This is a genomic window from Cupriavidus sp. GW822-FHT03E04, assembly GCF_058801495.1.
This window is the reverse complement of sequence record NZ_JBXANI010000038.1, coordinates 1-57,056: the sequence shown is the minus strand read 5'-3', so window position 1 is coordinate 57,056 and position 57,056 is coordinate 1. Positions and strand designations below refer to the sequence as shown.

48 protein-coding genes, 1 pseudogene and 1 riboswitch (1 of these 50 running past the window's edge) are annotated in these 57,056 nt (G+C 66.3%); of the genes and pseudogenes, 26 read left to right on the top strand and 23 right to left on the bottom strand.

Translation table 11 applies throughout. The features are described from left to right. Positions 1 to 755, bottom strand: partial view of a hopanoid-associated sugar epimerase gene (gene hpnA / locus AC1RQC_RS36450; protein ID WP_492373005.1) — the 5' portion only. 247 nt of this gene lie to the left of the window's left edge; only the first 755 of its 1,002 coding nucleotides appear in the window; it begins with the start codon at positions 753 to 755; its stop codon lies off the left edge, out of view. 157 nt (positions 756 to 912) lie between these two features. Here hpnA and ispH point away from each other — a divergent pair, with 157 nt between their 5' ends. Continuing rightward, a complete protein-coding gene (ispH, locus tag AC1RQC_RS36445; protein WP_492373006.1) occupies positions 913 to 1,914 on the top strand; it encodes a 4-hydroxy-3-methylbut-2-enyl diphosphate reductase in 1,002 nt (333 codons plus the stop codon). Positions 1,915 to 1,947: 33 nt separating this feature from the next. Beyond that, on the top strand, positions 1,948 to 3,114 hold the full coding sequence (hpnH, locus tag AC1RQC_RS36440) for an adenosyl-hopene transferase HpnH (RefSeq protein WP_492373007.1): 1,167 nt from the start codon (positions 1,948 to 1,950) through the stop codon (positions 3,112 to 3,114). Positions 3,115 to 3,221: 107 nt separating this feature from the next. Here the strand turns inward: hpnH and AC1RQC_RS36435 are convergent, their stop codons facing one another. Continuing rightward, entirely contained in the window at positions 3,222 to 3,878 is a 657-nt protein-coding gene (locus tag AC1RQC_RS36435) for an MlaC/ttg2D family ABC transporter substrate-binding protein (protein WP_492373008.1), read from the bottom strand. A 281-nt stretch (positions 3,879 to 4,159) separates the two neighbouring features. On the opposite strand from AC1RQC_RS36435, the gene hpnN reads away from it, so the two are divergent. Continuing rightward, the gene (hpnN, locus tag AC1RQC_RS36430; RefSeq protein WP_492886352.1) at positions 4,160 to 6,829 is read left to right on the top strand and encodes a hopanoid transporter HpnN; all 2,670 of its coding nucleotides are present in this window, start codon (positions 4,160 to 4,162) and stop codon (positions 6,827 to 6,829) included. 20 nt (positions 6,830 to 6,849) lie between these two features. Beyond that, complete coding sequence (locus AC1RQC_RS36425) at positions 6,850 to 7,686, top strand: MlaA family lipoprotein (RefSeq protein WP_492886350.1); 837 nt, start codon at positions 6,850 to 6,852, stop codon at positions 7,684 to 7,686. 45 nt (positions 7,687 to 7,731) lie between these two features. Here the strand turns inward: AC1RQC_RS36425 and AC1RQC_RS36420 are convergent, their stop codons facing one another. From AC1RQC_RS36420 to AC1RQC_RS36395, 6 genes are all read right to left on the bottom strand, one after another. Further along, on the bottom strand, positions 7,732 to 8,412 hold the full coding sequence (locus AC1RQC_RS36420) for a phosphorylase (RefSeq protein ID WP_492373011.1): 681 nt from the start codon (positions 8,410 to 8,412) through the stop codon (positions 7,732 to 7,734). A gap of 11 nt (positions 8,413 to 8,423) precedes the next feature. After that, positions 8,424 to 10,424 (bottom strand): squalene--hopene cyclase, encoded by a 2,001-nt coding sequence (gene shc / locus AC1RQC_RS36415; RefSeq protein WP_492886348.1) that lies wholly within the window; start codon positions 10,422 to 10,424, stop codon positions 8,424 to 8,426. A 93-nt stretch (positions 10,425 to 10,517) separates the two neighbouring features. Then, positions 10,518 to 11,366 (bottom strand): presqualene diphosphate synthase HpnD, encoded by an 849-nt coding sequence (hpnD, locus tag AC1RQC_RS36410; RefSeq protein WP_492373013.1) that lies wholly within the window; start codon positions 11,364 to 11,366, stop codon positions 10,518 to 10,520. A gap of 253 nt (positions 11,367 to 11,619) precedes the next feature. Beyond that, complete coding sequence (locus AC1RQC_RS36405) at positions 11,620 to 11,871, bottom strand: hypothetical protein (protein WP_492814118.1); 252 nt, start codon at positions 11,869 to 11,871, stop codon at positions 11,620 to 11,622. A 146-nt stretch (positions 11,872 to 12,017) separates the two neighbouring features. Beyond that, the gene (locus AC1RQC_RS36400; protein WP_492886346.1) at positions 12,018 to 13,610 is read right to left on the bottom strand and encodes a gamma-glutamyltransferase family protein; all 1,593 of its coding nucleotides are present in this window, start codon (positions 13,608 to 13,610) and stop codon (positions 12,018 to 12,020) included. A gap of 93 nt (positions 13,611 to 13,703) precedes the next feature. Then, the gene (locus tag AC1RQC_RS36395) at positions 13,704 to 14,744 is read right to left on the bottom strand and encodes a Bug family tripartite tricarboxylate transporter substrate binding protein (RefSeq protein WP_492373016.1); all 1,041 of its coding nucleotides are present in this window, start codon (positions 14,742 to 14,744) and stop codon (positions 13,704 to 13,706) included. A gap of 312 nt (positions 14,745 to 15,056) precedes the next feature. Between AC1RQC_RS36395 and AC1RQC_RS36390 the strand changes: the two genes are divergently transcribed. Both AC1RQC_RS36390 and AC1RQC_RS36385 read left to right on the top strand, forming a co-directional pair. After that, positions 15,057 to 15,962, top strand: a complete 906-nt coding sequence (locus tag AC1RQC_RS36390) for a LysR substrate-binding domain-containing protein (RefSeq protein ID WP_492829661.1) — start codon at positions 15,057 to 15,059, stop codon at positions 15,960 to 15,962. Between the two features lie 79 nt (positions 15,963 to 16,041). Next, entirely contained in the window at positions 16,042 to 17,496 is a 1,455-nt protein-coding gene (locus AC1RQC_RS36385) for a GntP family permease (protein WP_492373018.1), read from the top strand. Between the two features lie 30 nt (positions 17,497 to 17,526). Here AC1RQC_RS36385 and AC1RQC_RS36380 read toward each other — a convergent pair whose 3' ends face one another. Together AC1RQC_RS36380 and AC1RQC_RS36375 are read right to left on the bottom strand one after the other, a co-directional pair. Next, on the bottom strand, positions 17,527 to 17,694 hold the full coding sequence (locus tag AC1RQC_RS36380; protein WP_318235508.1) for a hypothetical protein: 168 nt from the start codon (positions 17,692 to 17,694) through the stop codon (positions 17,527 to 17,529). Between the two features lie 206 nt (positions 17,695 to 17,900). After that, the gene (locus AC1RQC_RS36375; RefSeq protein ID WP_492886344.1) at positions 17,901 to 19,562 is read right to left on the bottom strand and encodes an S-layer protein; all 1,662 of its coding nucleotides are present in this window, start codon (positions 19,560 to 19,562) and stop codon (positions 17,901 to 17,903) included. A 367-nt stretch (positions 19,563 to 19,929) separates the two neighbouring features. Here AC1RQC_RS36375 and AC1RQC_RS36370 point away from each other — a divergent pair, with 367 nt between their 5' ends. After that, entirely contained in the window at positions 19,930 to 20,406 is a 477-nt protein-coding gene (locus AC1RQC_RS36370; protein ID WP_174428084.1) for a YjjA family protein, read from the top strand. A gap of 37 nt (positions 20,407 to 20,443) precedes the next feature. Here AC1RQC_RS36370 and AC1RQC_RS36365 read toward each other — a convergent pair whose 3' ends face one another. After that, entirely contained in the window at positions 20,444 to 22,000 is a 1,557-nt protein-coding gene (locus tag AC1RQC_RS36365; protein WP_492373020.1) for a methyl-accepting chemotaxis protein, read from the bottom strand. A gap of 305 nt (positions 22,001 to 22,305) precedes the next feature. Next, a riboswitch (cobalamin riboswitch) is annotated at positions 22,306 to 22,563 on the top strand. A gap of 127 nt (positions 22,564 to 22,690) precedes the next feature. Here AC1RQC_RS36365 and AC1RQC_RS36360 point away from each other — a divergent pair. Genes AC1RQC_RS36360 through AC1RQC_RS36350 form a run of 3 tightly spaced genes read left to right on the top strand, consistent with a single transcriptional unit; the run spans position 22,691 to position 27,589 of the window. Continuing rightward, positions 22,691 to 24,955: a TonB-dependent receptor gene (locus AC1RQC_RS36360; RefSeq protein ID WP_492886342.1), complete on the top strand. Its 2,265-nt coding sequence runs from the start codon at positions 22,691 to 22,693 to the stop codon at positions 24,953 to 24,955. A 7-nt stretch (positions 24,956 to 24,962) separates the two neighbouring features. Next, positions 24,963 to 26,477, top strand: coding sequence for a PepSY domain-containing protein (locus tag AC1RQC_RS36355; protein ID WP_492373022.1), 1,515 nt, complete (start codon positions 24,963 to 24,965; stop codon positions 26,475 to 26,477). A gap of 53 nt (positions 26,478 to 26,530) precedes the next feature. Continuing rightward, entirely contained in the window at positions 26,531 to 27,589 is a 1,059-nt protein-coding gene (locus AC1RQC_RS36350; RefSeq protein ID WP_492829670.1) for a HoxN/HupN/NixA family nickel/cobalt transporter, read from the top strand. Between the two features lie 295 nt (positions 27,590 to 27,884). Here the strand turns inward: AC1RQC_RS36350 and AC1RQC_RS36345 are convergent. Continuing rightward, positions 27,885 to 28,136 (bottom strand): annotated as a pseudogene (locus AC1RQC_RS36345) (hydrolase); the annotation flags it as partial. Positions 28,137 to 28,171: 35 nt separating this feature from the next. Continuing rightward, complete coding sequence (locus AC1RQC_RS36340; protein WP_492373024.1) at positions 28,172 to 28,975, bottom strand: hypothetical protein; 804 nt, start codon at positions 28,973 to 28,975, stop codon at positions 28,172 to 28,174. A gap of 395 nt (positions 28,976 to 29,370) precedes the next feature. On the opposite strand from AC1RQC_RS36340, the gene AC1RQC_RS36335 reads away from it, so the two are divergent. From AC1RQC_RS36335 to AC1RQC_RS36275, 13 genes are all read left to right on the top strand, one after another. Continuing rightward, entirely contained in the window at positions 29,371 to 29,838 is a 468-nt protein-coding gene (locus tag AC1RQC_RS36335; RefSeq protein WP_492373025.1) for an ester cyclase, read from the top strand. A gap of 187 nt (positions 29,839 to 30,025) precedes the next feature. Further along, positions 30,026 to 30,499 (top strand): FAD synthase family protein, encoded by a 474-nt coding sequence (locus AC1RQC_RS36330; RefSeq protein WP_492373026.1) that lies wholly within the window; start codon positions 30,026 to 30,028, stop codon positions 30,497 to 30,499. Positions 30,500 to 30,575: 76 nt separating this feature from the next. Beyond that, positions 30,576 to 31,151 carry a hypothetical protein gene (locus AC1RQC_RS36325; protein WP_492373027.1) on the top strand — a complete coding sequence of 192 codons (576 nt, stop codon included), beginning with the start codon at positions 30,576 to 30,578 and terminating at the stop codon, positions 31,149 to 31,151. 99 nt (positions 31,152 to 31,250) lie between these two features. Next, positions 31,251 to 31,562, top strand: coding sequence for a methylated-DNA--[protein]-cysteine S-methyltransferase (locus tag AC1RQC_RS36320; RefSeq protein ID WP_492814140.1), 312 nt, complete (start codon positions 31,251 to 31,253; stop codon positions 31,560 to 31,562). Between the two features lie 26 nt (positions 31,563 to 31,588). After that, positions 31,589 to 32,281 (top strand): 2OG-Fe(II) oxygenase, encoded by a 693-nt coding sequence (locus tag AC1RQC_RS36315; RefSeq protein ID WP_492886340.1) that lies wholly within the window; start codon positions 31,589 to 31,591, stop codon positions 32,279 to 32,281. A gap of 2 nt (positions 32,282 to 32,283) precedes the next feature. Then, positions 32,284 to 32,928, top strand: a complete 645-nt coding sequence (gene alkB, locus AC1RQC_RS36310) for a DNA oxidative demethylase AlkB (RefSeq protein ID WP_492886338.1) — start codon at positions 32,284 to 32,286, stop codon at positions 32,926 to 32,928. A gap of 96 nt (positions 32,929 to 33,024) precedes the next feature. Further along, positions 33,025 to 33,201, top strand: a complete 177-nt coding sequence (locus tag AC1RQC_RS36305) for a hypothetical protein (RefSeq protein ID WP_492373031.1) — start codon at positions 33,025 to 33,027, stop codon at positions 33,199 to 33,201. A 53-nt stretch (positions 33,202 to 33,254) separates the two neighbouring features. After that, entirely contained in the window at positions 33,255 to 33,806 is a 552-nt protein-coding gene (locus tag AC1RQC_RS36300) for a methylated-DNA--[protein]-cysteine S-methyltransferase (RefSeq protein WP_492886336.1), read from the top strand. Between the two features lie 2 nt (positions 33,807 to 33,808). Beyond that, complete coding sequence (locus tag AC1RQC_RS36295; RefSeq protein ID WP_492829682.1) at positions 33,809 to 34,453, top strand: DNA-3-methyladenine glycosylase family protein; 645 nt, start codon at positions 33,809 to 33,811, stop codon at positions 34,451 to 34,453. A gap of 86 nt (positions 34,454 to 34,539) precedes the next feature. Then, complete coding sequence (ada, locus tag AC1RQC_RS36290; RefSeq protein ID WP_492373034.1) at positions 34,540 to 35,604, top strand: bifunctional DNA-binding transcriptional regulator/O6-methylguanine-DNA methyltransferase Ada; 1,065 nt, start codon at positions 34,540 to 34,542, stop codon at positions 35,602 to 35,604. 12 nt (positions 35,605 to 35,616) lie between these two features. Then, a complete protein-coding gene (locus tag AC1RQC_RS36285) occupies positions 35,617 to 36,324 on the top strand; it encodes a 2OG-Fe(II) oxygenase (protein WP_492373035.1) in 708 nt (235 codons plus the stop codon). Positions 36,325 to 36,345: 21 nt separating this feature from the next. Next, positions 36,346 to 36,651 carry a metal-binding protein gene (locus AC1RQC_RS36280; RefSeq protein ID WP_492373036.1) on the top strand — a complete coding sequence of 102 codons (306 nt, stop codon included), beginning with the start codon at positions 36,346 to 36,348 and terminating at the stop codon, positions 36,649 to 36,651. After that, positions 36,648 to 37,421, top strand: a complete 774-nt coding sequence (locus tag AC1RQC_RS36275) for a 2OG-Fe(II) oxygenase (protein WP_492373037.1) — start codon at positions 36,648 to 36,650, stop codon at positions 37,419 to 37,421. The genes AC1RQC_RS36280 and AC1RQC_RS36275 overlap by 4 nt, the downstream gene beginning before the upstream one ends. A 625-nt stretch (positions 37,422 to 38,046) precedes the next feature. Here AC1RQC_RS36275 and AC1RQC_RS36270 read toward each other — a convergent pair. The 9 genes from AC1RQC_RS36270 to AC1RQC_RS36230 all read right to left on the bottom strand — a co-directional run bounded on the left by AC1RQC_RS36270 (position 38,047) and on the right by AC1RQC_RS36230 (position 52,300). Continuing rightward, on the bottom strand, positions 38,047 to 38,523 hold the full coding sequence (locus AC1RQC_RS36270; protein WP_492886334.1) for a vWA domain-containing protein: 477 nt from the start codon (positions 38,521 to 38,523) through the stop codon (positions 38,047 to 38,049). A 197-nt stretch (positions 38,524 to 38,720) separates the two neighbouring features. Continuing rightward, positions 38,721 to 39,785, bottom strand: coding sequence for a magnesium chelatase ATPase subunit I (locus AC1RQC_RS36265; protein ID WP_492373039.1), 1,065 nt, complete (start codon positions 39,783 to 39,785; stop codon positions 38,721 to 38,723). After that, on the bottom strand, positions 39,782 to 43,612 hold the full coding sequence (gene cobN / locus AC1RQC_RS36260) for a cobaltochelatase subunit CobN (RefSeq protein WP_492886332.1): 3,831 nt from the start codon (positions 43,610 to 43,612) through the stop codon (positions 39,782 to 39,784). Before cobN ends, AC1RQC_RS36265 begins: the two co-directional genes overlap by 4 nt. A gap of 59 nt (positions 43,613 to 43,671) precedes the next feature. After that, positions 43,672 to 44,754: a cobalamin biosynthesis protein CobW gene (gene cobW / locus AC1RQC_RS36255; protein ID WP_492886330.1), complete on the bottom strand. Its 1,083-nt coding sequence runs from the start codon at positions 44,752 to 44,754 to the stop codon at positions 43,672 to 43,674. 215 nt (positions 44,755 to 44,969) lie between these two features. Then, positions 44,970 to 49,106 (bottom strand): cobaltochelatase subunit CobN, encoded by a 4,137-nt coding sequence (locus AC1RQC_RS36250; protein WP_492886328.1) that lies wholly within the window; start codon positions 49,104 to 49,106, stop codon positions 44,970 to 44,972. Continuing rightward, the gene (locus AC1RQC_RS36245) at positions 49,106 to 49,522 is read right to left on the bottom strand and encodes a DUF2149 domain-containing protein (RefSeq protein WP_492373043.1); all 417 of its coding nucleotides are present in this window, start codon (positions 49,520 to 49,522) and stop codon (positions 49,106 to 49,108) included. Before AC1RQC_RS36245 ends, AC1RQC_RS36250 begins: the two co-directional genes overlap by 1 nt. After that, on the bottom strand, positions 49,522 to 50,208 hold the full coding sequence (locus tag AC1RQC_RS36240; RefSeq protein ID WP_492886326.1) for a MotA/TolQ/ExbB proton channel family protein: 687 nt from the start codon (positions 50,206 to 50,208) through the stop codon (positions 49,522 to 49,524). Before AC1RQC_RS36240 ends, AC1RQC_RS36245 begins: the two co-directional genes overlap by 1 nt. A 127-nt stretch (positions 50,209 to 50,335) precedes the next feature. After that, on the bottom strand, positions 50,336 to 51,238 hold the full coding sequence (locus AC1RQC_RS36235) for a polysaccharide deacetylase family protein (protein ID WP_492814149.1): 903 nt from the start codon (positions 51,236 to 51,238) through the stop codon (positions 50,336 to 50,338). Between the two features lie 561 nt (positions 51,239 to 51,799). Continuing rightward, positions 51,800 to 52,300 carry a DUF6630 family protein gene (locus AC1RQC_RS36230; RefSeq protein WP_492814151.1) on the bottom strand — a complete coding sequence of 167 codons (501 nt, stop codon included), beginning with the start codon at positions 52,298 to 52,300 and terminating at the stop codon, positions 51,800 to 51,802. A gap of 653 nt (positions 52,301 to 52,953) precedes the next feature. Here AC1RQC_RS36230 and AC1RQC_RS36225 point away from each other — a divergent pair. The 3 genes from AC1RQC_RS36225 to AC1RQC_RS36215 all read left to right on the top strand — a co-directional run bounded on the left by AC1RQC_RS36225 (position 52,954) and on the right by AC1RQC_RS36215 (position 56,853). Continuing rightward, complete coding sequence (locus AC1RQC_RS36225; RefSeq protein WP_492373047.1) at positions 52,954 to 53,121, top strand: hypothetical protein; 168 nt, start codon at positions 52,954 to 52,956, stop codon at positions 53,119 to 53,121. 124 nt (positions 53,122 to 53,245) lie between these two features. Further along, positions 53,246 to 56,002, top strand: coding sequence for a magnesium-translocating P-type ATPase (gene mgtA, locus AC1RQC_RS36220; RefSeq protein WP_492373048.1), 2,757 nt, complete (start codon positions 53,246 to 53,248; stop codon positions 56,000 to 56,002). A gap of 125 nt (positions 56,003 to 56,127) precedes the next feature. Continuing rightward, the gene (locus AC1RQC_RS36215; RefSeq protein WP_492373049.1) at positions 56,128 to 56,853 is read left to right on the top strand and encodes an MgtC/SapB family protein; all 726 of its coding nucleotides are present in this window, start codon (positions 56,128 to 56,130) and stop codon (positions 56,851 to 56,853) included. Here the strand turns inward: AC1RQC_RS36215 and AC1RQC_RS36210 are convergent. Further along, a partial coding sequence (locus AC1RQC_RS36210) for a hypothetical protein (RefSeq protein ID WP_492886324.1) occupies positions 56,837 to 57,056 on the bottom strand: 220 nt, incomplete at its 5' end. The two genes, AC1RQC_RS36215 and AC1RQC_RS36210, sit on opposite strands and share 17 nt — an antisense overlap.

Genomic DNA, 57,056 nt, shown 5'->3' with positions numbered 1-57,056 from the left:
CCCGTCATGGCAGCAATATCGGCCAGCATCTGTTGCAGGCCCACGTCCTGCCCGCCGAGGATGTAGCGTTCGCCGGTCACGCCGCGCGCCAGCGCCTGCATATGGCCTTCGGCCACGTCGTCCACATGCACCAGGTTGAGGCCGGTATCGACGAAGGCGGGAATCTTGCCGGTGGCGGCCTCTACGATGATGCGGCCCGTGGGCGTGGGCCGCACGTCACGCGGGCCGATCGGCGTGGAGGGGTTGACGATCACGGCAGGAAGCCCGTCGCGGGCCACCATGCGCTCCACCACGCGTTCGGCCAGCACCTTGCTGCGCTTGTAGGCGCCAATCGCCTCATGGCCGGCCATGGCGGCCTCTTCGGTCACCGGCGCGGTGGCGCCCGCGACGCGCAAGGTAGCCACGCTGCTGGTGTAGACGATGCGCTCGACCCCGCAAGCTAGTGCCGCACCCATCACCGTCTCGGTGCCAGCCACATTGGTGCGCACGATTTCCTCGGGATCCGGCGCCCACAGCCGGTAGTCCGCCGCCACGTGGAAGAGATAGCGCACCCCTCGGAGCGCGCTTTCCATGGCGCGCGCGTCGCGCATGTCGCCCTCGGCGATCTCCACGGGCAGGCCCTCCAGGTTGCGGCGCGGGCTGCCGGCGCGTACCATCGCCCGTACGCGAAAACCGCGCGCCAGTGCCTGCCGCGCCACTGCCGAGCCGAGAAAGCCGGATGCGCCCGTTACCAGGACGTAGTCCCCTGAACTCATTTCACCCACCGAAAAACCCTCAAAGTGTTGCTGGCTGTAGCCAGGTGCCAGGCAAAGGTTGCCGCACCGGTATATAGTAACCACCGTATGACGGGAAAGTGATTCCGGAATATCAACTTATGCTGAACCCGTTGACTGGGTCGGGGGGCCTATCTTTATGCAGGTGATTCTTGCTCAACCCCGCGGTTTTTGTGCTGGTGTGGTGCGCGCGATCGAGATTGTAGACCGTGCCCTCGTCAAACACGGAGCCCCGGTGTTCGTGCGACACGAAATCGTGCACAACAAGCACGTGGTCGAAGGGTTGAGACGCAAGGGCGCGCAATTTGTGGAAGAACTGGACGAAGTGCCGACCGGCGCCGTCACCATCTTCAGCGCGCATGGTGTCTCCAAGGATGTCGAGAGCGATGCCAGGACCCGCCAGCTGCACTCGATCGACGCGACCTGCCCGCTGGTGATCAAGGTCCACACCCAGGGGCGTCAGTACGCCGCCAGTGGCCGCACCGTGATCCTGATCGGCCATGCCGGCCATCCGGAGGTCGAGGGCACGATGGGGCAAATTCCCGGCAAGGTAATCCTGGTGCAGAGCGAGGCGGAAGTCGCACTGCTCGACCTGCCCGCAGACACCCCGGTTGCCTACGTGACCCAGACTACGCTCAGCGTGGACGACACACGTAATATAATTGCCGCCCTGAGCCGGCGTTTTGCCAATCTGGTCGGGCCGGATACGCGTGACATCTGCTACGCCACGCAAAACCGCCAAAGCGCCGTGCGCGAGCTCTCCAAGCAGGTGGAAGTGATCCTTGTGATCGGCGCCACCAATAGTTCCAACTCCAACCGCCTGCGTGAAATCGGCACGGAGAGCGGTGTGCCCAGCTATTTGATTGCCGATGGCAGCGAACTGAACCCCGAGTGGGTGCGCGGCGTCGAAGTCGTTGGGATCACGGCCGGCGCCTCCGCCCCCGAGGAAATGGTCAAGGACGTGATCGCCACGTTGCGCCAGCTCGGCCCGGTGGACGTATCGGTCATGGATGGCCGCGAGGAACACGCCGAATTCCGCTTGCCAGCCGAGCTGGCCGATCCGTCGCCGCGCAGGCAGGCAGCCGGCACGGCCACCGCCGAAGCCGCGCCGCAGCCGGACCCGCAAACCGCCGCTGGCTAACGCCCGGGCGCCCCTATAACAAGGAAGTACATTTTGGCCATTCCCTTTTTGCAGGTTGCCCGCGTGGGCGCCTATGTCGTCAAGCAGCACCTCTCGGGCAACAAGCGCTATCCGCTCGCGCTGATGCTCGAGCCGCTGTTCCGCTGCAACCTGGCCTGTAACGGCTGCGGCAAGATCGACTATCCGGATCCCATCCTGAACCAGCGCCTGTCCATCGAGCAGTGCCTGGGCGCGGTCGACGAATGCGGCGCACCGGTGGTGTCCATTGCCGGTGGCGAGCCGCTGCTGCACAAGGACATGCCCACCATCGTCAAGGGCATCATTGCGCGCCGCAAGTTTGTGTACCTGTGCACCAATGCGCTGCTGATGGAAAAGAAACTGGACCAGTACGAGCCGAGCCCGTACTTCGTCTGGTCGGTGCACCTGGACGGCGACCGCGAGATGCACGACCGCTCGGTGAGCCAGGAAGGCGTGTACGACCGTTGCGTCGAAGCCATCGCCGCGGCCAAGAAGCGCGGCTTCCGCGTCAACATCAACTGCACGCTGTTCAACGATGCCGAGCCGGAAAAGGTCGCCCGCTTCTTCGACTCCGTGAAGGCCATGGGCGTGGACGGCATCACCGTCTCGCCGGGCTACGCCTACGAGCGCGCGCCCGACCAGCAGCACTTCCTGAACCGCGGCAAGACCCGCCAGCTGTTCCGCGACATCCTGTCGCGCGGCCGCGCCGGCAAGAACTGGGCGTTCAGCCAGTCCACGCTGTTCCTGGATTTCCTGGCCGGCAACCAGACCTACAAGTGCACGCCCTGGGGCAATCCGGCGCGCACCGTGTTCGGCTGGCAGCGTCCGTGCTACCTGCTGGGCGAAGGCTACGTCGACACCTTCAAGGAACTGATGGAAGGCACCGACTGGGACGCCTATGGCGTGGGCCACTACGAGAAGTGTGCCGACTGCATGGTCCATAGCGGCTTTGAGGCCACCGCGGTAGCGGACACCATCGCGCACCCGCTCAAGGCCTTGGGCGTGAGCCTGCGCGGCGTGCGTACGTCGGGCCCGATGGCACCGGATATCGACCTGACCCAGCAGCGCCCGGCCGAGTACGTGTTCTCGAAGCACGTGGAGATCAAGCTCGAAGAGATCGGCCGCGCGAAGCCTTCCAAAGCAGCCAACGACGCCGCGGCACGCAAGGCCGCTGCGCACTAAGCCGAAGGCCAGCCAGCAAAAAGGCTCGCCCCCGGGTACCGCGCGTACCCGGGGGCGAGCCTTTTGTGTCTGGCGTTGTCGCTGACGCGCTGGCTCAGGCCCGGCGCTCAGGCGTCGGCGGACTGGCGTGCGTTGTGGTTGGCCAGGTACTTGAGCAGGCCGTCGATGCCGTTGCGCGCGACGATATCGGCGAACTGGCGGCGGTACACCTCGATCAGCCAGGCGCCCATCATGTTGATGTCGTAGATCTTCCAGCCGTTGCCGCTGCGCTGCAGGCGGTAATCGATCTGCATTTCATCGCCGTTGTTCAGCACGCGTGTCTCCACCACGACATCCGTGGCGCCGCTGGCGGCCAGCGTCGGCTTGTAGCTGAACTTCACGTTCTGCTCGCGCAGTTGCGACAGCGAGACCGCGTAGCTGCGCACCAGCAAGGTCTGGAACTGCTCGTACAGCTGCTTTTGCTGCTCGGGCGTGGCATTGCGCCAGGCGCTGCCGACCGCCAGCCGGGTGGTGCGCTCAAAATCGGCGTACGGCAGGAACTGGCGCTGCACGACCGCGGTGATCTTGGCGAGGTCGCCGTTGCGGGTGTCGGGGCTGGACTGGATGGTGCCGATCACGCCCTCGACCGCCGCACGTACCAGGCGGTCCGGCGAGGACCTGTCAACCGTTTGCGCTTGCGCGGGGCAAACCATGGCCACTGCGGCAAGCGGAACGAGGGGGATGAGGGGAACGAGGGCCTGGAAAGCAATACCGTGTTTCTTCATGCGAATTTGGACCTGAAAATGCCAGTCGGTTCGCCGCCGGCAACGCCCGGCAGACTTGCCAGGAAAATCAAACAGGAAATGCGCCGCGCTGCGCCGCTGCAGGGCTGCAGCCCGGTCCGCGCGCACGTGCCGGGGCAGTATAGCGTACCGGCGCGCGCGCTCCGCGCAGCGCCACACCGCGCCGTCCCGTTATACTCGCGGCTGCCACTTTGCGCCCTGCTTTGCGCCTTTGACTACGCGCGTCATTGCGCACCACACCGTTACTGCTCCCTATATCGCCCATGTTGACGTCGTTGGTCATCCGCATTGTCCAGTTTTCCACCCGCCGCGCATGGCCCGTCATCGCGCTGGCGTTGCTGCTGACCCTCGTCAGCGGCGCCTATGTGGCCGGCCATTTCGCCATCAATACCGATATCAGCCGCCTGCTCGAGTCGGACCAGGCCTGGGCGCGCCGCGATGCCGCCGTAAGCGCCGCGTTTCCCCAACGCGACCAGATGATCCTGGCGGTGGTACAGGCGCCGGCGCCCGAGCTGGCGAACGCCGCCGCCAATGAGCTGGCTGACGCGCTCGCCAAGCAAGGCAAGCTCTTTCGCGCCGTCAGCCAGCCCGGTGGCGGCGAATTCTTCGAACGCAACGGCCTGCTCTTCGTCGATACCGCCAAGCTGCGCGACGTTACGTCGGAGCTGACCCAGGCGCGGCCGCTCCTGAACGCGCTGGCGCACGACCCGACCCTGCGCGGCCTTTCCGATACGCTATCGACCACGCTGTCGCTGCCGCTGCAACTGGGCCAGGTCAAACTGGGCGACATAGCCAAGCTGCTCGGCAAGAGCGCGGATACGGTCGACCGGGTACTCGCTGGCAAGCCGGACGCCTTGTCCTGGACCGGGCTGGTGGATTCGAGCCAGGAGCCCACCCCGGGCCACCCCGCCACGGCGTTCGTCGCGCTCAGCCCCGTGCTTGACTACGCTGGCCTGCAGGCCGGCGCGGATGCCGCCGATGCCATCCGCGCCACGGCCACCAAGCTGGGCCTGGCACAGCGCTACGGCGCCCAGGTACGCCTGACCGGCTCGCAGGCGCTGGCCGACGACGAGTTTGCCTCGGTCAAGGAAGGCGCGGCCTTCAATGGCGCGCTGACGGTGCTGGTGGTGATCCTGATCCTGTGGCTGGCGTTGCGCTCCAAGCGCCTGATCCTGGCCGTGCTGGCCAGCCTGGCGGTCGGACTGGCCATCACCGCGGCCCTCGGGCTGGCCATGGTGGGCGCGCTCAACATGATCTCCGTGGCCTTTGCCGTGCTGTTTGTCGGCCTGGGCGTGGATTTCGGCATCCAGTTTGGCGTGCGCTACCGCGCCGAGCGCCATGTGCATACCGATATCCCGGACGCGCTGGCCAGCACGGCGCGGGCAGTCGGCGTGCCGCTGGCGCTGGCCGCGGCTTCCACCGCGGCGGCCTTCTTCTGCTTCCTGCCCACCAACTATCGCGGCGTGGCCGAGCTGGGCCAGATCGCCGGCGTGGGCATGCTGGTGGCGTTCCTCACCACCATCACGCTGTTGCCCGCCCTGATCACCGTGTTCCGCCCGAAGGACGAAGTGGGACGGGTCGAAGTGCCTGGCTTTAAATGGCTGGCGCCCGCCGACGATTTCTTCGAGCGCAATCGCAAGCGCGTACTGCTTGCAACCGGCGCCCTGATTCTGGCGGGGTCGCCGCTGCTGATGCACCTGCGCTTCGACTTCGATCCGCTGCACCTCAAGGATCCGCATTCCGAGTCGATGGCCACCTTGCTCTCGCTCAAGGACGCGCCCCAGGCAGGCACCGACAACGTCAGCGTGCTGGCGCCCTCGCTGGCCGCCGCGCAGGACGCCGCCGCCCGCCTGGCAGCGCTGCCGGAAGTCTCGCGCGCCGTCACGCTGCAGACCTTCATCCCCGACGACCAGCCAGCGCGGCTCGCCTTGATCGCCGCCGCTTCGGCCAGCCTGATGCCGGTGTTGACGCAGGCAACGGCCACCCCTGCCAACGATGCCAGGCTAGTCAATTCGCTCAAGAACGCGGCACGCCAGCTCGCGCTTGCCGCGGACGAGCACCCCGGCCCGGGCGCCGCCGAGGCGGCGCGTCTGGCAGCCTCGCTGCGAAAACTGGCCGCCGCGGACGCGGCCACGCGCGAGCGCGCCGAGCAAGCCATCGCCCAGCCGCTGCGCCTGGCGCTGGCGCGGCTGCAGCGCGCGCTAGCGCCACAGCCGATCGCCCGCGAAACCCTGCCGCCGGCACTGGTGCGCGACTGGGTTGCCCCGGATGGCCAGGCGCTCGTCAGCGTGAGCCCCAAGCTTCCCGTCGCGGCCACGCCGGGAGACGCCTCCAGCACCGGCGACAGCGATGCGCGCGACGCCGCGCTCACGCGCTTTATCGACGCCGTCCAGCGCGTCGAGCCCACCGCGGTTGGCGGCCCGATCTCGATCCGAGGCTCCGCCGACACCATCATGACAGCCTTTGCCCAGGCCGGCGTGTGGGCCGTGCTGTCGATCACGCTGCTGCTGTGGATCACGCTGCGCCGCGTGGGTGATGTGCTGCGCACGCTGGTGCCGCTGCTGGTGTCCGCGCTGGTGACGCTGGAGCTGTGCGTGGTGTTCGGTATTCCGCTCAATTTCGCCAACGTGATCGCGCTGCCACTGCTGTTCGGCATCGGCGTGGCCTTCAAGATCTACTACGTGATCGCGTGGCGCGAGGGCAAGACCCAACTGCTGCAATCCCCGCTGACGCACGCCGTGCTGTTCAGCGCCGCCACCACCGCCGCCGCCTTCGGCAGCCTGTGGCTGTCCCAGCATCCGGGCACGGCCAGCATGGGCAAATTGCTGGCACTCGCGCTAGCATGCACGCTGGTCGGTGCCGTATTCTTTCAGCCGATCCTGATGGGGCGGCCGCGCGAGCGGTCGGCCCCCGCCACCGGTCCGGCCCATTGATGTCTCGTCTCCATAGAACAATGACTCACCCCGACTCTCGCCTCTCTCGCCTCCTGCCGGCGCTCTCTTTCTCGCTGTTGGTCACAGCCTGCGCCAGCGGCCCGCAAGCCAGCCCTGACGACCCCCTGGAGCCGCTCAACCGCGTTGTCTTCAAGGTCAACGACAAGGCCGACGAGTACGTCGCGACGCCGCTGGCCAAGGGCTACCGCGCCGTCACGCCGCAACCGGTGCGCACGGCGGTCACCAATTTCTATTCGAACCTCGCCGACGTCGGCAATACGGTCAACAACCTGCTGCAAGGCAAGGGCGTGGATGCGGCGGAAAGCTTCATGCGGGTGGCGGTGAACTCCGTGCTGGGCATTGGCGGCCTGATCGATATCGCCACGCCCGCCGGCATCGGCAAGCACTCCCAGGACTTCGGGCTGACGCTCGGCGTTTGGGGCGTGCCGGCCGGCCCGTACCTGGTCCTGCCGCTGTTCGGCCCCAGCTCGGTCCGCGACGGCGTTGGGCTGTATGTGAACTTCCAGCTGTCCCCGACCACGTGGGTGAACGATGAAGGCGTGAAGTGGGGCCTGTGGGGCCTGGGCTTCCTGGACGCACGGACCAATGCGCTTGGCGCGACCGATCTGCTGTCGCTGGCGGCGCTGGATAAGTACAGCTTTGTGCGCGATGCATACCGCCAGCGCAGGCAGTACCTGATCCAGGGCGGTGGAGGGAAGCTGCCGGACTATGAGGATACCGAAGCGCCGGCCGAAAGCGCGGCGCCTGCGCCTGGCGCACCGGGGGCGCCGGCCGCCACCCCCGCGCCTGCCGGCGCGGAAGACAAAACGCCCGAAGGCGAAGCGAAGAAGCCCTGAGCCTGGCTTGACCCTGTCTGGCTGGCTCTGGCCTTAATCCGGGCCTTAGTCCAGGCCTAAGCCAAACCCCATCCCCACCCTGCCCCTGGCGGCCAGCAGCGCAAGCCTGGCCAGCCTCGCATCCCTGCCCAGCCGGATCAGGTCCGGCACCTGTCCCGGCCCCGCCAGCAGTGCCTTGAGCAATGCCCAGATGTCGGTGCTGCCATCGGGACCCATGCCGGCCACCGCGGCGGGCGGCACTTCCCGCTGCGCGGGATCGATCACCACCCGGCAGGCGGCGAACGGCAGCCCGAATTCCTCGGCGACACGCGCCGCGATATGCGATTCCATGTCGACCGCCAGCGCACCGGTGGCCGCATGCAACGCCGTCTTGGCCGCCACCGAGGTCACAGCCTGGTCAGCGCCGGCAAGCACGCCGGAAATGGCCTCGGGCAAGGCAAGCGAAAGCGAGCGCGACCAACTGGCGTCAACGGGCCGCAATCGATTCCCATCATGGATGGCAGAGGCGACGATCACCCGGCCGGGCAACAGCGCGGGATCCAGCCCGCCGGCCACGCCAAAGCTGATCACGCCGGCGCAGGGATGCGCCAGGCGTTGCCGCAGGCCTTGCGCCAAGGCTTCGGCGCGCAGGCCGTGCAGGGTTTCAACGCCGGGGCCGGCGGCGATGCCGGCCTCGAAGCGCATGCCAGTCACCACCAGCGTGGGACCGGCATGGCGTTGCGGCAAGCTTGGCGCCGTCACATCCCCCACGCCACTGCCCGCGTGCCGTCGCGGCGCAGGTTGCGGTAGCGCGCCAGTGCCCACAGCGGGAAGAAGCGCGCGTAGCCGTGGTAGCGCAGGTAGAACACGCGGGGGAAGCCCACCGCGGTGAAGCGCGCCTCGCTCCACAGGCCGTCGGCCTGCTGCATGCGCATGAGGTAGTCCACACCACGCGCCACGGCCGGATGATCGACCTGGCCCGCGGCCATCAGGCCCAGCACCGCCCAGGCGGTTTGCGACGGCACGCTCGGCGCGGTCTCGTAGCCCTGGTAGTCGAGGCGGTAGCTGCTGCCGTCCTCGCCCCAGCCGCCGTCAGCGTTCTGGATCGAGATCAGCCAGTCGGCGGCGCGGCGCATTTCCGGCGCTTCGGGCGCCATGCCGGCCGCATTGAGCGCACACAGCGCGCTCCACGTGCCGTAGACATAGTTCGTGCCCCAGCGGCCATACCAGCTGCCGTCGGCCATCTGCTCGTCGAGCAGGTAACGCTGGGCGCGCCGGAAGGCTTCGCTGCTGGCCGCGGTCTCGCCCAGTTGCGCGAGCATCGACAGACAGCGCGCCGACACGTCGGCGGTGGGCGGATCGAGCAAGGCACCATGATCCGCGAACGGGATATTGTTCAGGTACTCATGCGTGTTCTCGGGCTCGAACGCGCCCCAGCCGCCGTTGCCGCTCTGCATGCCCGCCACCCACTCGCGCGCGCGGCTGACAGCCTCTTCGTAGCGTGAACGATGGCTGGCCGGTGCCACAGCCGGCGCGGCTGCGCCGGTGCGCGCCGCGCGGTCCATGGCCATCGCCACCACGGCGGTGTCGTCCACGTCCGGGTAATGCGGGTTGGCGTACTGGAAAGCCCAGCCGCCGGGACGCACGTCGGGGCGCCGCACGATCCAGTCGCCGCGCACGTCCAGCACCTGCAGCGGGCGCAGCCATTGCAAGCCGCGCTCAACGGCCGCCTCGGCGCGCGGGCCGCCCACTTCCAGCAAGGCGTGGCTGGCCAGCGAGGTATCCCACACCGGCGACAGGCACGGCTGGCAATAGGCCTCGTCGCCATGCACCACCAGCAGCTTCTCGATGGAGGCGCGGGCCACCGCCACATCGGGATCGGTGCGCGGCACGCCGAGCACGTCGAACATCATCACGGCATTCGCCATGGCCGGAAAGATCGCACCCAGGCCATCCTCGCCGTTCAGGCGTTCGCGCACGAACTTCTCGGCGCGGGCGATGGCGCGCGCGCGCAGGCTGCGGGGGAACAATGGCTCCGCCACGCGCAAGCCGGCGTCGAGCACACGGAACAAGCCGAACCACACGCGCTTCTGGTGCGGCGCGCGCGGGGCCAGCCGGGCTGCCTGGCATGGACGGATAAACAATTCGTCGATGCCCACGCCACGCGGATTCCTGGCCTGGGGACGCAGGCTGTTGAGCACCAGCAGCGGCACGATCACCGTGCGGGCCCAGTACGCGACCTTGGACAGGTGGAACGGGAACCACAGCGGCAGCAACATGATCTCCACCGGCATCATCGGCACCGCCTGCCACGGCATCACGCCGTACAGCGCGAGCAGCGTGCGGGTGAAGACATTGCTGGCCTCGGCGCCGCCCATCCCGTGGATGGCGGCGCGGGCACGGCGCATAGGCTCCGACTCGGTGTCGTCGCCAATCATCTTGAGCGCGAAATACGCCTTCACGCTGGCGCTGATGTCCGAGCGGCCCTGATGGAACAGCGGCCAGCCGCCATCGGCGTTCTGGATGCGGCGCAGGTAACGCGCGATACGGGCTTCCAGCACGGTATCCGGGGTCTCGCCCAGGTAGTGCACCAGCAGTACATATTCCGCCGGAATCGTGGCGTCGGCCTCCAGCTCGAACACCCAGTGGCCATCCGGCCGCTGGGTCGCCAGCATGGCGTCAAGCGCGCGGTCAAGCGTGCCCTCCAGCTCATCTTGCGCGGGCTCATTCGAATTGGGGGATAGTGCAACTTGGCTCATCGGTTTCGATGTCCTCTTTTCAACAACGCAATTACGGCAATGCCGCACGCGGCCGTCAGCGGCCTTGTGCGGCAGTCAATCGGCGGGACCACCTCAGACGAGGCCATGCCGCAGCAAAATCCATAACAATCGCGGCCGCGGCACGCGCACCCGCGCACGCGGAGCAGCCCAGCCGCGTGCCAGCAAACCCTGCAGGATCACGTGGTAGACCTCGCCCATGATGCGCGGCGAACGGACCGTGCGGCGCGGCGCCGCGTTCATGATGGCGAATGCCTGGTCGTAGTACGCCTGCGCCTGCTGCGCGACGTCCAGGCACGCGCGGCCAACGGCGGGATGCCCGACGATGGCATGCGGCGCGCCGATCGGCACGCCCGCGCCCAGCAGCGCTTCGGCCGGCAGGTACACACGGCCCAGCTCCGCGTCTTCGTCGATATCGCGCAGGATATTGGTCAATTGCAACGCGCGGCCAAGGTGATGCGCCAGCGCTACGCCGGCATCGCGCTCCATACCGAACACACGCACGGCAAGGCGCCCCACCGCACTGGCCACGCGGTCGCAATAGAGATCCAGCGTAGCGTTGTCCGGGGCGCGGATATCCGCGTGCACGTCCATGGCCATGCCATCGATGACGGCGAGGAAATCCTCCTGCTGCAAGCCGAAGCGCTGAATCTGGGCAGCCAGCCCGCGCAATGCCGCCGGCGGCGTGCCGGCATAGCACGCGGCAAGATCGGCGCGCCAGGCGTCAAGCCCGGCAAGGCGCGTGGCGCGCGGGCCATCGCCATCGGCAATATCGTCCACCGCACGGCAAAAGCCATAGATCTCGAACATCGCCTCGCGTTGCGCGGCGGGCAGGATCTTGAGGGCGGTATGGAATGAGCTGCCGGACGATACGGCATGGCCCGCTTGCGGGACGGTTTGCACTGCGATTTCTGTTCCGGCCACGTAACTCCTCGTCACGCGTTGGACCGCCGTGCTGCTTTGCTGCCTGGGCCTGGCTTGTCGCCACAGCCCGGCACGCAGCGCCAGGCGGCATGTTTGGGGTAGTGGGCGATTATACCAACTCCGGCCATGGGCTCAGGCACCAGCCGAAGAAGGGGGTTGGAGGAGGGTGTGCCGTGCAGGCCACCGCCAGCGCCACCGGGGCTGGCGCTGGCCTGGCGCGCGCGGCACCGCGTTCAGATTGGCTGGCGAGCGCCTATTTAACGCGCTGGCTGGCGCGGCGGCGCTCCATCACGAACCTGCCGCGCCTTGGATCGTAGCGCGCTATTTCGATGTAATTAGCATCGTTTAGCGGGTTGTTATCGCATTCCATGGCACCCGCGCCACTTGCTGCAGCCTGCGCGGCCAGCGCACGCTCGGCCTCGGCGGCGGCACGCATGCGGCGCAGGTCGGCCAGCACAGACGGCGAGATGCGATCGAGCAGACGGCTGGACCTTAGCTTGTTCATGGCGGCCTTCCTCGAAGGGATGGCGCCAGTGTAGGCCCGTGGCACGGCCGTTTAATGTGCCCTGGACCACGCACCGGAGCATTTTTTGCGCCGTGGCTGGCGCGCGAGCCACTCCGGTGCCGCCAGCCGGCAGGCAGGAAACGTGCTCAGAACCCCAGCGGATAGCCGTCCTTGCGGTGATCCGAAGCCGCCGCGTAGCCATCCTCCAGGCGCATCGCGATCTGCGCGCCGCCGAATTCGAGGTTGCCCTGCGGCGCCACGTCCACCTTGTGGCCGCGCGCGCGCAAGCCTTCCACGGTGGCGGCCGGGCAATTCCACTCCACCGCGATGGTGGCGTTGTCGTCCAGCACGCGCCAGCGAGGCGCATCGCACGCGGCTTGCGGGTTCTGTCCGAAATCCGCGAGCCGGCTGGCCATTTGCAGGTGGCCTTGCGCCTGCATCGAGCCGCCCATCACGCCGAAGCTGGCCAGCGGCACGCCCTTGCGCATCAGGAAGCCAGGGATGATGGTGTGGAACGGCCGCTTGCCAGGGCTCACCTGGTTGGGGTGGCCCGGCTTGAGATTGAAGCCCCAGCCACGGTTATGCAGCGCAATGCCGGTGCCGGGCACGACCACGCCGGAGCCGAAGCCTTTGAAGTTGGACTGGATGTACGACACCATCATGCCGCTCTTGTCCGCCGTGGTCAGGTACACGGTGCCGCCGCTGTGGGGCTTGCCCGGGCCGGCTGCCGCCGCGCGCTCCGGGTCGATGGCCTTGGCGCGGCTGGCCAGGTAGGCGCGATCGAGCAGGTGGGCGGCCTGCACCTCGGTCATTGCCGTAGGGTCGCCCACATACGCGTGCAGATCGGCAAACGCCAGCTTCATGGCTTCCACCTGCACATGGATAGCGGCGGCGGAGTCCACGCCCATTGCCGCGACATCGAAATGCTCCAGCATGCCCAGCGCCATCAGCGCGCCGATGCCCTGCCCGTTCGGGCCGATCTCGAACAACTCCAGGTCGCGATAGGACATGCTGATCGGCTGGACCCAGTCAGCGCGATGGGCGGCCAGGTCGGCCTCGGTGATCAGCCCGCCAGTGGCGCGCGCATGCGCGGCGATACGGCCGGCCAGCTCACCGTGATAGAAATCGTCGCCCTTGGTCTGGGCGATGCGCGCCAGCGTCTGCGCCTGGCCCGCGCAGATGAAGCGCTCGCCCGGCAGCGGCGCGCGCCCGTTCGGCGCGAAGGCGTCGGCAAAGCCCGGCTTGTCGATCAGCACGGGCACCTGCGCCTGCCACTGGCGGTGCACGGTGTGCGAGACCAGGAACCCGTTGCGCGCGTATTCCAGCGCGGGCTCGAAGAGCTCGGCAAACGGCAGGCTGCCGAACTTTTCCCAGGTGGCGCGCCAGCCGGAAACGGCGCCAGGCACGGTCACGGTGTCCCAGCCATTGACCGGCATGCTGCCGTAGCGCGAGAAATACTCGGGCGTCCACGCCGCCGGCGCCCGTCCACTGGCGTTCAAGCCATGCAGCTCCTTGCCATCCCAGATCAGCGCAAAGGCATCGCCGCCGATCCCGTTCATACACGGCTCGACCACGGTCAGCGCGATCGCCGTGGCCAGCGCCGCGTCCACGGCGTTGCCGCCGCGGGCCAGCATGCGTAGGCCTGCCGCGGCCGCCAGCGGCTGCGAGGTGGCCACCACGTTGTCGGCCAGCACGGGCACGCGTTGCGAAGGATAGGGGAAATTCCAGAAATTGGTCATGGCTTTGCGAGGCTCCGAGGGTTGGGGGTTCTGGCCAGCGGCTTGCACGGCAGCGCCGGCCAGATGCGTTTGTGCTTTGTTCTTGCGCGGCGGCTACTCGATCTTGACGTTGGCCGCGCGCGCCACCTTCTCCCACGCGCGCATCTCGTCGCCGATCATGCGGCCAAACGGCTCGGGCGCGGTGTACTTGATCTGCACGCCCTGTGCTTCCATGGCCGCAGCCAGCTCCGGCGCGGCCAGCACTTCTTTCATCGCGGCGGAAAGTTGCTTGAGCACCTGGGGCGGCGTGCCCTTGGGCGCAACCAGGCCGAACAGGTTGTCGGCACGGAAGTCTCGGATGCCGGCCTCGGTCACCGTCTGGGCATCGGGCAAGGAGCTCAGACGATGCTCGGACGCCACCGCCAGCAACCGCAGCTTGCCGGATTTCACGTGCGGCAGGGCCGAGGGAATGCTGTCGAACATCATGCTCGCCCGGCCTGCCATCAGGTCCGGCAGCGCGAAGGCGCTGCCCTTGTACGGCACGTGCACCACGTCCACGCCGGTACGCAGCTTGAACAGCTCCGACTCCAGGTGCGACAACGTGCCGGAGCCCTGCGAGGCAAAGTTGTACTTGCCGGGAGACGCCTTGAGCAGGCTGACCAGCTCAGGCACCGAATGCGCCGGCAACGAGGCCGGCACCACCAGGATATGCGGCACGGTGCCGATGCCGGCAATGGGCACGAAATCGCGGGCGAGGCTGGCGGGCTGGTTGCTATACGTCGCAGCCGCGATGGCGGCATTGCTGACAGCGGCCAGGTAGAGCGTATAGCCATCGGGCGCGGCCTTGGCCGCGAAGCTCATGCCGATAGCCCCGCCAGCGCCGGGGCGGTTGTCCACCACCACCGGTTGCTTGAGCACGGTGGACAGGCGCTGGCCCACCGCGCGCGCCAGCACATCGGTGGCGCCGGACGGCGGGAAGGACAGCACCAGCTGGACCGCGTGGTCCGGGTAGTCCGCTGCGGCGGCTGGCGTGGCGGTGGCAGCGGCGCCCGCGGCCAGCGCCAGCAGCAGGCCAGCTTGTGCCCGCTTGCCCCCACGGAAGAGACGGGCTGGCCCCTGCAACGTGCGGGTACGGTAAAGCGACTGGATAAACATGATCAGGGTAGCTCCGGATAGCGTCGAAGACGTTAACTGCCGAGGTAGAGTCGGAACGGTCCGGGGCGCAGCCGCTTTGGCTGCCGGCTTGTTTGCGCGCCCCTGTCATGCTGGATCTGGCTTCGCCTTGGGGCGAGATTGACTGACGGGAAGCACAGATTTTAGGCGCGCCCGGCGGCCACCGGAATGCGGATCGGCCATAGAGCTATGCGAAAATGGAATACGCATTGCGGCCACGGCCTGGCGCCCTTGCCAGGCCAAGCCGGCGGCAGGCTTTCCCTCACCGTTCCGACGCTTCCGAAGGCACATCCCATGCAGCTGAAATGGATCGACGACCTGCTGGTCCTGGAGAAGACGCGCAGCTTCTCGCGCGCCGCCGAGTTGCGGCATATCACGCAGTCGGCACTGTCACGGCGCATCCGCTCGCTGGAGGACTGGGCCGGCGCGGTGCTGGTCGACCGCAACACCTTCCCCATGGACCTGACCCCGGCCGGCAAAACCTTCTGCACCAGCGGGCGCGAGGCACTCACGCTGCTGATGGAGGCACGTGCCACGCTGCGCCAGGAAAGCCGCATGCCGGGCAAGGCCATCCAGATCGCCGCCGGGCATACCTTGTCGCTGACCTTCCTGCCGGGCTGGCTCAAGGCATGCCAGAAGCGCTACGGCCAGTTCAATGCCCGGGTCGTGGCCGCCAACGTGCTCGAAGCCGTGGTGGCGCTGTCGGAAGGCAACTGCGACCTGATGCTGGGCTACAACCATGCGCGGGTGCCGGTCTCGCTGGATCCGGACAAGTTCCGCAGCCTCACGGTCGGGCACGACGTGCTGATGCCGCTGTGCGCGCCCAATGCGCGCGGCGCCCCGCTGTTCCCGCTAGGCAGCAGTGGCGCCAAACCGATTCCCTACCTGGCCTATACGGCCAGCACCACGCTTGGGCGCATCGTCGAGGTGATCCTCGAAGACGCGCCGCCACGCCGTGCGCTGGCGCGTTGCTATGAGGCCGACATGGCAATCCTGTTGATGAAGATGGCCAGCGAAGGCCACGGCGTGGCCTGGCTGCCGCGCACCACCGCGGCCGATGCGCTCGCGGCGGGCACGCTGGTGCCGGCAGGAGACGCCGCGTGGTGCTCGGCATTCGATATCTGTGCGTATCGCGCCGCCCATGCCAGCAACCCTACCCTGCTGGAACTCTGGGAGGTGCTGGAGCGGCAAGCGCAATAACACTCATCGCTGCACCGCTCGCACCGCCGCGTCACCTATGCTGTATAGGTTTGAAAACTGCTGCGGGAGCACTGACACCATGGGCCTTCTTGGCATCCTGCTGGCCCTTGGCCTGCTGATCTGGCTGGCCTACCGGGGCTGGAGCATCCTGCTGGTGGCGCCGGCGGCGTCGCTGCTGGCCGCGGCCACGGCCGGCGAGCCCCTGCTGGCGCACTGGACCCAGACCTTCATGGGTAGCGCCGCGGGCTTCCTTGCCCAATTCTTCCCGTTGTTCCTGCTTGGCGCGCTGTTCGGCAAACTGATGGATGACAGCGGCTGCGTCAATGCCATCGCCGCATGGATGACGCTCACGCTCGGGCCACGGCGCGCCATCCTGGCGGTGGTGCTGGCCGGCGCGTTGGTCACCTACGGCGGCGTCAGCCTGTTCGTGGCCTTCTTCGTGCTAGCGCCGATGGCGCAAGCGCTGTTCGCCGCCGCGCAGATCCCGCGCCGGCTGATGCCGGCTGCGATTGCGCTGGGCACCTCCACCTTCACCATGTCCGCCCTGCCCGGCACGCCGGCCATCCAGAACGCGATCCCGATGCCGTTCTTCGGCACCACGCCGTTTGCCGCGCCGGGCCTGGGCGTGCTGGCGTCCGCCATCATGCTGGCCTTCGGCCTGTGGTGGCTCGCGCGCATGGAGCGCGGCGCGCGCCGCGCGGGCGAAGGCTTTGGCGACGAGGCGCTGGAATCCGCCGACCGTGCCGCCGGCGATGAACTGGTACGCGAGCGCGCCACGGTGGCCAACGCGTTCGATCCCGCCGAAGCGCGCCACGGCGCGCGCAGCGCCGAATGGCCGGCAGTGTGGAGCGCGTTCCTGCCCTTGGTGATGGTGGTGGCCGTGAACCTGGCGATGAGCTTGCTGGTGTTGCCCCGCTGGGACGCGAGCTACCTGGCGAACGAGCGCTGGGGCGGCACCAGCCTGGCGGCGCTGGGGGGCGTATGGGCGGTGCTGGTGGCGCTGGCAGCGGCCATCCTCTGCCTGCTGGCATTGCACCGCAAGCGCCTGGGCAAGCTGCGCGAGAGCATGGACGCGGGCGCCAATGCCGCCGTGCTGCCGGCAATCAGCGTGGCCAGCCTGGTGGGCTTTGGCTCGGTCGTGGCCGCCCTGCCGGCCTTTGAACTGGTGCGCGAATGGGTGTTATCGATCGCGGGCGGTCCACTGGTATCGCTGGCGGTGGCCACCAATGTGCTCGCCGCGCTGACTGGCTCGGCTTCGGGCGGGCTGACCATCGCCCTGCAGGCGCTGGGCGGCACTTACCTGCAGCTATCTGAGGTGACAGGCATCGACCCGGCCCTGATGCACAGGGTCGCCGTGATTGGCGCTGGCACACTGGACAGCCTGCCGCACAACGGCGCGGTGGTGACGCTGCTGGCGGTTTGCGGCACCACGCATCGCGAAAGCTATCGCGATATCGTGGTGGTTGGCGTCATCGGCCCGATCGCGGCGCTGGCGGCGGTCATCGCGCTCGGCGGCGCCTTCGGTTCGTTCTAGGCAGCTTCCGGGTAAAACGCGGCGCGGCGCTCAGGTGGTGGCCGCACGCGCGTAGCGCTGGCGCGGCACGGGCAGCGCCTTCAACTGCTCGCGGCGGATCCTGATGGCTTCCTCGTTGCCGCGCTTGATGGCGGCGCGCAGGTTCAGCACTGCCTTGCGGTACTTCTTCTTTTTTCTGACGCTGGTGGTAATGGCCATGGCGATCCGTTTCCTTCTCTCCAGGTGAGTTCCCGGGCGCGCGCCGCGCGTCCGGCCGAACTGCTAGCGGAAACCGTTTCCCCCGGATCGTCAAGACGCGGCGCCGCGTGGCTGGGCCATGCGTAAAGATCCGAATACCGCGCACGAGAATTTTCAGATCGGGGCGCGTTGCCCCGCCAGCGGGCGCGCCCCCTGCCTCAGCTACCTCAGGTGCCGGAAGCGACAGTCACGAACACGGGGTTCGAATAGAACCACAGGTCGTTGTAGTTGCGCGCGTTGATGGCGTTGAAGCGCGGCGTGTTCTCCGTCAGGTCCGTCTTCAGGTCGGGCAGCGGGTTGCCGTTGGCGGTCTCGCCCGGCACGTTCATGCCAAGATTGGTGCCGCGCAGCCGGAAGTACTGGCTCTTGGCCGCGTTGAAGGTGTAGGTCACCGTGTTGTAGCCCTCCTTGTCCAGCTTCCAGTCGGCCTTGGTGAAGGTGGCGATGACCTTGGTGGAGTCATTGGTGTCCTTGCTGTAGCCAGGCGTGCCGGGCAAGGCGCGCGGCGTGACGTCGCCGGCGATCAGGTCGATGTGGTCCACCGTGGGCTTGACGTTGACGTTGGCGCCGCTGTCCAGCGGGTACTCGAAGTTGTTGCGCTCCGGGCTCTTGAAGCGGATGGTCACCGTCACGCTGTCGCCGGCACGGGCCTTGAGCTCACCGCCCATCTCGCGTTTGGTGCCGCTCGCGGCCACGTTGAAGTCCAGCGCGTTGATGAGATCGCCGAACACCGAGAACGCCTTGCCGGCGCGTAATCCATCCACCACTGACTTGATGCCGGTCCCCTCCAGCCAGACGTAATTGCGGGCGTACTCGCCGGGGAAGTAGCCGCTGCTGAAAAGCCCGCCGGCGGTCTTGAAATGGTGGTCCGAATTCGCGATGTTCCAGAAGCGGCGGCCGTCGCCCAGCAGCGCGTCCCAGATCCCGCCGACCTGCGCGACCACGTAGTCCACGCCGCCGTAGGTGCGCGACTTGAGGTTCGCATCAACATAGCTGCTGTTATAGCCGCCGCGGTCGGGCTCCATCTGATTGCCGACCATGCCTTCCACCGCGAACGCGATGTTCGGCGCGAGGTCATTGAATTCGCGGTAGTCGGCGGCCGTGTACTTGCCTGGATTGCGCGACGGATGGTTGATCAGCGCGTAGCTGGTATCGGGGAAGTTGGTCTTGAGCCAGGTGAACGCCTGCACCGCATCGGCGTGGCTGGAGGCGGCGGTGCGCGGCGCCTTGGCGTTCCAGGCCGCCACGTCCGCCGGATCGAACATGGTGTCGGGGCGGCTGGTGAAGAAATACTCGAATTCGTTGGCGCCCTTGACCGCCGTTGCGAGTGCGGGCGAACCGCTGAAGATGCCCACGTTGACGTGATCGTGGGTGGGCATGTCCCACTCGAAGGTCGAGAAGATCAACTTGCCGGGGTAGCGGCCATCGGCCTGCAGTTGCTTGACGGCCGGGACTTCGTAGTTAGCCAGGCCCTTCGAGAATGGGATCGAGCCGCCTGGGATTGCCGTGCCCGTATTATCGCGATCCGACACGCGCAGGTGGTTCGACAAGGCCATCCAGTCGAGGTTGTTAGCAGTGAAGGCCTGGTCGAGCACCGTGGTGAGCGGGCTCTGCGCGTCGTTCGATTCGATGGTGTGGACGTGCAGGTCGCCGGTGGTCCACTTGCCGGTGACTTCGGCAACCGGCGGCGGCGTAACGGGCGTGACGGGCGTGCTCGGTGCGGCCGGCGCGGTGTTGGCGGATTGCTCGCCGTTGCCGTTGCAACCGTAGAAGCCGCCGGCGATGCACAAGGAGGCCGCTAGGCCGAGGATGGATCTGGTGTGGCGCATTGGATTCGATTTCCCTGATGACTCTGTTTTGTATTGACCCGGCTGGTCCGCGCGTCTTTCGTCCGGGCGCGCTGGCAAGGCTCTTGTGGGCGCAGATAGTGATTGGCGTTCGTGACACAGAGGTGACGCAAAGGCGACAAATCCAGCATTTGGGTAAATCGATACACTCAATTGGGAAAATCCGTATCACTGACACGACATTCTGACTTACAGAACGATCAATCGCATGCGCGAGGCCTCGCTTAATGCGCGCGTCATGCAAATCGGCTAGAGCGGAGAGAAGAAAGCGTCACTGCAGCGAAAGGCGATGGCCGATGCGGCAAGCACTATAGTGAAGACTGTTTCCACGCCGCCAGAAGGATGCCGCATGAACGCCAGCCTCTATCGCACCACCGCCGTGAAAATCCTGATCGCCGCGCTGCTACCGGTGGCAGCCGCGCATGCGCAGCTCGGGGACCTGCTCAAAGGCGCCACGCAGGGCGGCACCGAGAGTTCGTCCGGTGGCCTGAGCGGCCTGGGCAGCAGCCTGGGCGGGATGAGTGGAATGCCCTCGCTGCAATCGCTGAGTTCGGGCAGCACCGGCAATGTCGCCGGGATCCTGGAGTACTGCGTGAAGAACAACTACCTTGGCGGCGCCAGCGGCGCCGCCTCGGTCAAAGACAAGCTGCTGGGCAAGGTCGGCGGCGACTCTCCCACATCCGACGCCGGCTACACCAGCGGCGCCAAGGGCATCCTGAGCAGCAGCGATGGCAAGCAGTTCGACCTGAGCGGCGGCGGCCTCAAGGACCAGGTCACCAAGCAGGTCTGCGACAAGATCCTCGCGCAGGGCAAATCGCTGCTGTAGGGCCAGGCACGCTGAGCGCCCGGTCAGCGCTCAGTGCTCAGGCGGCCGACAGGCGGAAGGCCGACACGGCATGGTGCAGCGCGCCGGCCTGGTCTTCCAGCGACGTGGCGGCCGCGCTCGCCTGCTCCACCAGCGCCGCGTTCTGCTGCGTCATCTGGTCCATCTGCGCGACCGCGCGATTGACCTCCTCGATGCCGGTGCGCTGCTCCGCGGTGGCCGAGGCGATGCCATCCATGATCGACGTCACGCGGCCGACCGCGTTGACGATCTCGGCCATGGTCTGCCCGGCCTGCTCCACCAGTGCCGAGCCGCTGTCGACCTGGCCCACCGACTCCACGATCAGCGTCTTGATTTCCTTGGCCGCGCCCGCGCTGCGCTGCGCCAGGTTGCGCACCTCCCCAGCCACCACCGCAAACCCGCGTCCTTGCTCGCCGGCGCGCGCGGCTTCCACCGCGGCGTTGAGCGCCAGGATATTGGTCTGGAAAGCGATGCCGTCGATCACGCCGATGATGTCGTTGATCTTGCGCGAGCTGGCGGTGATGCCGCGCATCTTGTCCACCACCTGGCTGACCACGCTGCCGCCCTGCTTCGCGATCTGCGAGGCGTCAGCCACATACTGGCTGGCCTCCTTGGCGTTGTCGGCGTTCTGGCGCACCGTCGCGGTGATCTGCTCCATGCTGGCGGCGGTCTGCTGCAGCGAGGCCGCCTGCTGCTCGGTGCGGCTCGACAGGTCGCTATTGCCCGAGGCGATCTCCTGGGCCGCCGAGGTGATGGAATCGGCCGATTGCTGGATGCCCGCCACCGTGCCGGCGAGCTGGTCGCGCATATGGCCGATGGCGTACATCAGGCTGGAGCGGTCGTCCGGGTGGGTTTCGACGCGCGCCGTGAGGTCGCCGCTGGCCATGCGCAAGGCAAGGGCCGCAGCGGTAGCGGGCTCGCCGCCCACCGAGCTCTGGATGCTGCGGATCAGCAGCGTGGCCACCGCGGAAATCACGATGCCCAGCAGCACCAGCAGCCCCAGCGATTGATACAGCGAGGCGCGGAACTGCGCTTGCACGTCATCCATATACGTGCCGGCGACCAGGTCCCAGCCCCACGGCTTGAAGCGCGCCACGTAGCCGATCTTGGGGCTCGGCTGGTCGCTGCCCGGCTTGGGCCACCAGTAGTCCAGGTGGCCAGCGCCTTCGGCCGACGCGCCGCGGGCCGCGATATCGGCATACAAGGCGTTGCCCTTGGCGTCCTTGAAGTCGCTCATGTTCTTGCCGTTGAGCTTGGCGTTGATGGGATGCATCAACAGCACGGAATCCGCGCCGACGATGGTGATGTAGCCATCCTTGCCATAACGCTGCGCGGCAACGCGGGCCGTGGCCTGGGCCTTGGCATCGGCCTCGGACATCTTGCCCTGGCGCGCCTGCTCGGCATAGTCGCGCACCAGCGAGAGCGACATGTCGACAATGTTAGCCAGCTCGCCGCGGCGATCGGCCATTTGCAGCTGGCGGGTCTGGAAGGCGTGCATCACGGTCAGCAACAGCAGGCCGAGCCAGGCCAGCACAAGGGGAATCCACAGCTTTTTTCGCAGGGTCAGACGATTCATGGCATTCGCTTCTCGGGGCAATGGCCGGTCATGCAGGAGGCATGCGGCACCTCCGAATATCGGAGCCGGGCTCGCCTTCTTTAGCGAAAGGCGCGACAGGACCGCACGAAAGACCACGAAGCGCAGAAAATGTCGCATGAAGCACCAAAATGGCGACAGGTTGTGCCAGGCCGAAACGCTCGCGCACCCGCACGGTGCCAAAAAAAACACCTGCCATCCGCCCCCGAAAGCGGCGCAAATACGGCTACAATGCGCCTCGCATTCCACTCGGTAATTGCAATTGACTTGCAATTACCTGGCTAGTGGACTGCCAAGGGTTCGAAGGTGCCTCCGGCGCGCAGCGCGCGGCGGGGGTTAAACGGGAAACAGGTGCGCCGCCGGCCATGCCGCGGCTAATCCTGTGCTGCCCCCGCAACGGTCAGCAGGTACAAAGGTGTCACGCCGCGCCAACAGGCCGCGGCAGCCACTGCGCATCATCGCGCGGGAAGGCGGCACCCCGGACGCGCCCCAGCGGCAGGCGTCCCCCTGCAAGCCCGGATACCGGCCTTCGACCGATCACCGGGGCTGCGGACGGGCGGCCAGGCGTGAGACGGCTGGCCACGCGCCCGGCCGTCACTGCGCGCTCGTCCGCGGCTGGTTCGTTTATTGCCGCCGGGCGGGGTCGCCCCCGCGGCCAATGATGGAAAGTCCATGTCCGCGCGCCCTTGCATTGCCTGTACCGCCTCGCCGGCGGCCGTCACGCCACGCCAACGTCGTCATACGCCCAAGCCGCCGCGCCAGCTCGCGCATCATTGCGCGCTCGCGCTATCGCTGGGGGCCTTCGCCGGCCTGGGCGCCGATGCCGCCTGGGCGGCGGACGATGCGCAACCTTCAGAGCGGGCGCAATCGCAGCCGTCGCGCGGCGACAGCACGGTGCTACCGCCAGTGGTAGTCAGGAGCGCCTCGCAGCCGGCCGGGCTGGCGCTGTCCGAGCCCACCAGCACCGGCAGCCGCCTTGGCCTGACCCCGCTGGAAACGCCCGCTAGCGTGGAAGTCCTGTCCGGCGACACCATTCGCGAACGCGGCGATTTGTCGGTGCGCGAGGCCGTGACCCGCGCCACCGGCATCACCTCCAATGGCGCGCCCGGCAACGGCGGCACGGCGCTCGCGGCACGCGGCTTTGCAGGACAAGGCTCGGTGATGCAGCTGTACGATGGCACGCGCCTCTACGTGGCCTCCGGCACCGTCACCTTCCCCTTCGATACCTCGTCCGTGGACCGCATCGAAGTGCTGCGCGGCGCGGCCTCGGTCATGGTTGGCGAGGGCGCGATCGGCGGCGTGGTCAACGTGATTCCCAAGAAGCCGATGCGCGCGCCGATCGCCAACGAGCTGCAGCTCACCGGCGGCACGCAAAAAACAGCGCGCGCGGCGTTCGACAGCGGCGGCGCGGTCAACGAGACCCTCTCCTACCGCTTCAACGCCAGCTACGGCCGCTCCGGCGGCTGGGTGGACCGGGGCGACTCGCGCAGCCTGGCGGTGTCGGCCGCGGCGCGGCTGGACGTATCGCCTGAGTTCAACCTGACGCTGTCCTATGACGACGCCGACCAGCACCCGATGCAGTACCTGGGCACGCCGCTGGCGGGCGGCAGCCTGGACACCTCGCTACGCAAGAAGAACTACAACGTTGGCGATGCCGACATCACCTACCGCGACCGCTGGACCCGGCTCGCGGCGCAGTGGCAGCCCAACGAGCGCGTCATGGTGCGCAACCAGTTCTATTACCTCACCAGCCAGCGCCACTGGCGCGACGCCGAGTCCTATACCTTCCTGCCCGCGACGGGCCAGGTGCGCCGCACCGACTATCTGGAGATCCTGCATGACCAGGAACAGGTGGGCGACCGCGCCGACCTGAAGATCGATGGCCAGCTGTTCGGCATGGCCAATACCGCCATGGTGGGGTTCGACGTCAACCGCATCAACTTCACTCACAGCAACAACTCGCCCTATGGCGGCGCGTCCACGGTCAATGCCTACCAGTTCGACCCGGGCCAGTTCTTCAGCCCGCCGGGCATTGTCACGTCGCCGCGCTTTCGCACCCACACCACGCAAGCCGCGCTGTTTGGCGAGGACCGCCTCAAGCTGACCCGGCAATGGTCGGTAATTGGCGGCGTGCGGCTGGACCATGCCCAGCTGGAACGCGGCAACCTGGTCACGGGCGACGACTGGACCCGCAGCTTCAACAACATCACGTGGCGTGCGGGCACGGTCTACGCATTCACGCCAGCCTTGTCGGTGTATGCGCAGTACGCCACCGCCACCGATCCCCTTGGCGCACTGATCTCCACCTCGGACGCACAGAAAGATTTCAAGCTGGCCACCGGGCGGCAGATCGAAGCCGGGGTCAAGCAATCGTTCTGGAACCAGCGCGGCGAGTGGACCTTTGCCGCCTACCAGATCGTCAAGAAGAACCTGCTGACACGCGACGCCAGCAACCCGGCGTTGTCGGTGCAGGTGGGCGAGCAATCCTCGCGCGGGCTGGAGGCCTCGGTCAGCGTGGAACTCATGCGCGGGTTGCGCTTGGATGCCAACGGCACCGTGCTGCGCGCCCGCTACGACGACTTGGCGGAAAGCGTGAACGGCGCGCTGGTCTCGCGCAATGGCAACGTGCCCACCAGCGTTGCGCAGCAGGCGGCCAACCTGTGGCTGACGTGGGCCTTCGCACCGCGGTGGCAGGCAGGCAGCGGCCTGCGCTACGTGGGCAAGCGCTATACCAACAACGCCAATACCACCACCATGCCGTCGTACGCGGTGGTGGATGCCTCGCTGCAATGGCGCGTATCGCGCAAGACGACGCTGACGCTGCGCGTGTACAACCTGTTCAACCGCGACTACGCCGAATCCTCTGGCAACAGCGGCAGCCAGTGGCTGCTGGGCCGGCCGCGCGCGGCCGAGCTGACGGCCAACTTCTACTTCTAGGCCGGCCATGGCAAGCACACCCCTGCCCTGGCGTGAAGCCTGCTGGCGCTTCACGCGCCGCTGGCTCTACCTGGTGCACCGCTGGGCCGGGATCGCGGGCTGCCTGCTGATCGCCATGTGGTTTCTCTCGGGACTGGTCATGATGTACGTGGCCTTTCCCGCGCTGACCGACACCGAGCGCCACGCGGGGCTCCCGCCGCTGGACCTGCCCGGGGTAAGGATCACGCCGGATGCCGCGATGGCCAGCGCGGGCCTCACCCGCTTTCCGCGCAGCCTGCGCCTGGAGATCATGGGCACGCACCCGGTCTACCGGATGATCGACTGGAACGGCAAGCCTTACACCGTCTCCGCCCGCGACGCGGCGCCCATCGAGCAGGTGGATGCCGTTGCCGCGCAAGCCATCGCCCAACGTTTCTCCGGCGCGGCGGGCGCGCGCTGGGTGGAAACCGCGGAGCGCGACCAGTGGACCGTGCCCAACGGGCTCAATCCCTGGCGGCCGCTGCATCGCATTGTGCTGGACGATGCGGCCGGCTCCGAGCTGTATGTGTCTGCCCGGACCGGCGAGGTGATGCGCGACACGAACCGCGCCGAACGGTTCTGGAACTGGCTCGGCTCGGTACCGCACTGGCTGTACTTCACGCCGGTGCGGGCCGACCCGCCGCTATGGCGGCAGGTAGTGCTGTGGACCTCCGGCGCGTGCATTGCCGTGGCCGTCAGCGGCATCTGGATCGGCTGGCTGCGGCTACGCGTGCGCCGCCGGTTTGCGCACGGCAGCGCCGGCGGCACGTCGCCCTATCACGGCTGGATGGCCTGGCACCATATCGCCGGGCTGGCCGCATCGCTGTTCCTCGTGGCGTGGCTGGCCAGCGGCTGGCTATCGGTCAATCCCAATCAGTGGTTTCCCGGGCGCGCGTTTGCGCAGCCAGCGCTGGAACGCTACGCCGGAGAAACCCTGCCGCGCTTTCCCGCCGGCGATGGTGCGGCGCTGGCGAGCCTGCTGTCCGACACCGCGCTGCCTCCAAGGGAGATCAAGCTGGCCTGGCAGGCCGGCGTGCCGGTCATGCTGGTGGCGACCGCGGCCACCACGCACGCCTATCACGCCAACACCGGCGCGCCGCTGGCGCTCTCTGCCCGGACACTGGCCCAGGCAGCCGCGCGGCTGATGCCGGACGCCACCGTGGCCAGCCACGACCTGCTGCACGAGGACGACGCCTACTGGTACAGCCACCACCAGCCGCGCAAGCTGCCGGTGCTGCGCGTGCGCTTTGACGACGACTGCGCCACGTGGGTGTACATCGACCCGGACACCGGCAACCTGCTGGGCCGCAGCGACCGCAGCCGCCGTGCCTACCGATGGCTGTTCCATGCCGCGCACAGCTGGGACTTTGGCTGGCTGGTGCGCCATCGCCCGGCCTGGGATGCAACGGTCTGGCTACTTTCGGTTGCCGGGCTGGTAGTCTCGGTCAGTGGCGTGGTGATTGGCTGGCGCAGGTTGTTTCGCGGGCGCCGCCGGCGGGCTTGAGTCCCGGCCTGGCGTCCATCCATTCAGAATTCCCCATCTTTCACGGACCGCTCATGTTCCGCTTTCTAGCCAGCATCTTCAACGACCAGGACGCCGACGTGCGCCGCAAGGTCATTGCGCTCTACGTCTTCCTGATCGCCGCCAACGTGGGGGCCTGGCTGTGGGCACTGGCAGCGTTGCGCGACCACCCCATGCTGCTGGCGTCCGCCGTGCTGGCCTACACGCTCGGCCTGCGCCACGCCGTTGACGCCGACCATATCGCCGCCATCGACAACGTCACGCGCAAGCTGATGCAGGAAGGCAAGCGCCCGGTGACGGTCGGCTTCTTCTTCTCGCTCGGCCACTCCACCGTGGTCACGCTGATGTCGATCGGCATCGCGGTTGCCGCCGCCGCGCTGCAAACGCGCTTTGCCGACATGAAAGCCGTGGGCGGCATGATCGGCACCAGCGTCTCCGCGCTGTTCCTGTTCCTGCTGGCCTTCTTCAACCTGCTGATCCTGATCTCCGTGTGGCGTGCCTTCCGCGCGGTCAAGCGCGGCGAAGCGCTCAAGGAGCAGGACCTGGACCTGCTGCTGAACAACCGCGGCGTGCTCTCGCGGCTGTTCCGCCCGCTGTTCCGGCTGGCCAGCCGCAGCTGGCACCTGTTCCCGATAGGGCTGCTGTTCGGTCTCGGCTTCGATACCGCCACCGAGGTGGCGCTGTTCGGGCTATCGGCGGCGGAGGCGGCAAAAGGCGTGCCGTTCTGGACCATCATGGTGTTCCCCGCCCTGTTCACCGCCGGCATGTCGCTGGTGGACACCACCGACGGCATCCTGATGCTAGGCGCTTACGGCTGGGCCTTCACCAAGCCGATCCGCAAGCTCTACTACAACATGACCATCACGCTGGTCTCGGTGGTGGTCGCAGTGGTCATCGGCGGCATCGAAGCACTCGGGCTGATCGCCGACAAGCTCGGGCTGGAAGGCGGCCTGTGGGACGTGATCGGGGAGCTGAACGAGCATTTCGGCATGCTCGGCTATGTGATCATCGGCGTGTTCGTGCTGAGCTGGCTGATCTCGATGGTGGTGTACCGGGTCCGGCGTTATGACGAGATCGAGGTGAGGATGGGGTGAAGGTATGGTGGGACGGATAACCGCTTAGCGCTGATATGCGACCGTCATCGACTACAAGCTCAAAAGCGCGGAATCGGAGGATAAGGCGGTCATTTCCATAATCCCAGAATGCGTTTGGGCGGATTCGGGCTGGCCGCCTGCGCCGTGCTCGCGGCCCCAAGAGATCACGCGCGGTTGCCGCCACCACTGTGCCCGCGCCTGAATAAAGAAGTTGGCGCCCGTGCCGGGTCGTGCGGCGCGGGCTGGAGTGAGTGGCGCGTGGTCATGAGGTTGGATATGCGGACGAGGGACTGGCTCAGACACTGATCCGGGCCGGCATCGGCGCGAGCAACTCGTGCGGTGTGGCAATGCGCTGCGGGGCTTTGTGCACCATGGTGAAGGTGTAGTCGACACCCATGCCATATGTGCCAGAGTGCTCTCTGACGACTTGCATTACGGCGTCGTGCGTCTCGCGGCGGGCCCAGTCGCGTTGCCATTCGAGCAGTACCTGTTGCCAGGTCACCGGCACGACGCCGGCCTGTACCATGCGTTGCATGGCGAAGATGTGATGTGATGTGATGTGATGTGATGTGATGTGATGGATCAACCCTGGAGGGTCGATACCGACGCTGCATCATATCCGAGGGCGGTTCTGATGGTCAGCATGAAGATCGGATCTGCATGTGATTGCTTGTGCAGCGCGAATCCAACCTCGGCAAATGGACTCGTGACGGAGAGATCGGGGTTCGCAGCCTGAAAGGCAAAACACATCAGAAACTCGCAGTCGTGGCGTTGGGCCTCGACACCGAAATTAATCACCCCGAGGTGCCAATCTCCCTCATCCTTGGTTAGAGAAATCAGGAGCTGGCGGGCGCGCGCCTCAAGATACGCGCGATTCTGCACGATGGACGCGGCTTTCGCGATGCCCAGTGAGCTCGGCATGCCATGCAAATCGGCGACGACAACTTCCGTAAGATCCGTGAGCACCGCCATCCATTCGTCGCGCGGCGTAGCACCGAGCCTGTTGATGAGCGAAAACTCACCAGGTGTTGCGAACCCCAATTCGCCGCGCGGCTCCGATGCCGGCATCGGATGCGAACTCGATTTGGTGGCCGCCGGCAGCAGCGCCATGCGCGCCAAAGGATCGTTCAACCGCGAACAATGTTCAATGGCTTCGATCGTCGCCCGCCGAATGCGATCGATGGGCAGGCCATGACTCGGGGCTGCCATTGCGGCGGCTCTGTCCATTCGAGTCGCTTGAGCGTTTCGAGCCAGCAGCGCCCCGACATCCATCCGATAGTGCCGTCCAAACTGTAGATGCTTCTGCCTGAGTCGCGCCGACTGATCCCGAAGCCAAATGTCGCCAAGGTCTGCATAGGCGTCTGGCTGCACTTCATTGATGGGCATGACGGACTCCTTGCTTGAAGACATACCGGGCGGATACCGGGCGCGTGGAACCGAGACATGTCGCGACTGGCTCGCAATGAAGAGTAGGCGGCCGGTCTTGGCCGCGCTCTCCGTTTCTTGCGATTGAATCCAATACGCCTATCTGTTCCGCACGTGCGAAGGCTTGCGCGCCAATGGAATCCACGACACGACACTGGAGCGGCTAGCCACTCTAGTGCGCACCGCTCGCACAGACGATGAGGTACCGTCACTGGCCTAGACGGTACGTCGATCTTCGGATTGGTTTGCGCAGCAAGAATCGGAGTTCTTAACAACGTGGGGATGCCTATTCTCTTGCTCAGGGCATCGAATGGTTTCGATGAACCTTCCCGAAACTAACTGTGAGGACCTTTCCAATGAGCAAAGAAGAGCAGAACAAGGCCGTCGTCGGTCGTTGGTTCACGGAATTCTGGGGCAAGAACGTCAATCTGGCGGTGATCGATGAGATTGCCGCCCCGAACATGCTGCTCAAGTATTCGCTGCACGAACCTCGTCGTGGTCGCGAGGATATCAAGGCCTTCATGACCGACTTTCGTGCCGCGTTCCCGGATCTCAACTTCTGGGGCACGGCAGAGCTGATTGCCGAAGGCGACTATGTCGTCGGCCAGTGGGAAGGTGGCGGCACCCACACGGGCCCGGCATTTGATGACTTCCTTAGTGGCGGTCTGCCTGCCGCAACTGGCCGCAAGATGCATTTCACCGGTACTACCGTGCTGAAGGTGATCGGCGGCAGGATCGTGGAAGAACTCGGCCTGGACGACGGTGTGGCTGCGCTGACCCAGCTCGGGCTGATCAAGGAGGCCGCCATTAATGGCGACGGCTGATTTCCAGGAATCAGGAGAAGTGGCGCGACGTGCAGTATGCGCGTCGCGCGACGCCTATTCATTGCGCACCTCATATCCACGTTGCGTGATTCCAGAATGCCTGAGCAGAAACCGAGCGCACCGGATAGGATGAGGTCGCAGATTCCTGGACAGTGAGATCGATCAGTCTTGAGAGAACATCACTGCCATGATTCGAATCGGTTACGCACCCGGTGCCTATGATCTCTTTCACATCGGGCACCTCAATCTTCTGCGACAAGCCAAGGAGCATTGCGACGTTCTCATCGCCGGCGTCGTGGCCGACGAGGTTCTGATTCAGCACAAGGGGGTGAAGCCTGTCATTCCGCTCGCTGAGCGATTGGAGATTGTCCGCAATGTGCGCTATGTCGATGCGGCCAATCCTGCGTTCACCAATGACAAGGTCGAGATCTGGAAGGACCTGCGGTTCAATGTCCTGTTCAAGGGGGATGATTGGCGCGGAACCGAAAAAGGCTATCGGCTCGAACGAAGCTTGGCGGGTCTCGGTGTCGAAGTTTTCTACTTTCCATATGGAAGGCGCACATCGAGCAGTGCGCTTCGCCAGACCCTGCAAAACATCGACGACCTCGCTGTACGAGTGCGCCGATGTGAGCTTGTGATGGACGCTATCTTTGCCATCTGACGGCCGCCCTATCGCGGACACGTAATCTGCCTATGGCCCAGCCCTCACTTCTTGCATCGCGTTTGCGATGCCCTCCATGATGAATAAAATCTCGTGTGCAGAGCCCGTTGCACAGTCGCTGGCTACTTGGGTAGCCGCAGTAAGAGTCGCCTTGCTGCCACAGAACCTCATTGCATCGAGACTCGATGACATGCGGCTGGAAGACCTCGTCCTCGATCTTCTCGACCTCGACGAGAGCGAGGCAGCGCAACTGGAAGCGTTGTCAGGGTCAAAAGTGCCATTCCATCGAAGTCCTGAGAGCTATTGCGAATCGTTGCTGCAGGCAATTCGGCAGCTTCGATTGTTCAAGCTGTTCGCCAGAACGCACGGTGGGGACCATCATCGAAGTGTTTGCCCTGCGGCTTACAACGAACGTACCGGCGGGCACCATCCAGAAGAGATGGCGCGCTGGCGTACCGACTTTCGTGCGATGGCCCCTGAACAGCAGATGATGGCCGCGACCGTCATTTGGCTCTACCGGTCTGGGCCCGATTCGATCTGGCTGCGGCGAGTCCCTAGTACCTGGAAGGCGTCCGAGGCCCTGCACTACATGCAAGACGCAGGATGTCTCACGCTCTGGCTCCAACTCATCGCCAGATACCCCGGCTGGTGAGTCGCGCCGCCAAAGAATTCAACCGCAAAGATCGGAGTTTCTCAGCGGGCGTGAATTTCTACACTTACGACACCCTGAAGCCGATGCGAGCGATTTGCCATGAGAATTCGTTCTTTTCCCACGTTCAAGTACAACTTCCGTGCCCCGGGAACCCGGGTAGAGGGCCCTATTCGATTCGCCGTCGGCCAGACATTGCAGGGTATGGTTCTCGTTGGACGAAGCCAGCTGGAAGTAGCTCAGGATCTCGGCAGGCCGGCAGCCGTTCGCGCCGTGGCGGGTGCCTGCGCCGCAAACGTGTTGGCCATCGTCATTCCCTGCCATCGTGTGGTGCGCAGCGATGGCTCTGTGTCCGGCTATCGCTGGGGTGTCGAGCGCAAGCTTGCCATGTTGGCCGAGGAGCGCGCGCAATGAGGGCCAATGCGGGGCGCTATAGCCCCATGGAACGCTTGACCTACGACTGGATCGACATGGAGCGTTCGCTTGATGTCCATGGAAATGCCGTCTTGCCTGGCCTGCTGGCTGCGGAGCAATGCGATGAGCTCGCGGCGCTGTACTCGAAGGAGGAAGGCTTTCGCGCTCGGATCGTCATGGCTCGCCACGGATTCGGGCGGGGTGAATACAAGTACTTCACATACCCGTTGCCACCGCTGCTCAATTGGCTGCGGCATGCGCTGTATCCCCAACTCGTGCCGATCGCAAATCGCTGGAACCGGCAGTTGGGAATCGACACGCGATACCCGGATGAGCTGGATGTATTCCTCGACCGATGTCACCAGGCCGGGCAGACGCGGCCGACGCCGCTAATCCTCCAGTATGGCGAAGGTGACTACAACTGCCTGCATCAGGATCTCTACGGCGAGCACGTTTTCCCGTTGCAGGTGGCAATTCTCTTGTCGGAACCTGGCAGGGACTTCGCCGGTGGCGAGTTCGTCATGACGGAGTGTTCGACCAAAGGGCAACGCGCCGATGTCGTCGCACTGCGCCAGGGCGATGCAGTGGTATTCACCGTCAACAAGCGGCCAGCGACGGGGTTGCGTGGCATCAAAAACGTGGCGATGCGGCATGGCGTCAGCCGCATCCGCAGCGGCAAGCGGCATACGGTGGGGCTTATCTTCCACGACTCGAGGTGAACATGGAGCCGTGTGAACGCTTCGAGACAAGTGGCGAACGCTTGCGCCTGGGTTCAGGCGCCTTGGTGCTGCGCGGATTCGCACTGCCGTATGTGAGCGAACTGATGCCCGCCATTTCTGACATCGCGGCCATGTCGCCGTTTCGACACATGGTGACGCCTGGAGGTTTCACCATGTCGGTTGCGCTGACGAACTGCGGGGCACTGGGATGGACGACAGACCGGCGTGGCTACCGGTACACCTCAGTTGATCCGGACACCGGCGAGCGGTGGCCTGCCATGCCCGACGCGTTCGCGCGACTCGCCAACGAAGCAGCGGCAGCAGCGGGATTCGCCGATTTTGAGCCAGATTCCTGTCTGGTGAATCGCTACTTGCCTGGCGCGAGGCTCTCGTTGCACCAGGACAAGAACGAGCGGGACTACGAAGCACCTATTGTCTCGGTCTCTTTAGGCATGAGGGCCACCTTCCTGTTTGGTGGACATGAGCGCTCCGATCCCACGCTCAAAGTTCTTCTGCACCACGGTGATGTGATGGTACGGGGAGAGGTCGATCGCCTGCGCTATCACGGGGTGATGCCGTTAAAAGAAGAGCCGCATCCGCTGCTCGGAAGTCAACGCATCAACTTCACCTTCCGCAAAGCGGGATGAGCATCGGAATTCAAGAGCAAGAGTCGGAGTTTTTTCCCGAGACGATACACCTAGAGTAGCCGCAGTTGCCAAGACGCTCCCATGCACTCGATATCCATGGAACCGACGAACAAACGGGCCGAAGCGCGCCGCCAGATTGAGGCCTATTGCCAGTCGTTGGTGGACATGGGCGCGGCGCAATGGCGGGTCGGCGATGCCGGTGCCATCGAGCTGCGCATGGAAAGCGGCGAGGCCTACCTGTTTGGAGAATGGGGCGTTACCCGCCTGAGATGAGCAGACTGACCACACCAAGTGTGCCCGCCGATTCATTCAACAAGGAGTGCATCATGCAATTGTTCTTGAGCTATCTGGAGTCGCCGCTGGGCGACCTACTGCTCGTCACCGATGCGCGGCAGATTGTGCGCGGGCTCGATTTTGCCGACCACAAGGCGCGCCAGCATCGCAGCTTGCGCGAGCACTATGGCAGTGTCGAGCTGGTTGAAGTTCCGGCCCCATCCGAGATCGCCGAAGCCTTGGCTCGCTATTTTTCGAGTGAATTGGGCGCGCTGGATGCCCTGCGGACTGAGACCGCTGGCTCTCAGCTTCAGCGCCGGGTCTGGGCCGCGCTGCGCCGCATTCCGGCCGGCACGACCACGACCTACGGCAAGCTGGCCAAGGAACTGGGCTTCGACGATCCGCGCGCGGCCATCGACATCGGTGCAGCCAATGGCGCCAATCCGATCGCCATCATCGTACCGTGTCATCGGGTCATCGCCAGCAATGGCGACCTCAAGGGTTACGCCTGGGGGGTGCCCCGTAAGCGCTGGCTATTGGAACACGAGAGGGCGATCGCGCCAGAGCGTGCCGAACCACAGACTGCCATGCTGCCGGGGATCTGATCTTGGCCGATACCATTGCAGCTGACTTGTCTCCGCGCGCGTACGAACGGGCCTCTCAGTACTTGTCCGGTCTAGATGCAGACTGGGCGCGCCATATCGCCATCGTTGGCCCATGCCGACATGAGGCCAAACCTGCGCGCGAGCCCTACGAAGCCTTAGTGCGCGCCATCGCCTACCAACAGTTGCACGCCAAGGCCGGCGATGCGATTCTTGCGCGACTGCTGGCGCTCTATCCGGGAGCCTCCTTCCCATCGCCGGCACAACTCCTGTCGACCGATCCTGAGTCACAGCGCGCGTGCGGCTTCTCGGCCGCCAAGCTGGCCACCATACGTGGCATTGCGCAGGCCGCCGTGGACGGATTTGTGCCCAGTCTCGATGAAGCTCGGCGCCTTCCTGACGCCACGCTGATCGAGCGCTTGGTCTGCCTGCGTGGCGTGGGGCGCTGGACCGTCGAAATGTTCCTGATCTACTCATTGGAGCGCTCAGACATCCTGCCGGTGGACGACTTCGGCGTGCGCGAGGGTTACCGGCGCCTGAAGGGCTTGGAGGAGGCGCCGACACCTCGGCAGTTGCGCGAGATCGGCGGGGCCTGGAGTCCCTGGCGGACTGTCGCGGCCTGGTACTTGTGGCGACTGCCGCCTAAATGATGAAATTCATTCGCAAGAATCGGAGTTCTTGCGAATGAATTCCTGCCTATCCTGTCTCTGTGATTGACGATTCCAGGACTGTCGCCATGAATACGACCCATGTCTACGAAACCGAGGATACCCGTTGGGAGGCTGTGCAGGCGCGGGATGTCGCGGCCGATGGGCACTTCGTCTATGCCGTGCGCACCACGGGTGTGTACTGTCAGCCTAGCTCTACGGCACGGTTACCCAAGCGCGAAAATGTGGAGTTCTTCGACTCGGCAAAAGCTGCCGAAGCGGCGGGCTACCGCCGCAGCCGCCGCGCACGTGGCGACCAGACCAGCGCGGCAGCCGAGCGCGCCGCGCTGGTGGAGTGTGCCTGTCGCCTGATCGAGGCGTCAGAGACACCGCCCCAGCTCGACGACCTGGCAGCCGAAATCGGCATGAGCCCGTTCCACTTCCACCGTCTGTTCAGGGCCGAAACGGGCCTCACCCCCAAAGCCTACAGCTCGGCCTATCGTGCCCGCAAGTTGAGGGAGGAGTTGAGCACACCCAACGCTTCGGTCACCAACGCGATTTATGGCGCCGGCTTCAACTCCAATAGCCGGTTCTACGAAGCCTCCGACCATCTGCTGGGCATGCGGGCGCGAGACTACCTGGCAGGCGGCACCGGGGCGGTCATTCGATTCGCGGTGGGACAGTGCTCGCTAGGTGCCATTCTGGTCGCACAGAGCCAGCGCGGCATTTGCGCCATTCTGTTGGGCGATGACCCGGATGCGCTGGTGCGTGACCTGCAGGACCAGTTCCGCAAGGCTCGGCTTATCGGCGGCGATGCTGAGTTCGAGCAATTGATCGCCCAGGTAGTGGGGTTCATCGAGGCACCGGCTATCGGGCTGCACTTACCGTTGGACGTACAGGGCACGGCCTTCCAGGAGCGCGTCTGGCGGGTTCTGCGCGAGATTCCGCCGGGCACGACCGTGAGCTACGCGGAGATCGCCGAGCGCATCGGCGCTCCCAAGGCCGTGCGTGCCGTAGCGCAGGCCTGTGCAGCGAACCACATTGCCGTGGCCATTCCATGCCACCGCGTGGTGCGGCGCGATGGCGATATCGCCGGCTACCGCTGGGGCGTGGATCGCAAGCGCGAATTGCTCCAACGCGAAGCTCAAACCTGAAAGGATGCTGCCATGACGCAATTCTCCGATGCGCTCAATCAACTGGATTGGTTTGCCATATACGGCCACCTGGATGCAGACGGCTACGCCGTGATTCCGGGACTGCTTGCAGCCGATCGGGCGCGCGAGCTGGCGCGGCGGACCGATTTCGACGGAAAGACGCGCCGAATGCCATTGGTGACCACCGAGCTCGGGCAAGGTGATCTGTTCTACTTCGATCAGAACTTACCAGACCCGTGGCAGTCGCTGCACGAAGCGTTTTATCCCAAGCTCGCGGCAATTGCCAACTCATGGAACGAGCGACTGGACATAAGTTACCGCTACCCAGAGGAATTGTCCGCTTTCCTCCAGCAATGCAGCGCGGCGGGACAGAAGCGCGGCCAGTCTTACTTGAGCCGGTTGAGTGCTGGAGACTACGTCGCGTTGCACCAACGCAGTGATGCAGAGCACGTATTCCCGATGCAAGTCGTTGCCTTGCTTACGACACCGGGCGACGACTTCCTCGGAGGGGAGTTTGTCATGACGGAGCAGCGCCCACGCATGCAATCACGGCCACTGGTCGTTCCGCTCAAACTTGGCGATGTGGCCATTATCACGACAGCTCAGCGCCCGTTCAAAGGCACGCGTGGCGACTATCGGGTCAACCTCAAGCACGCGATCAGTCGCATCCGGCAGGGTGAACGTATTGGCGTGGAACTCACGTTCCATCATTTTGTGTGAGCCTAAATGGTGGATCGGACTATGACCGAATCGAGAACCTGGACGCTGATCGGACGGGACGGCAAGCCCTATGAAAGCTCGGTGCCGGGCACACTTGGTGGCCATCGAGGCGGGCGGATCTACGGCAGATTTGATTGCCGAGCGGCCCTGCAGTCCATCGCCCGCGGGGGCTATATCAAACAGCGGGTCTTCTTTCTCGACGAGTCGATCGCTATCGCCGCCTGCTTCCGGCCGTGTGCGGTTTGCATGCCTGTTCGATACGCTGCCTGGAAGAGGACGCAAGCCACTGGAAGCCGCCCTACATCACGAAATCGAGTGCAGTCATGACCGCTGAAACGCTATTCAACGCAGTCTTGGAGAAGGCCTCGGGAAGAGAACCCTTGAAACCGCAGTCCCTGGCCGACAAGCTTGCGATGGTTGACTGGCTCGCATTCGAGGAAGCGTTGACGCGCGATGGATACGCCGTGATTCCGGCGCTCTTGACATGCGAGCAGTGCGAGTCAGTCACTGGATACTTTCCTGAGGACCAGCGATTCCGAAGCCGGATCGTGATGGAGCGATACGCATTTGGGCGAGGCGAATACAAATACTTTCGAGACCCACTGCCTGATCTCATCAGTGAACTGCGGCGCGACCTCTATCCACGTCTCTCGCCAATTGCAAATCGCTGGCATGCGGTCATGCGCATTGCGGAGAGGTTTCCGGCCACACATGCGGAATTCAGCGAAATCTGCCGCCGGGCAGGACAGACCCGTCCAACCCCGCTCCTGCTACGCTATGGCGCCAACGATTATTGTTGCCTCCACCAAGATCTGTATGGCGACCACGTATTTCCGTTCCAGGCGGTCTTCTTGCTCAACGAGCCGGGGCGCGACTTTGACGGTGGCGAGTTGCTGCTAACCGAAACGCACCCGACAAAGCCGGGACGTGCTCAGGTCGTGCCCCTGCGTCAAGGTGATGCAGCAATCTTTGCCGTGAATCACAGACCCGTGCGCTCGGCGCGAGGATTCCATCGCCTGAGTCTGCGTCATGGTGTTAGCAGGCTGCATCGGGGTCAGCGGCATACCTTGGGCATCATCTTTCATGATGCTAGATAATTGGCGTACGTCGGTCCGCCATTCGGGGCAGGAGTTCTGTGCCTGCCCATCCGTCGTGCATGTCTGGCCGGCGCAATCGGCTTCACGGAATTCACGACCTCAGGTGTCCGCATATCGGTGCGGATCAGTCATTGATTAATCATGGGCTGACCAACCGAGACTCAGGCCGAACGCGGTTGGACTGTCCTGCAAGGAGGCGAGACGAATAGTCTTAAGGACTTCCCAGTCTTCTTCTGCGGTTGCACGGACCGTCACAGCGCTCAAATCCATAGTCATATCGGGTTCCTTGAGAGTTAGAAAACAAAAAAGGCGCCGTTGGCGCCTTGGTCACTATCAGCATCAGTCGGGACTGGAGGGGGCCGAATCAACACTGTAAGCGTAACGAACCACGGTGCATGGGGCTGCGACCGCGACGCTGGTGAAAGTGGACGAGGAAGTTAATCGGTTCCATGTTTCTATGTTGACAGATGGCTCAAAGTTTGTCAGCAAGCCATGCAGGTCTGGTCGGCGATTTAGTGCACCAAGGATGGCTCCGGTCGTCGAGACTTCCATTGAGAGTTTTCAGATTCCAGGGGGACGATGCGCTGATCGTCCGTAGCCGAGGTCATGGCGACTCTGCGCAACATCACCCCATCAACGCATCCGCCACCAGATACTCCCCCTCCCACCCCAGCGCCAACTGCCGGCAGCGCCCCAGCGCCACCGCCTGGCGCTCGAAATCCACCACCATCACCGCATCAGCCCAATGCGGGCGCGGCGGCTGCTCCGTGCTGCGGCCGTCGCTGAGCAGCCACAGCCAGCGCTGTTGCGCCGGGCGCCGTCGCGCGGCGTGGGCCAGCAACTGGGCGGCGCGCTCCATGCCGAGCGCGAGCGGCGTGCCGCCGCCGCCGGCGATCGGGCGGATCCAGGCTTCGCTCCATGGGCGGGCGCGTGCCGGCTGCAGGCGGACTTCGGCGCGGCCGGCGGCGAAGCACACCAGCGCCACCTCCGCGCGCGCCTGGTAGGCGCGTTGCAGCAGGCGCAGCAGCACGCCCTTGGCCAGCGCGAGCTGGCGGCCATGCAGCATCGAGGCCGAGCAATCGAGCACGAAGCAGTGCAGCACGCCGGCGTGCGCCTGCTGTGCGCGCCAGCGCAGGTGGCTCGGCGCAAACGGCTGGCTGCCCTTGGCAGCCAGCGTCCGTGTCCAGTGGATGCGCGAGCTGCCCGGGCGGCCGTGCGGCGCGGGCAGACGTGGGGCGAAACGAGAGGCTTGCCACCGGTTGCCGCCTTGCCCGGGTTCGGCGGCGGCCTGCCGGTGGCTCAGGCTTTTTTTGCGGGCAGCGGCCTCACGCCCTTGACCGGGGCGATACCGGCCGCAGCACTTGCCGGCGGGGGCGGGAGCGCGCCCCATGGGTTGTTGGCGGCTGCGTCGCCCGCATTGCGGCCATCGCCATCGCCGCTGCCATTCGCATGGCCAGCGCTATCGGCCTGCCCACCGGCCTGCCCGCCAGCGTTGGGCGGCGCCTGGCGCCGGTGGTGCAGGACCAGCTCCGCCACGGTGTCCACATGCGCGGGCACCACCGCCGCGTCGCACTGCAAGGCAGCCAGCGCGCGCGCCGCGCGCAGCATCACCAGGTCTGCCCGCACACCGTCGACGGCGGCGGCCAGGCACAGGTGGCTGACACGCTCGTGCACGGCATCGCTGAACGAAAGCGCGGACAGCGCGGCGCGCGCCAGCCGCACCTGCCGCGTGAGCGTTTCCTGCTCGGTGGCAAAGCGCGTGCGCAGGGCCACCGGATCGTTGTCGAACGCGAGCCGGGCCTTGACGATCGCCTGGCGCTGCGCGGCGTCCGTGCAGTTCTCCAGCGCCAGCGACAGACCGAAACGGTCCAGCAGCTGCGGGCGCAACTCGCCCTCTTCCGGGTTCATGGTGCCCACCAGCACGAAGCGCGCCTCGTGCTGGTGCGACACGCCGTCGCGCTCCACCACGTTGACGCCGCTGGCGGCCACGTCCAGCAACTGGTCGACGAGGTGATCCGGCAGCAGGTTGACTTCGTCCACATAGAGCACGCCCTGGTGCGCGCGCGCCAGCAGGCCGGGGGCAAAGCGGACCTCGCTCTGCTTCAGTACGTGGCCGAGGTCGAGCGTGCCGATCAGTTGTTCCTCGCTGGCGCCCAGCGGCAGCGTGACAAACTGGCCTTCGGGCAGCAATTCCGCAAGGGCTCGCGCCGCGGTCGACTTGGCCGTGCCGCGCGGGCCGCTGACCAGCACGCCACCGATGCCGGGATCCACCGCGGCGAGCAGCAGCGCTTGCTGCAGGCGCTGCTGGCCGACCAGGGCGCTGAAGGGAAATGGCATGCGGGCGAGCCGGGCGGTTGCATTCATGAGGGGATTCCTTCGATTCCTTTGATTCCTTCGATTCCTTCAAGCGCCTGCTCGCTATCGAGCAGGTGCTGTTCCAGTTGGGCGCGACGCTCGCCCGGCTCCTGCCACAGGCCGCGCTGCGCCGCTTCGAGCAGGCGCTCGCAGATGGCGTGCAGCGCGCGCGGATTGTGCTGGCGCAGGAAGGCGCGGGTGCCGGCGTCGTTCACATAGGCATCGGTCACCAGCGCGTACTGGTGATCGGCCACCACGCGGGTGGTGGCGTCGAAGCCGAACAGGTAGTCCACCGTGGCGGCCATCTCGAACGCCCCTTTGTAGCCGTGCCGCTTGACGCCGTCGATCCACTTGGGATTGACCACGCGCGCACGGATCACGCGGCTGATTTCCTCCTGCAGCGTGCGGATGCGCGGCGCCGCCGGGTTGCTGTGGTCGCCGTGGTAGATCGCCGGCTGGGCGCCGCCGAACGCGCGCGCGGCCGCTACCATGCCGCCCTGGAACTGGTAGTAGTCGTTGGCGTCGAGCAGGTCGTGCTCGCGGTTGTCCTGGTTCTGCACGACCGCGTCCAGGCTGGACAGGCGCAGGGCAAAGCTGGCGCGCGCCTCGACGCCATCCGTGCCTTGCCCATAGGCGTAGCCGCCGGCATGCAGGTAGGCCTGCGCCAGATCGCTGTCGTCCTGCCAGTTGCGGCTATCGATCAGGTCCTGCAGGCCGGTGCCGTAGCCGCCCGGGCGGGCACCGAACACGCGCCAGCCGGCGCGGCGGCGCGCCTCGGGAGCGGGCACGCCCTCGGCTTCCAGCCGCGCGCGCTCGCTCTCGATGCGGGCGCGCACGGGATTGACTTCGGCGGGTTCGTCAAGCTCCGCCACCGCCTGCACGGCGGCATCGAACAGGCGCATGACGTTGGCGAAGGCATCGCGGAAGAACCCCGACACGCGCAGCGTGACGTCGACGCGCGGACGATCGAAGATCGCCATCGGCAAGATCTCGAAGTCGGTCACGCGGTAGCTGCCGGCCGCCCACTTGGGCCGCACGCCCAGCAGCGCGAAGGCCTGCGCGATATCGTCGCCGCCGCTGCGCATGGTGGCGGTGCCCCAGACGGACAGGCCAATGGACTGCGGATACTCGCCGTGCTCCTGCAGGTGGCGCTCGATCAGCTGGTTGGCAGACTTCAGGCCCAGCGTCCATGCCGTGCGAGTTGGCACCGCGCGCGTGTCGACCGAGTAGAAATTGCGCCCGGTGGGAAGGACATCCGGCCGGCCGCGCGAAGGCGCGCCGCTGGGGCCCGGCGGCACGAACTGCCCAGCCAGCCCACGCGACAGTTGCCGCATTTCCTGCGGGCCGCAGGCATCCAGGCGCGGCATCACGTCCTGGCGCAGGCGCGCGAGCACGGCCGAAGCCCGCGGCAAGGCAACGTCGCCAGCCACATCGCCAAGCAACGCCGTGGCCAGCATCTCAAGGCGCTCGCGCGTATCGCCATGATGGCGCCACGGCCCGCCGTCCAGCGTGGCCAGTTGCGCCGGACGCGGCCCTTGCCAGGGCGCGGACCAGTCGGCATCGAGCGGGTCGAAGCCATCGCCCAATGCCAGGTCGGCGGCCAGCGCCGCCAGCAAGCTGGCTTGCGCGCCCTTGCCGTCGCCCACCGGAAAGCGCCCGAGCGCGAGCAGCGTATCGCGCCGCTGGCGGCCCTGCGGCGACACGCCGAAAACGTGCAGGCCATCGCGGATCTGAGATTCCTTCAGCTCGCACAGGTAAGCGTCGGTGCGGTTGAGCAGCGCATCTTCCCCATCGCTATCCGCCGGCGCATCCAGCCCCAGTTCACGATGCAGCTGCTGGTCCACGATCAGCTTCAGAATCTCCTTGCGCAGCATCCGCGCGCGGCGCGGGTCCACCGCCAGCGCCTCGTAGTATTCGTCGACCTGCCGCTCCAGGTCCTGCAGCGGGCCATAACTCTCGGCGCGCGTGAGCGGCGGCATCAGGTGGTCGATGATGACGGCCTGCGCGCGCCGCTTGGCCTGCGCGCCCTCGCCTGGGTCATTGACGATAAAGGGATAGAGATGCGGCAGCGGCCCGAGGATGGCATCGGGCCAGCAGGTATCGGCCAGCGCCACGCTCTTGCCGGGCAGCCATTCCAGGTTGCCGTGCTTGCCCACGTGGACGATGGCGTCGGTGCCAAAGCTGTGGCGCAGCCAGAAGTAGAACGCCAGGTAGCCATGCGGCGGCACCAGATCGGCATCGTGGTAGCTGGCGTAGCTCTGGCTGCCTTGCTCGCCCGGCAGCGCGTACGCCCGGGCCGGCTGCAGCCCGACGAACAGATGCCCGCTGCGCACGCCGGCGATCATGAAGCGCCCTTGCCGCACCATCGGGTCCTGGTCCGGGCTGCCCCAGCGCTCGGCAAGAGCGCGCTGGTTGTCCGCCGGCAGGCGGCTCAGGTGCGCCAGGTAGTCGGCCATCGACAGGCTCTGGAACGCCGGCCGCAGGTCGCGGTGCGTCAGGTCGTTGGTGATGCCCTGCGTGAGCCCGCGCATCAGGTCGTCGCCATCGGCAGGCAGGCCTTCGCAGTGGTAGCCCTGCTCGCGCAGCATGCCGAGAATGCCCACTACAGAGGCGGGCGTATCCAGCCCCACGCCGTTGCCGATGCGCCCTTCGTTGGCCGGATAGTTGGCCAGCACCAGCGCTACGCGCTTGTCGGCATTGTCCAGCTGCCGCAGGCGGCACCAGCGGCGGCTCAGCTCGGCCACGAAGGCGATGCGCTGCGCGTCGGGCTGGTAGCGCACCACGTCGACCTCGGTATGGGGGCAGCGATAGGCCAGCCCCTTGAAGCTGACGGCGCGCGTGATGATGCGCCCGTCCACCTCGGGCATGGCGATATGCATGGCCACGTCGCGCGGGCCCAGGCCCTGGCTGTCCTGCAGCCAGTCCTCGCGGTTGCCGCCGCTCAGGATCACCTGCAGCACCGGCGCGTCGCCGGCGAGCGCCAGGGTTTCAGGCGCGTCCAGCGACGAGACGGCAAACGCCGTGGTGTTCAGCACCAGCGCCGCGCCGTGCCCGGCGCACAGATGCTGCAGCACCTCGCGGCACAGCGTGTCCTTGAGTGAATTGACCGCCAGCGGCAGCGGGTTCATGCCCTGTGCGCGCAAGGCGGCGATGAGGGCATCGAACACAGCGGTGTTGCCAGCCTGCAGGTGGGCGCGGTAGAACACCAGCGCCACGACCGGCGCATCGGCATGGCCATCCTGCGCCCACTCCCGCTGCCAGTCCGCCGCGGTAGCCACGCCGTGTGCCGGGTGATAGATCGCCGCCTGCGGCAGCACGCGCGGCTGCAGGGCGGGCTCGCCCCAGCCGAAAGCGTGATGCGCCAGGCAGCGGAAGAACTGCTCGGCGTTGTCCGCGCCGCCCTCGCGCAGGTAACGCCACAGGTTGCTGGCCAGCGCTTGCGGCGCGTTGCCGCGCCCGAGCAGGTTGGCGTCCTCGGCGAGGTCGCCGGAGAACATCACCAGCAGCTGCTTGCGCGAGCGCGCCAGTTCGGTGAGCCGCTCCAGGCCATAGGGCCAGTCGCTGTCGCCGCCAAGATGGTCGACCACCACCACGCGTGCGTGCTGCAGCACGTCGTCCACATACATGTCGAGCGAAGCCGGCTGGCGCAGGTACATCTGGTTGGCCAGCCGCACCGTGGGAAAACCCTCTCCCAGGCGCGGAAAGACGCCGGCCAGCAGCGACAGCGTGGTATCCGCCGCGCTGAGCACCACGATTTGCGCCGGGCTTTGTGCAATGCGCACCACGCCGGCGTTATCGTCGACGAAGCCGCCCGGACGGGTGGAAAGCAGGTGCATCGGGTGCCTGGGCTGGTGTGGGCTGGTGTGGGCTGGTGGTGGGCCTTATGCCTTGCGCCTTACGCCGTACGCACGGCGGCGGCACTCAGCGCGGCCTCCAGGGCAGCCTGCAGCGTAGGCCGGTCAAGCGCCTGGCCGATCAGCACGATACGCGTGGATTGCGCCTCGCCCGGCAGCCAGCGGCGGTCGAAGTAGCTGTCAAAGCGCCGTCCCACGCCATGCAGCACCAGCCTCATGGGCTTGGCTGGCAGCTTGGCAAAGCCCTTGATGCGGTAGATGGTGTGGCTTTCCACCAGCTGGCGCAGGCCATCGATCAACGGGTCGCGGTCCACCTCGCCCAGCTCTACGACGACGGAGTCGAACTCGTCGTGATGGTGATCTGCGTGATCGGGATCGTCCGCCGAGCCGTGGTGATCCGGGCGCAGGTGAATGGTGTCTTCCGAGGCGCGGTTCAGGCCCAGCAGCAGCGCGATATCCAGCTTGCCACCCTGCGCGCCGACGATCTTCACTTCGGCGGGGATCTCCGGGCGGATCAGCGCTTGCACTTCGGCGCGCTGCGCGTCGTCGATCAGATCAGTCTTGTTGAGGATGACGAGGTCAGCCGCGCCGAGCTGGTCTTCGAACAGCGCATGCAGCGGGGACTCGTGATCGAGGTTGGGATCGGCCTTGCGCTGCGCGTCCACGGCGTCCGGGTCGGCGGCGAACTGGCCGGCCGCGGCTGCCGCGCCGTCCACCACGGTGACGACCGCGTCCACGGTGAAGGCGTTCTTGATGCTGGGCCAGTTGAAGGCCTGCACCAGCGGTTTGGGCAGCGCCAGGCCGGAGGTCTCGATCAGCACGTGGTCGATATCGCCGCGGCGCTCCAGCAATTGCTCCATCACCGGGAAGAATTCCTCCTGCACCGTGCAGCACAGGCAGCCGTTGGCCAGCTCATAGAGCTGGCCATTGCTCTGGCCGGATTCGTCGCAGCCGATGCCGCAACCCTTCAGGATCTCGCCATCGATGCCCAACTCGCCGAACTCGTTGACGATCACCGCAATGCGCCGTCCGTTGGCGTTCTCGAGGATATGGCGCAGCAAGGTGGTCTTGCCGCTGCCAAGGAAGCCGGTGACGATGGTGGCGGGGATTTTACGGGTCTGCATGGCGGATAAGGGAATTCAGCGCTGGCGCTGGGGTTGAATCGGGGCGTGCGATGCGCGGCGTGGCTGGCCCTTCGCAAGTTATGTTTTGCGCAGCCGGTAATCAGTATCGACAAACGCAGTATCGACAAACGCAGTGTCGGCAAACGGCGACGGGCCTGGCCGCGGCGAGGGGATCAGCATAAAGAGATCGCACGGTGCTGTCCACCCGCGGCGCGTCAGCGTGGCGCGGGCTGCCGCCGGCCACGGCCGCGCCACCACTCCGCAAAGGCGCCAGCGCCAACCAGCAGCAGCATCAGCGCGGCGCTCCACAGCGCCTCGCGCGGCGCCAGGCCACTGAGCGGGGCGGGCGCGGCGAGCTTGAGCACGCGGCTTTCGAGCAACTGGCCTGTCACTTGGCCTGTCACTTGGCCCGTCACTTGGCCGGTCGCGGGACGCGGCGCCGGTGCTGGCTGCGGCTTGGCCTGCCGGGCCGGCGGCGGGCTCGCACGGGATGCGTCGGGCGGTGCAGCCCGGCCAGACGCCGCGGCCGGCGCGGCTGGCTCGCGCCCCGGCATGGCTGTCGCCAGCCGCGCGGAGAATTCGCGCAGCGCATCCGTGGGCAGCCGGGCTTGCTGCCCCAGCCCGGCGATGTACTGCATCAGCACGGGATTGCCGCAGCTATTGGCCGAGCAGGACAAGCCATCGCGATTGACCGACGCCACATAGCGCCGTGCCATGTCGGCGCGCTCGGCAGGCGTGAAGCGGTAGCTCCCCTGCCGGTCCACTTCCAGCAGCCGGGCCAGGATGCCCTGCCGCGCGTGCGGGTTGTTTTGCGCAAAGAAAGCGTCCATGTCCAGGCCATTCTTGTCGGCCACATAGACGTCATACGTGTTCTGCCAGAAGCTGCCGCTCATCTGCTCCGGGCTGGTGGCCTGGAAGCCGTAGAGATGCTCGATCTCCTTGAACATTTCGCGCGCGCCGGCATAGCCCGAGCGCTGCATGCCTTCGATCCAGCGCGGGTTCCAGTTGCGCGCGTTGAGCTCGGTGGCCAGCCAGGTGCGGGCATCCACGGTCTGCTCTTCGCCGGCGCGGCGCAGGTTGTGCAGCCAGAAGCGCGGCGCCTGCCCGCTGACGGCGCGCGTGGCCATGTTGAGGCCGCCGGCGTACTGGTAGGTATCGTCGTTGTCGAGCGCGCCGTAAAGCGTGCTGGCGCGCGAGAACAACACGGCCTGGTTGGATTTGAGGTGGCTGGCCAGCGCCTGTGGCGCGGTCTCGCCCCAGCCTTCGCTGGAGAACGCAAAGTTCATGTAGCGCAAGTACTGCCGCGCCAGCGCGCCCGGCGGCTCGCCGGCCTGCGCCGCGTCCTTGCTCTGCTCCACCATCTGCTGCACGCCGATGCTGTAGTTGCCGGGCTTGGCGGCGAACACGCGGGCGCGGGCCAGCCGCGCGGCCAGTTGCGGCTCCACGCCGGCCGCCAGCAGCGTGGCCTGCGCTTCGCGGTCGTGGCGGCTGATGGCGTTGTCGCCGGCGGCGGCGGCCAGGCGCGCGGCCTTGTCCAGCAGCGCCACCTTGTCGCCGAAGCCGTCGCGGTAGATGCCGGAGATGGTGAACAGCACGTTGACGCGCGGGCGGCCGAGTTCGGCATCGGGGATCAGGCGCACATCCTCCACCACGCCGCGCGCGTTCCAGACCGGCTCCACGCCCATCAGGTAGAGCGCCTCGCTCTCCATCGCGCCTTGGTGGCGCTCGGTTTCGCCGTACCACAGCACCATCGAGACCTGCTCGGGCGCCTTGCCGGTTTCCTCGCGATAGCGCGCGAGCGTCTGCGCGGCCAGTTGCTTGCCGAGCTGCCAGGCCGCGGGCGTGGGGATCAACGCGCCGTCGAAGGCGTGCAGGTTGCGCCCGGTGGGCAGGCCCTGCGGGGTGCGCACGGGGTCTCCCAGCGGCGCGGTCGGCAGGTAGCGGCCGGACAGCACGGTCACCAGGCCATCCAGCTCGCGGCGCGGCGATTCGCGCAGATTGGCCAGCCAGGCGCGCGTACTGGACAGCGCGGCTCTTACCTTCTGCGCCAGCGGCGGCGGCAATGGCGCGTTGGCAGCGCCGTCCGGCTCGCGGCCTTCTGCCAATGCGCCGGCCCAGCGCGAGAGCGCGTCCTTGCCGATCACCCGCATCTCGCTCGCGTCGAATGCGCTTTCCAGCACGGTGGCCAACGCCTGGCGCTGCGCATCCAACGGCGGCAGCTCGCCCAGCGTGTGAACGCCCAGCGGCACCGGCTCGGCTTCCACCTTATGCAAGAAGCGGTGGATCACGGGTTCGACCTGCTCCCATGGCGCGCCGGGATCCAGCCCGAGCTGGCGGTCCAGCCCGAGGGCGCGGATCTGCGCCAGCGCCTGCAGGCGGTATTGGTCCGCCAGCGCCGGGGAGCTGTCGGCGGCGGCCTCCTGCTGCTCGATCACCGCGTCGAGCTTGGCCAGTTTGTCCGGCCAGCCGGCGCGGGCGATCAGCGGGGTCAGGTGGCTGACCAGCACGGCAGCGCTGCGGCGCTTGGCCTGGATGGCTTCTCCGCCGCCGTCCTGGATGTAGTAGTAAGCGTTGGGCAGGTCGCCCAGCAACACCTCGGCGCTGTCGTCGCCGCTTTGCCCCACCTGCTTGCCAGGCAGCCATTCGAGCGTGCCGTGGCGCCCCACGTGGACCATCGCGTCCGCGCCGAAGGCGTGGCGATACCACAGGTAGGCGGCGATATAGGAGTGTGGCGGCGGCGTCACCGTATCGTGCGAGCTGTCCATCGCTCGCGCGAAGGTGGAGCGCAGCGGCTGCGGGCCAACGAACAGATTGCCGAAGCGCAGGCCCGGAATCACGAAATCCTGCCCGCCATGGCCGTCACCCACCAGCATCAGCGGATTGCGCTCGGGCGGGCCCCAGGCGGCCACCACCGACTGGCGAAACGCCGTCGGCAAGGCATCGAACCAGCGCTTGTACTGCGCCATCGGCAGCAGCGTAACGCGGCCGCGCGACACCATCTCAGCCAGTTCGCCGGGCGACCATTCCTCCATATTGCGGCCATTGCGCTCCAGCAGCGCGGTCAGCTCGGCCGTGTCCGGCAGCGTGGCGCCCGTGCGGTAGCCCGCCTCGCGCAGCCGCGCCATGACCTGCACCAGCGAGGGCAGCGTAGCCAGGTAGCTGGCGCCGATATTGCCGCGGCCCGGCGGGTTGTTGTAGTAGAGGATGGCGATGCGCTTGTCCGCCGCTGGCTTGTCCTGCAGCGCGATCCAGCGCCGCACGCGGGCCACCGCAGCGTCTGCCCGCTGCGGCACGGCACGGCTGGCCTTGGCGCCGTGTTCGTCCTCCAGCGTGGCGAACAGGATCGGCTCCGAGACGCCGGCCCGCTCGGGCGTGTTAAGCAGCAGCGGCAGGCGCTCGCCGCCAATGCCGCGCGCATCGGCCCGCCAGCCGGCCTGGCTGTCGCGCGTGGCGATCAGGTTGATGGCATGCAGGCCGTGGCGCTCCAGCCAGGCCTTGTCCTCGGCGCGGCTGATGGTGAGGTTCAGCGTCAGCAATGCGCGCAGCGGGCTTTGGCCGTCGACCGTGAGCATCGGATCCAGCCCGGACAGCGGCCAGCCGAACACCGGCACCGCGCCAATGCCCTGGCGCTCCAGCGCCGCGATCAGCGCATCGATATGCGCGAGATCCTGCTGGCGATAGTTGCTGGCATAGAAGGCAATGCCGGCCAGCGGTGCGCCGGCCGGCAGGCCACTTGCGCCGGCGCGGTACCAGGCGAGATAGTCCTTGAGCGTGGCAAATGCTTGCGCTGCGCGCGGGTGATAGATGCCGGCCGCGGGCAGCGGGCGCGGCGGCGGCACGGCCATGGCCTGCTCGCCGCGCACGGTGGCCACCAGCCAGGCCATCCAGCCCGCGAGGTTGTCGGCGCCACCGGCGCTCCAGTAAGCCTCGGCGGCCTGGTTGCGCGCGGCGTCCAGGCCAAAGCCCCAGGCGGCCTCGGCGGACGCTGCCGGCGCGGCCAGCACCAGCGCGCCGCGCTGCCGCGCCTGGCGCACGGCCGGCGCCATCTGGCGCAGCACGGCCGTGGGAACGAAATACGCGTAGATGACATCGGCGGCGGCGACTTGCGCGGCATCGGGCGCTGCCGTCACGGCATCCAGCACCACCCTGCCCGGCCCGGCCAGCTCGCGCAGGCGCGCTTCGGCCGCGGGCAGCAGGTGCGTGTTGGTGGTGACCAGCAGCACGCGTACCGGGGCTGGCTGTCCGGGCTGGGCTGCGCGGGCGTGGCCCGGGCCGGCAAGGCACCCGCACAGCAGCCCGAGCATCAGCAGCAGCCAGCGCTGCCACAGCGAAACCCGCCGCGCCGAAGCCATCAACGCGCGCCCGTGGCCGAGGCCGCGCCGGCCGCCGCGCCCTCCGGCACATACACCACGCTGCCATCCGGCAACTGGTAAGCCACGCCCAGCCGGGTGCCCTCGCCCGTTTTCTGCCGCGGGGACATCTTGCTGACCTTGACCTCCTTGCGGTTCTTCTCCAGCCATTGCAGCTCGCCGGTGCGCGGATCGCGCTGGACCATGGTGAACTGCGAGTCGGGATTGAGCAGCTGGGTCAGGCTGAACGCCTGCGTGAGCGCCACCATCAGGCCCACCGCAAAGACGATGGAGGCATCGAACAGGTTGGCCACGCCAGCTAGCGGGTCTTCCCGATGCACCGAGGCAAGCTCGCCCTGCGCGCGGCGCCGCCGCACGAAGCGCCGCCGCCTGAACTGGTGTCCCTGGCCCGCGTCCATCAGGCCTGGGTCCCGGCCAGATGGATGGCGGCGCGCGCGCGTGCAGCGGGCGCCACTGGTTCGGGCATGGCCCGCAGCACCAGCTCGCACAGGTTTTCCATTTCCTTGAGATCGCTGCGCGCCCAGCGCTCGCGCGTGAGCGTCAGCACGTAGGCGATGCCGCCCAGCACCAGCCCGCAGACGACCGCGCCAAAGCCGATCACCAGGTGGTTGACCATGCCGGCCATATCGCCACCGAGCAGCGATTGCAGCGCCGGACCGAGCGGGATGATGGTGCCGGCAAGGCCCAGCATCGGCGCGATGCGCACCAGCGTGCGGGTCAGGTCGAGCCGGTTGGCCACACGCATTTCCTCGCGCTGCAGCGTTTCGTCCAGCCACAGGTCAAGGTGTTCGTGCGAATCGAGCCGGGCGAGCCGTTCTTCCAGCATGCCCCAGAAGCGGGCTAGCGAAGGCGACAGCAATGCCGCGTCCAGATGCGCCTGCGTGCCATTTTGCAGGCTGGAGGCCAGCGCGTTGGCCAGCGCGGGGAGATCGCTGCGCGGCGCCACGGCGCGGCGCCGGGACTGCACGATCAGGCTGCCGAGATCGGCCAGCGAGAGCACGAACAGCACCAGCAACGCCAGCGCGACCGGCCAGAAGAACGCCGTGGAAAGGCGAAAGAAAATCTCGGTGACGACGCTTTCCATTGTGATTGGCGGCAGTTGGGTTAGGCGGATCGGCAGGCCACGGCGGGCCCCGGCGCAGTATTGTACGTCGCAGGTGCCCCCTTATCCCAAGCCAGGACCCGCCTGCGATTGCCTTGCCGCCAAGGCCTCAGGGCCAGCTTTCGCGCGCATACACGCCCGACTGCGCGCGCAGCCGCGCGGCGCGTTCGGCCACCCGGGCATCCGTGTAGAACGGCGGGTCCGCCAGCACCAGGCCATTCTCCCGGGCTTCTTCCACCAGGATCTGCAGGTACTCGGTCATGTGCGAGGCCGTGTAGTCGTTGGTGTCATGAAAGCTCACCACGATCGGCACCACGCCCCCCATGGATGGCAGCCGCTGCTCGGCGATGGCCACCTTGACCTGCGCGAGCTCGCTATTCATATGGGAGCGGCGACGCAGGCTGATATGCCAGCCGTAGATCTTGCCATCGCGCGCGTTCACGTCCGACATCAGCATGCCCAGGCCGAGCTTGCGGTAGACCGCCTGCACCGCATCGTTGTAGGCCCAGTTGGGCGGGCGTACCAGTTGGGCCGCGCCGCGGCATTGCGCGATGATGTCGGCCTCGCCCGACAGCAGCGACGCCTCCAGTTCTTCGGGCGACATGCGCGTGTGCGAGAGATGCCCGATCGGCAACCCGCTATGCACCGCCAGCCGATGGCCGGCGAGGCAGGTAGCGTGCATCTGCGCTTTGCCGGCCTCGCCGCCACCGCGCCTCGGGTGGGCGGTCTGCACGAAAAAGAGCGCTTTGATGCCTGGCGTCACCGGGTTATCGGCAAGCTGGCGCAGAATCAGCGGCGTGCTGCCATCCTCGCCGGCATCGGGGCCGTCGTCGAACGTGAGCAGGAAGCGGATGGGCGGGAGCGGCCGCTGCGCGCGCAGGGCGGCCAGCTGGATCGCGGGCAGCGCGCTCGCCGGCATGTCGGAAGGGGCTGCCTGCGCGGCCAAGCAGGCGAGACTCAGGCTGCACGCCAGGGTCCCGGCGGCGAGACGAACAAAATGGGAAAAGCGCATGCGGGGCGTCCGGTTCGCCACTTCGGGCGCTCTTTGGCGCGCTGCGCGGGCAATCCGGAATGAGTCTCAAGCTAAAGAATTGGGGCGAACCGCAGCCATGTGCGCGAATCGCCGCAGCGATCGCCGTGGCCCCGGCAAAAAGCAAAATGGCATTGTGCCATATCGTGCTGGCGCGCTTTTGCGCTGGTGCAGCCGAGCCCGCGCAGCGAAAAAAAACCAGGCCATGAGACATGGCCTGGCGGGCAAATCGGCAGCAGGGGGCACTGCTGCCTGCGGGTAAGGGATGCCGTTTTGGACACCCCGGCCGACAGGTTAGCGGCTCCCCCATTTTGCAAACGCAAACAACTGTGTCACTGCGCCTCACCCGTTTGGCAATCCCGCCAGACGATACACCTGGCGCGCGCGTGGAGCGCACGGTCCGGCTTTGTCGAAAGGCGTGAAAGGCAGCGGCAATGCACAAAGCGCACAGGCATGCTGCCGAGCCAGCATCGGACGGCCACGAGGCTATCGCGGCCACCCGGTGCAAATGTCAACAATTGTGAACGCTGAGCCGGAGCCGGCTCAGTAGGTTTCATCCGCGGGATCGATCATCAGGTGAAGATGCCCGGCAAGCTCTGCCAGCACCGGCTCGTCCGCACTGCGGATCATCCATCCCGCGTAGGCGTCCGCCTGCGTGTCCCAGCACCACAGCGTAAAGCCGGCCGCTTGCAACGAGACCTGCGCGATCGCCATCAAGCCGGGCACATCCTTGCCCGCGAGGAAGGCCGCCGCGAGCGGCTCGGGCGCGCCCCAGTCCACGCGCAGGCCGACCCGGTCGCACATGGCTTGCACACCGCGCACCAGGGCGGCCGTGTCTTTCCATTCCACGTAGAAGCCTGCGGCGCCGATCGCTTCGGTCAGCGGCCATAGCAGCATATGGCCCTCGCAGCCGGTCTCGGTGCGCGCGAGCGCATGCTGGAACGCGGTCCAGTATTTGTCCGCGGCATCCTGGTCGTGCAGAGAAATCAGCAGGATCAGCTCGCGCACGGCGTCCTGCGTTTCACTCGGGAGCACAGTGGTCATAGGCTTCTGGCAGGTTGGGAACACAGGGAACGGAAGGGGTTCGATGCTGGCAGGCCACAGCGTGATGCCGCGAGCCGACGCGGTGGTTGACTCGGATGCTGGAACCTTGTGTGAGCATCCGAGTGGCTGGACGTCTGGCGGTGCTTTGCCCAACGCCGGGAAAATGGCAGCCCCCTATTCTGACAAAGGTTGGTGCGAGGCGCTACTACACATACGCATCGAAGACGCATCGAAGGCGCGCTGATCGTCTCGCAAGACCAGCCCATACGCATTGCCTTACGGCACGAAAAACGCAAAGTTTAGGACGTGTCCTATTCGGCGGAAAAAGCCGGAAGAAAAAGATTGCCAAGCGCGCGCCGCCTTTGTTACCCTTCGCCCCGTTATCGCTTCGGAGTCATCTCCATGGACAGTTGTTCTAGTTGGCCTTACGGCCAAACCTTGAACGGCTAGGCAAGTCCAGGCGTCTTACCGCCACTGCCTAGCCGATACCGGCGGGTAGTGGTCCGTTGCACGGGTTCTCCGTGCGATCCCCTCCCAGTTCGTTGCAAATGCCTGCGGCTACCCCGCCGCGAGAATGCATTCGTCCGCAGTTTCGCGATGCGTTATCCGCCGCTGCCTGCGCGCGCCGTCGAGCGTTAGCGCAAGGAGGCCCCATGCCGTCCCTCTTCATCGCACAACATGCCTTGCTGGCGCTGCAAATCCTGCGCTGCCACGCCGGCGGGCCAGGCAGTGCCGCCGTCCTCCTGCTCACGCTGGCCCTGCCCCCCGCGCGCCGTGCCGCAGCGCGTCATGACGCCGCGCACCGACCCCGGCCGGGCTGACGCGCGCGACGCTGTCACGCTCACCGCATCCGGCGAAGGCGGCGCGCCGCGCCCGCCTTCGCCGCTCCTCGCCTCACTCCAGCATCGCTGCCCGGCACGCCGGGACTTTTGGGAAACCGCACCGATGAACCTGATGAAAACGCTCTTCGTCGCCTTCCTGCGCACGCGCCGGGCGACCCACCACTTCCGCCGGCTGGCGATGTTCGAGTCGCTGGGCAAGCCGGGGCCGTCGCGCACCGTGCCAGAGCAGTTGGCACAATCGCTCAAGCGCGCCGCGCGAGAGGACGTGCCAGCCGTACTGGTACGCATGCACTCCCACGAGGACGGGCTGACCAGCGCCGAGACGGACGAAAAGCTCAAGCAGTTCGGCCCGAACGAAGTCGACCATGAGAAGCCGCTGCCGGCGTGGCTGCACCTGTGGCATTCGTACAGCAACCCGTTCAATCTGCTGCTGACACTGCTGGCGGCGATTTCCTACTTCACCGAGGACATGAAGGCAACGATCGTCATCGGCACCATGGTGACGCTGTCCACGCTGCTGCGCTTCGTGCAGGAGCGGCGCTCCAACCAGGCCGCGGAAAGCCTCAAGGCCATGGTCAGCACCACCGCCACGGTGATCCGGCGGGACCTTTCGGCCGGCGTTGCCGCCTTCAGCGCGGAGTACTTCAACGTGCACGTGCATTCCCGCCCGCCGCACAAGATCGAGGTGCCTATCCGCAAGCTGGTCCCTGGCGACCTGGTCGCGCTCTCGGCCGGCGACATGATTCCCGCCGACTGCCGCATCATCGCGGCCAAGGACCTGTTCATCAGCCAGGCGGCCATGACGGGCGAATCGCTGCCCGTGGAAAAATTCGCCGAGCTGCGCGATCGCCACGACAGCCCGCTGGAGCTCTCCAACATCGCCTTCATGGGCACCAATGTGGTCTCGGGCGCCGCCACCGCCGTGGTGCTAGCCACCGGCAACCACACTTACTTCGGCACGCTGGCCGAGCGCGTCACCAGCACCGACCGCTCGGCCACGGCCTTCCAGGCTGGCGTCAACCAGGTGAGCTGGCTGCTGATCCGCTTCGCGCTGGTGATGGCGCCGCTGGTGCTGCTGGTCAACGGATTTACCAAGGGCGACTGGACGCAAGCGTTCCTCTTTGCCTTGTCCGTCGCGGTAGGGCTCACGCCCGAGATGCTGCCGATGATCGTGACCTCCACGCTGGCCAAGGGCGCGGTGATGTTGTCGCGCCGCAAGGTCATCGTGAAGCGGCTCGACGCAATCCAGAATTTCGGCGCCATGGACGTGCTGTGCACCGACAAGACAGGCACGCTGACGCAGGACAAGATCGTGCTGGAGCGCCACACCGATGTGCTGGGCCGCATCAGCACCGACGTGCTCAAGCACGCTTACCTGAACAGTTACTACCAAACCGGCCTGAAAAACCTGCTCGACCGCGCGGTGCTCGATCACGTGGAGCTGCAAAGCGAGCTGAAGCTGACGCAGCATTACCGCAAGGTCGATGAGATCCCGTTCGATTTCGAGCGGCGCCGCATGTCGGTGGTGGTGGCCGAGCGCGAGGATCACAACGAGCTGATCTGCAAAGGCGCAGTGGAGGAAATGCTGGGCATCTGCACGCGCGTGCAGATCGATGGCGCGGCGCAAGCGCTGGACGCCGATATGCTGGCGCGCGTGCGCCAGGTGACGCACGACCTCAACGAGGAAGGCTTGCGCGTGGTCGCGGTGGCCATGAAGGAAACGCCCACCACGCAAACGCAGTACGGCGTGGCCGACGAATGCGAGCTGACCTTGGTCGGGTACATCGCTTTTCTCGATCCGCCCAAGGATTCCACGCTGCCCGCGCTCAAGGCGCTGGCCGAGCACGGCGTCACGGTGAAAGTGCTGACCGGCGACAACGAACTGGTCACCGCCAAGATCTGCCGCGAAGTAGGGCTGCCCGTCACGCGCGTGCTGCTGGGGCCGGACATCGAGAAGATGGACGCCCCGACGCTGGCCCGTGCCGTGGAAGATCACAACGTATTCGCACGCCTGTCGCCGCTGCACAAGGAACAACTGGTGCTGGCGCTGCGCGCCAACGACCACGTGGTTGGCTTCATGGGTGACGGCATCAACGATGCGCCCGCGCTGCGCGCGGCCGATATCGGCATCTCGGTGGACAGCGCGGTGGATATCGCCAAGGAAGCCGCCGACCTCATCCTGCTGGAAAAGAGCCTGATGGTGCTGGAAGAAGGCGTGATCGAAGGGCGGCGCACCTTCAGCAATATGCTGAAGTACATCCGCATGACGGCCAGCTCCAACTTCGGCAACGTGTTCTCGGTGCTGGTGGCCAGCGCCTTCCTGCCCTTCCTGCCGATGCTGCCGCTGCAACTGCTGGTGCAGAACCTGCTGTACGACGTCTCGCAGATCGCGATTCCGTTCGATCGCGTGGACAAGGAACTGGTGGCGCGGCCGCTGCGCTGGAACCCGGGCGACATCGGCCGCTTCATGGTGGTCTTCGGCCCGATCAGCTCGATCTTCGACATCACGACCTATGTGGTGATGTGGTACGTGTTCGCCGCCAACAACGTGGAGGCGCAGGCGCTGTTCCAGTCCGGCTGGTTCGTGGTCGGGCTGCTCACGCAAACGCTGATCGTGCACATGATCCGCACGCCCAAGCTGCCGTTCATTCAGAGCCGCGCGGCGTGGCCGCTGACGTTGGCCACGGTGGCCATCATGGCCGTGGGCATCTGGCTGCCAATGGGCCCGCTGGCGGCGTACTTCAAGCTGGAGGCATTGCCGCCGGGCTATTTTCCCTGGATGATCGGCATCGTGCTGGGCTACGCCCTGCTGGTGACGGCGGTCAAGCGGTTCTATATCCGACGCTTTGGCTGGCAATAAGCTTTGGGCAGCGCCTATCGCGATACTTGCGCGAAAGGCGCCGCCGATGACATCGGCGTGACACCTGGCCGGCGTAAAAAGACGCAAGCGGTTCCATAACAATAACTTTCAAGCCCGGGGAAACCATGACGTCCCTCCAAGCCTTTCAAAACATCAACCTTGACTCGCTGCTCGACACCACCGTCAGCCTGACCACCGCCTTCATCCTCGGCGCGGTGATCGGCTACGAGCGGCAGATCCGCCAGCGCACGGCTGGCCTGCGCACCAATGTGCTGGTGGCGGTAGGTGCCGCCATCTTCGTCGACATGGCCAACCGCATGGCCGGGCACGACGGCGCGGTACGCGTGGTGGCCTATGTGGTCTCGGGCATCGGCTTTCTCGGTGCCGGCGTGATCATGCGGGAGGAAGGCAATGTGCGGGGGTTGAATACCGCGGCCACGCTATGGGGATCGGCGGCGATTGGCGCCAGTGCGGGGGCGGACCTGATTCTCGAGGCCGGGCTGGGCTGCCTGTTTGTGCTGGCGGCCAATACCCTGTTGCGGCCGGTGGTGAATCGCATCAACCAGCAGCCAATGGATACGACCGCGGTAGAGGTGACCAACACGGTCTATGTGATTGCGCCGCGCTCCGCGCAGAAGCTGGCGTTGCGCTTGCTTGAGGATACGCTGGAGGCGGGGAACTACCCGACCCGGGACCTGGAGGTGCATGCGTTCGGGGATAGCGATGTCGAGATTGAAGCGGTGCTTACGTCAACCTCCGTCGATGGGGATGTGCTGGATCGGTTGATGGCGGAGTTGGCGGAGTCGGAGCATATTCATCAGGCGTTTTGGAGTCCTAGTACGACGGATTGATTTTGGGATGAGTTGGTTGGCTGACGTTTGTGGCCGTTTTTTTTTGCGGCGTTGGTTTTTGTAGCCAAGGGCCGTACGACATCTGCCTGCGGGGTTGGTCGCTGTTTCTTTGTACGGCGATGGTTATTGCACCCAAGAGCCATACGACATCCCCCTGCGGGGGCTGCCGGTCACTCTTCTTTGCGTCGGCAAAGAAGACTAAC

Coding starts and splice junctions, on each gene's coding strand:
- ispH (WP_492373006.1), top strand. CDS start 913: ATGCAGGTGATTCTTGCTCAACCCCGCGGTTTTTGTGCTGGTGTGGTG.
- AC1RQC_RS36350 (WP_492829670.1), top strand. CDS start 26,531: ATGTTCCGCTTTCTAGCCAGCATCTTCAACGACCAGGACGCCGACGTG.
- cobW (WP_492886330.1), bottom strand. CDS start 44,754: ATGCAGACCCGTAAAATCCCCGCCACCATCGTCACCGGCTTCCTTGGC.
- AC1RQC_RS36300 (WP_492886336.1), top strand. CDS start 33,255: ATGCAATTGTTCTTGAGCTATCTGGAGTCGCCGCTGGGCGACCTACTG.
- AC1RQC_RS36215 (WP_492373049.1), top strand. CDS start 56,128: ATGACGTCCCTCCAAGCCTTTCAAAACATCAACCTTGACTCGCTGCTC.
- AC1RQC_RS36225 (WP_492373047.1), top strand. CDS start 52,954: ATGCCGTCCCTCTTCATCGCACAACATGCCTTGCTGGCGCTGCAAATC.
- AC1RQC_RS36400 (WP_492886346.1), bottom strand. CDS start 13,610: ATGACCAATTTCTGGAATTTCCCCTATCCTTCGCAACGCGTGCCCGTG.
- AC1RQC_RS36250 (WP_492886328.1), bottom strand. CDS start 49,106: ATGGCTTCGGCGCGGCGGGTTTCGCTGTGGCAGCGCTGGCTGCTGCTG.
- cobN (WP_492886332.1), bottom strand. CDS start 43,612: ATGCACCTGCTTTCCACCCGTCCGGGCGGCTTCGTCGACGATAACGCC.
- AC1RQC_RS36265 (WP_492373039.1), bottom strand. CDS start 39,785: ATGAATGCAACCGCCCGGCTCGCCCGCATGCCATTTCCCTTCAGCGCC.
- AC1RQC_RS36375 (WP_492886344.1), bottom strand. CDS start 19,562: ATGCGCCACACCAGATCCATCCTCGGCCTAGCGGCCTCCTTGTGCATC.
- AC1RQC_RS36390 (WP_492829661.1), top strand. CDS start 15,057: ATGCAGCTGAAATGGATCGACGACCTGCTGGTCCTGGAGAAGACGCGC.
- AC1RQC_RS36240 (WP_492886326.1), bottom strand. CDS start 50,208: ATGGAAAGCGTCGTCACCGAGATTTTCTTTCGCCTTTCCACGGCGTTC.
- AC1RQC_RS36330 (WP_492373026.1), top strand. CDS start 30,026: ATGATTCGAATCGGTTACGCACCCGGTGCCTATGATCTCTTTCACATC.
- AC1RQC_RS36360 (WP_492886342.1), top strand. CDS start 22,691: ATGTCCGCGCGCCCTTGCATTGCCTGTACCGCCTCGCCGGCGGCCGTC.
- AC1RQC_RS36385 (WP_492373018.1), top strand. CDS start 16,042: ATGGGCCTTCTTGGCATCCTGCTGGCCCTTGGCCTGCTGATCTGGCTG.
- ada (WP_492373034.1), top strand. CDS start 34,540: ATGAATACGACCCATGTCTACGAAACCGAGGATACCCGTTGGGAGGCT.
- AC1RQC_RS36235 (WP_492814149.1), bottom strand. CDS start 51,238: ATGCGCTTTTCCCATTTTGTTCGTCTCGCCGCCGGGACCCTGGCGTGC.
- hpnN (WP_492886352.1), top strand. CDS start 4,160: ATGTTGACGTCGTTGGTCATCCGCATTGTCCAGTTTTCCACCCGCCGC.
- AC1RQC_RS36335 (WP_492373025.1), top strand. CDS start 29,371: ATGAGCAAAGAAGAGCAGAACAAGGCCGTCGTCGGTCGTTGGTTCACG.
- AC1RQC_RS36275 (WP_492373037.1), top strand. CDS start 36,648: ATGACCGCTGAAACGCTATTCAACGCAGTCTTGGAGAAGGCCTCGGGA.
- AC1RQC_RS36405 (WP_492814118.1), bottom strand. CDS start 11,871: ATGAACAAGCTAAGGTCCAGCCGTCTGCTCGATCGCATCTCGCCGTCT.
- AC1RQC_RS36365 (WP_492373020.1), bottom strand. CDS start 22,000: ATGAATCGTCTGACCCTGCGAAAAAAGCTGTGGATTCCCCTTGTGCTG.
- AC1RQC_RS36380 (WP_318235508.1), bottom strand. CDS start 17,694: ATGGCCATTACCACCAGCGTCAGAAAAAAGAAGAAGTACCGCAAGGCA.
- AC1RQC_RS36395 (WP_492373016.1), bottom strand. CDS start 14,744: ATGTTTATCCAGTCGCTTTACCGTACCCGCACGTTGCAGGGGCCAGCC.
- AC1RQC_RS36315 (WP_492886340.1), top strand. CDS start 31,589: ATGGAACGCTTGACCTACGACTGGATCGACATGGAGCGTTCGCTTGAT.
- AC1RQC_RS36245 (WP_492373043.1), bottom strand. CDS start 49,522: ATGGACGCGGGCCAGGGACACCAGTTCAGGCGGCGGCGCTTCGTGCGG.
- AC1RQC_RS36320 (WP_492814140.1), top strand. CDS start 31,251: ATGAGAATTCGTTCTTTTCCCACGTTCAAGTACAACTTCCGTGCCCCG.
- AC1RQC_RS36305 (WP_492373031.1), top strand. CDS start 33,025: ATGGAACCGACGAACAAACGGGCCGAAGCGCGCCGCCAGATTGAGGCC.
- AC1RQC_RS36230 (WP_492814151.1), bottom strand. CDS start 52,300: ATGACCACTGTGCTCCCGAGTGAAACGCAGGACGCCGTGCGCGAGCTG.
- AC1RQC_RS36325 (WP_492373027.1), top strand. CDS start 30,576: ATGATGAATAAAATCTCGTGTGCAGAGCCCGTTGCACAGTCGCTGGCT.
- mgtA (WP_492373048.1), top strand. CDS start 53,246: ATGAACCTGATGAAAACGCTCTTCGTCGCCTTCCTGCGCACGCGCCGG.
- alkB (WP_492886338.1), top strand. CDS start 32,284: ATGGAGCCGTGTGAACGCTTCGAGACAAGTGGCGAACGCTTGCGCCTG.
- AC1RQC_RS36280 (WP_492373036.1), top strand. CDS start 36,346: ATGACCGAATCGAGAACCTGGACGCTGATCGGACGGGACGGCAAGCCC.
- AC1RQC_RS36370 (WP_174428084.1), top strand. CDS start 19,930: ATGAACGCCAGCCTCTATCGCACCACCGCCGTGAAAATCCTGATCGCC.
- AC1RQC_RS36355 (WP_492373022.1), top strand. CDS start 24,963: ATGGCAAGCACACCCCTGCCCTGGCGTGAAGCCTGCTGGCGCTTCACG.
- AC1RQC_RS36285 (WP_492373035.1), top strand. CDS start 35,617: ATGACGCAATTCTCCGATGCGCTCAATCAACTGGATTGGTTTGCCATA.
- AC1RQC_RS36340 (WP_492373024.1), bottom strand. CDS start 28,975: ATGCCCATCAATGAAGTGCAGCCAGACGCCTATGCAGACCTTGGCGAC.
- AC1RQC_RS36425 (WP_492886350.1), top strand. CDS start 6,850: ATGACTCACCCCGACTCTCGCCTCTCTCGCCTCCTGCCGGCGCTCTCT.
- shc (WP_492886348.1), bottom strand. CDS start 10,424: ATGAGCCAAGTTGCACTATCCCCCAATTCGAATGAGCCCGCGCAAGAT.
- AC1RQC_RS36435 (WP_492373008.1), bottom strand. CDS start 3,878: ATGAAGAAACACGGTATTGCTTTCCAGGCCCTCGTTCCCCTCATCCCC.